Origin of the sequence: Paenibacillus sp. BGI2013, assembly GCF_002843485.1 — a bacterium.
Lineage (GTDB): Bacteria > Bacillota > Bacilli > Paenibacillales > Paenibacillaceae > Paenibacillus > Paenibacillus amylolyticus.
In genome coordinates, this window is sequence record NZ_PJFA01000020.1 from 1 (window position 1) to 57,671 (window position 57,671).

A 57,671-nucleotide genomic window follows, 5' to 3' on the forward strand; every position below is an offset into this window, starting at 1 on the left:
TCAAGATGAGATTTCCCAGTATGTAAGACCCCTTGAAGACGACGAGGTAGATAGGCTGGGGGTGGAAGTGCAGCAATGCATGGAGCTGACCAGTACTAATCGGTCGAGGGCTTATCCAATAGCAAGTTGTAATTCGCATGTTTCGTTTCGAATCTAGTTTTCAGAGAACAACAACTCTGAAATGTAAGCTACGCGTTTGGTGGCGATGGCGGAGGGGTTCCACACGTACCCATCCCGAACACGACCGTTAAGCCCTCTAGCGCCGATGGTACTTGGACCGCAGGGTCCTGGGAGAGTAGGACGCCGCCAAGCAAAGAACCACTGCCGATGATATTCGGTGGTGGTTTTTATTTGTTTATAAGGATTAAATATGATAAGTGGAAGCTCTGACATGATCGATACTGGAAGGTAACATTTTTGTTACGGATAACAGCGGCAAAACCAGTATAATAGGACTATGTTAAATATGCTAAAAGTACCTGACCACAGAGCTGGAATGTGCAGCTGTGAAAAGGAGGGTGTGTGTGTTAAGTTGGCGGAGACTTGGACTACAATCATTTCTGTTGCTTTGTTTGACCGTTGTTCTAGCAGGATGCGGTGAAGCTTCAGGATCTGTATGGACTTCATATGAAGGTGCGGTGAACGAGAAGAGTTTTCCAGTACCGAAAGTAGCGAATAAATCTGACCAGTCTGAAAATAATTCGGATATGGATTATGTTCGATATACGCTGTCTGGTATTAGTGAGAGTACTAGCTTGCCTGAGGTATATCTAGACGAGATTAAAAGCTGGGGTTGGACAGAGAGGCAAGCCAAGGGTACATCCAATGAATCCAGTACCTTGCGTGTATTTGCAAAGGAAGGACATACTGTGCATTTAGCAGTACATGATGGTTCCTTTACACTAATGGTTCCTAGAAATGATGCTACTCAAACGACAGTTAAATCATTGGCTGAAGATGATTGAGCTGGTTCAGGTATGGTTCGGTATGATTAATTAACGTTGTGATGTTCCTTATAATATAGTAAAGCTCCCATGTATCTGATCGGGGGCTTTTTGTTATTTAGGGAAGTAGGTTTTAGTAATGATGGGAGAATCTATCACGTATGGTGGATCAGAGGTCATAAAGGTACAGAAGGAAGGAATGAGTATTTTCTTCCGTACATGTATAGGTGGTATGTGTGCTTGAAGCATAGGGGAGTGTAGAGCGTTAAAAGTAGAGGGGGAGAGATATAAGTTGTATAAAGGTATGAGGTAATGAGTGGCTGATGGAAAGCAGCTTGAGGGCATATAGAGCTGAGACTGAGTGAGAGATCGCTCAAGGCGTAAGTTCTACGAAACAAATGGGGTTATGAGATATGTAACAAGAGGCGAAAAAGAGGAGAAGAACGGAGCCACGAGTGGGGATAACTCATTTAACTATGCCCATGCTGTGGATAATGGATGATAAGGGAACAATAAATAAAGGTTATCCACAGTGGATAACCTTTATTTGAGCATATGAGGATGAGTCAACTGAACGATACACGATTATGTTTTTGCATCCGATTATTCGAAGGGCTCAGCGGTTATGTATTACAAGTAAGTAAGGTACATTGAGTATTGCATAAATGAGGGAGTGTTATTGCAGATAATATGAGACATCTTGTTCATTCAATTTGATGAGTCCATCTTTGCGCTCACGGGAGAGAACCATTACAACATACAAGCGAGGACCCAGCAACCACAAATGCCAGAAGATCAGCGAGAGGGTGAAGGACAATGGCGACCATATCAAACATACTGTAATGATACATAATCCAATCCAGCTCATGTTAAGGTGTACCCGGACAAACATACGGAAGCTAAAATGCTGATCAGGGATATAACCTAACCAGGGCATACGCATATTCCAGCGCCAGCGTTTGGCGTAAGAGGTACGGACCAGAAGTAATATCGTTCTGGCGATGACATAATGAATCCAGATGGTGATTGGACCTGCCAGTACAAAAAAGAAGAGGCCAGTCCAGGAGAATGCGAGTAGATTGAATAAGAGCATGATGACCGGCAGACACAGATAGCTGTAAATGACACTGCGGGCAATAGCCTTTTTTTTCAGAAGCCGGTATTGATAAAATGTTGCTTTATTCTCCGGTTCGGCGATCATACAATTATATATCCTCCTTCGGATTCACGTTTGTGTGGTTAGGTATTCGTTTTTCTTACACGAGTAAAAGGGAATGAATCATACATGTATGTATATATGAACCTTGTATCTCACGCCATGACGATTGTACAAGATATTGAGATTCGACGGAGCTTATCTTAGTATACTCCCGAATACATGGACTGTCAGGCTTTGATATCGTTATCATGTATTATATATCGGCTGGGATTCCAAGTTTTTTTAAGGAAATTGAATATAAGTTTGAGTCAGGCCAAGGGATACGTGATGTAGAGGTAAATGCAATGGCTTGTAGGATTACTGTATATACATAAGCAGGTGATGTTCTTGTAGGGAGAATGAATGTATTTTTCGGTACAGACACCCAAAAGGGGGTGGGCGAATATATATATTTTATAGAAAGAAAGCACTATGAAAATGTTTAAAATAATAGAAACTGTGCAATACTGATAGTAAACGTAAAACAAGGTGGGATGGTTCATGGAAGAACATGCCGAACACACATGTATTATCTGCGAGCAAAGAAAAAGAGAAGGCATTTTTATTGTATCTGAATTCATATGTGACACTTGTGAAGCAGAAATGGTTCATACCGACGCGCAGGATGCCAAGTACAATTATTTTATTCATCAAATGAAGCAAATTTGGGTACAAAAAAACGCATAATAAATTTTGCTAATAGAAGTAGAAGCGAAACATCACATTGTAACGATGCTGATGTGTATAGAGGCCCAATGGGCCTTTTTCTGTTTTTAAGAGGAGAGATTGTCTTGTTTGCCATCTTGGGAAGGCGTATGCTGATATAATGATATAGGAAATTTGCAGTAACGCGTGTGAAGATGGGGAAGAAGGGCGTTGCTTAGATTAGGATGCATTTTGGAACGCATCGGGCGCACATAATATATGTACAGGATGGTTATTTCATGGAATATAAAAATAAATCAAGTAGTGCCCCTTTATATGAAGCGTTGCTTGCGTATCGTGATTCGAAGCAGCGTTCTTTTCATGTGCCTGGGCATAAGAATGGACAAGCTTACCGACATTTGCTGGAACAAGCAGAAGCAGGGCAATCTCCAGCTAAGGATATCGTTAATGAGGAAAACCCGCATAACAGAGAGATCCAGAATGATGGAGAAAAGAATGTTAACCAGAAGGTAGAGCGTTTCAGTTCGGTGGGTGAACATGGGGCTGATCTGGAGAGCGTGGAACGACTCAGCGTTGAAGGGGCTCACTCGGAATTAGAACTGGTACCGATGCGTTCATTTCTGGAGATGATGGAGATGGATGTTACGGAGATTACGGGCACCGATGATTTGCACCATCCGGAAGGTGTAATCCAGGAAGCACAGGAGCTTGCGGCAGATTGTTTTGGAGCGGAGGAGAGTTTCTTCCTTGTGGGAGGAAGTACAGCAGGTAATTTGTCTCTATTGCTAACTGTGTGTGATGAGCCAAACAGTATTGTGCTGGTGCAACGGAATGTGCACAAATCCGTTATTCACGGGTTAATGCTGGCAGGCGCAAGAGCTGTATTTCTGGAGCCGTGGGTCGATCCTGCGTCTGGACTTGCGGTCATGCCGTCGGTGGAGACGGTTCAGGCTGCTGTCCAGTCCTATCCTGAGGCAAAGGGCGTATTGGTCACTTTGCCCAATTATTACGGCATGGGCGCTGATCTGACGCCCATAGCCGAGGTATGCCACGCCGCTGGCATGCCATTGCTCGTGGATGAAGCGCATGGCGCGCATTATGGGCAGCATCCGGAGCTGCCTGTCTCTGCACTGTCGTGCGGAGCAGACGGTGTAGTGCAGTCGACACATAAGATGCTGACGGCCTTCACCATGGGTGCCATACTGCACATTCAGGGACCGCGGTTAAACCGGTCCCTGTTAAGGCAGCGTCTGGCCATGGTGCAAAGCTCAAGCCCATCATACCCGGTGATGGCTTCGCTTGATCTGGCGCGCCGGCTGCTGCACGTGCAGGGCGCGAACACCTTCACGGCGGGGCTCGCCGCCGTGGACGCCTTTAAGCGCGGCCTCGCAGAGCTGCCGCGCTTTCAGTTGCTGCAGCCTGCACAGCCGCTGCAGCCAGAACCGCCAGCCGGAACAGCGAAGCCGGCTGGCATGTCCGTGTCCGCTGCGCAGCAGACACGGGAGGGTCTGACCGCGGCGGCGATGCCATCTGCCGCGGGGTATACCGCTCAGGACCCATTCAAGGCCGTCATCTATGACGGCGCAGGGGTGCTGAGCGGTTATGGGCTACAGCAGCAGCTGGAAGCGTGCGGCTGTGTGCCTGAGATGAGCGACGAACGGTACGTCGTCTTGCTCTTCAGCCTGGGCTCAACGGTGCAAGATGCTCAGCACCTGTTGCAGGCTTTACACCATATCAGCTCTGCCAATGGGCATGAGCAGGTCCAATCTAATGCAGAGTCATCTCATCAGCTTGCGAAAGGTTCGGCGCATTATATTTCCACGTGGAACAATTTACAAGAAAAAACTCGCTACTCGGAACCGATCCCCTTTACACTGCAACCGATTGTGGAGACGGATACGATCAATGTCCCGATAGAAGAAAGCGCGGGTTGTCGATCAGCCGAGATGGTTATTCCATACCCTCCAGGGATTCCGCTTGTATATCCGGGTGAACGTATTAGTACATTAATGGTGGAACGTATACAACTTCTGCGGGATGAAGGAGCAAAGTTTCATGGGGTATCCGATGCATCTCTACAGTCATTGAGGGTCATGAAGGATTGAAGAACAAATGAAAAGCTGAGTTTCATTCACCAATAGGTAGTCTATATGACCAATACGGATAGCGATACCGGACCCTACACATGTGAGGGTCTCTTGGTCATTAATCTAGTTGCTAGGTCGTGTCTTCAAACTCAGGCATGCAATAACGTTGAAGGATGTCAGGGTCCAACATTTTGAAGTCAAGGATTGCTGACCCTGGCGAATTGTCCAGACGATTTTCTAAGAAACCGAGGACGTCTTATTTAGCCTTCGAGTACTCCTTTTATTTTGTAAGGAACCTGAGACACGTTATTAACCAAATTGACCTACCAAACACGCTGTAAACGGCTAGTTATTCCAATATAACGTGTTTCAGATTCCTTAGATTGCTGCGGGCGCTTCAAATCACTGAATAAGACGTCACAGGATCGTTAGCGCTCCCGCTCCGTGCCCTGCTCCAGACACATTCAGTTTGAAGACACGCTTTAGTTCAACTTATAGAGATAGACATAAGAAAGAAGGGAACACTTTGGGTATTCCGCTAAAAAAATATACAGGAATAGTCCTGCAAGTTTTGTTGATGTACGGTTTTTATTGGATTGGCAACTTGATTCAAGCTCTATTACATCTGCCGTTAACAGGCAGTATTGTGGGCATGCTGGTATTGTTTGTCACCATTCAACTGGGATGGATCAAAATGAGCTGGGGAGAAGAAGGGTCGACGTGGCTTCAATCTCATCTGCAATTGTTGTTCATCCCGCCAACTGTGGGCATTATTAATCATTTTGATTTTTTTAGAGCCAACACATTGTTATTGGTACTTGGTTTGATCGTTAGCACATTAATCACATGTCTGATATCTGCCAAATTAAGTGAGTGGCTCATGACATGGAGATCGTCTCATTCAGGCAAAAAGGAGGCGATTACTTGTCAGCATTCATCCTCGGAATTGGAATGATCGCGCTAACCATCGCTGTATATATTCCAGCTACTCGTCTATACAAAAGGCTGAAATGGCCGATCCTTATGCCTGTACTCACAACGACTGCCATACTGATCCTGATCTTGGTAATCTCCGGTATAAAGCTGGATACGTACATGCTGGGTGGCAAATGGATACAGGAGCTCTTGGGTCCAGCAGTTGTATCGCTCGCTTTTCCCTTGTCCAGACATCTGCATGTGCTGAAGCAAAATATCATTCCAATTGTGGGTGGAACAATCGGAGGCAGTATTACAGGTGTCTCCACGGGGGCGTTGATCGCCATTCTGCTTGGCTATCCTCAAGAGATGGTCATCGCTTTATTGCCAAAATCAGTGACAACTCCTGTGGCTATTCAACTCGCTAATCAGGTTGGGGGGAATGCCTCATTCACATCGCTGTTTGTGATGATTGCAGGATTCTCAGGGATATTATTAGGGCCGATGCTCTTGAAATGGGCCAAGGTCCGCAGTAAACATGCCTATGGAATTGGACTGGGTTCAGCATCTCATGCCCTCGGCATGGCAAGGTCTTTTGAATATGGAGAGAATGCGGTAGCCCTCAGTTCAGTTTCCATGATTGTCAGTGCTATTGCCGGATCAATTATGCTTCCATTATGGGTATGGATTATCTACGGTTGAACGCTTTACTTTGTTGTTCATGTTGGAGTAACTGCTGACCTATAGTATGATAGAAAGAAACAAGCTTGTATGATCTTGGTGTTATTAATACGTACCGATATAGCTGTAGCTATACACCTCTGGGCAGGGGATATCATATCTTGTAGCAAGAGGGTCTAAGCATATTCAATTACAGCAGCAATACATGCAATTATCGACATAGAAAGCAGGGAAGCATATGCAGGGCAGAGGTAAATTCATTACGCTGGAAGGGGGAGAGGGTTCCGGTAAAACAACGATGATCGGTAGAATAGGTTCTTATTTTGAAGAACGGGGTATACCTTACGTAGTTACGCGAGAGCCTGGTGGAATTGAGATTGCGGAGAAAATACGTTCAATTATTCTGGACCCTCTTCATACGGCAATGGATGCTCGAACCGAAGCGCTATTGTATGCAGCTGCACGCAGCCAGCATCTGGCGGAGAAAGTAGAGCCTGCGCTGAGAGCTGGAAAAGCAGTCATCTGTGACCGATTTGTCGATAGCAGTCTGGTCTATCAAGGCTACGCCCGTGAACTCGGGATAGAGAATGTATGGGCCATTAACCGTTTTGCAATTGGTGATCTCATGCCGGATGTGACCTTATATCTGGACATTGAGCCTGAAGTGGGGCTTGCCCGGATCGATGCTCATGATGGCCGCGAAGTGAACCGTCTGGATCTGGAAAATCTGGAGTTTCACCGTAAAGTGCGAGAGGGTTACTTCCTATTAAAAGAGCAGTTCCCGGAACGAATCAGAGTTATCGATGCTTCCATGAAGCAGGAGGATGTCTTGGCAGCAATGATTTTGTCGCTGGAGACAGGGATTTTGAAGGATTTTGACGAGTAATTGTCTAATATATAGACAGGGCATTTGATAAAGGTGCTTATTCTAAAGGAGGTTATGCAGGATGAAACTGATTGTTGCGATTATACAGGATAAAGACAGCAACCGATTATCCAGCGCATTGGTCAAAGCAAACTTTCGGGCGACGAAGCTTGCCAGTACGGGCGGATTTTTGAAGGCAGGCAACACGACGTTTATGATCGGTGTCGATGATGGTCAAGTCGAATCCGTAATGAACGTCATTCGCAGCAGCTGTAAGGTTCGTGAACAGCTCGTGACTCCGGTCACACCGATGAGTGGAACAACCGACTCTTACCTGCCGCTACCTGTTGAAGTTCAAGTAGGCGGAGCTACTGTATTTGTTCTCCCGGTAGATCGCTTCGAACATTTCTAATTAAACCTATTGCATGGATCCCATGAGGGTCCTTCATGATCGATAGCATGTTGGAAACGATGGATGCAAGAAGAGTTAACAGAGTTCGTGCGTGCCACTTACGGAACGCCTTTCTTGACGAGAAGAATCAGCATACTCTTTCCGGATGAGCATTTCCCAGCTGGGAATGGTTCCTTTCGGAAAGAGGTTGACTACAAAGAACAAGTCCTTGATGGTGATGTGTATCTACCATTATATATAGAGTGTGATCAGCATATATAAAAGCCTCATTCTCACGCACAGGCGCAACGCGCACTGTGCTGATGGGCGATTGGCTAACTATGATAGAAAGCGGGCGTATCCATGAAAATCAATCCTGGATTCAGACCGATTCAGAGCGGGATCAGTTCTACTGATTCAGGTTCCAAACCGGTTCAATCCAAAAATTTCTCTGATATGATGAATCACCAGGGGGAACGGGCCTCACAAGCTGAACTGAATCGCCGGTTTAGTGAAATCCAGCTTCAGGGAGATCGCTTGGCACGTTCCATGACGATTCGTGAACTGAAGGCGTATAAGCAACTTGTTAAAAGGTTCCTGGAAGAGACCGTTCGTCGCGGTGTATCCATGAAAGAGACAAGGGGTTGGGATCGTCGTGGCAGAGGTAAGCGGTATAAGCTGATTGATGAAATTGACTCCGCTCTGTTATCCATGGCTGATGAATTGCTGGATACAGAAGAAGGAAAAATCTCTCTATTACAACAAGTAGGCGAAATTCGGGGGATGCTTATTAATTTAAGCTTCTGAGGAGGAAGTATGTCCTTTCAACAAATTATGGGTCAACAAGCGGCCAAGCAAATGTTACAAAGCAGTTTGAGACGTAAGGCAATAAGCCATGCGTATTTGTTTAGCGGTCCAGCTGGTAGCGGGCAACGAAAGACGGCAATCACCTTTGCCAAGGCAATATTCTGTACAGAGCTTGAAGATGACGCTTGTGGACAGTGTCTTGAATGTCGTAAGGTGGATCATGGTAACCATCCGGATCTAACCATGCTTGCGCCAGATGGAAACAACATTAAAATAGATCAAATCCGGGATCTTCAGCGTATTTTTTCATACCGATCCGAGGCAGGACATCCCAAAGTATATATTATAGAACAAGCCGAGAAAATGACGGTGCAGGCAGCAAACAGTTTGCTCAAATTTCTGGAGGAACCTCAGGTACCAGCAGTCGGCATCCTGATTACAGATAATGGACAGGCCATGTTGCCAACGATCCGCTCACGCTCCCAATTGGTACCGTTCAGCGCACTGAATCCGGAAGAGATGCTGCAATCACTAATTGAGGAAGGGCACCCTGCCAATCTGGCTCGCTCTGCCGTCCATTTAGCGTCAGGATTGGAAGCATGTAGAGAAATTCTCCAGCAGAATTGGTTTGCAGAAATTAGAAACGTAATGTTACAATTAGGGAAGGAGTCCCTGGGTAGAGGAAGTACATCATTGATCTCTGCACAGCAGAAGCTTTTTAAAACCGGACTCTCTGAACACCTGGACATGCTGCTTAGTTTGTTCCATCTATGGTTTAGGGACATGCTGTATGTTCAGTACGATAGGCATGAACATATCGTTTTTATAGATCAGTTAGACATGTTATCTCAGTTGGCACATACCCGCAGCACAGAGCAGTGGGTCTCCTATATGGATATGGCCGCAGCATGCAGAAAAAAATTGCGTTTCAACGTCAATGGCCAGCTTTGTCTGGAGCAATTTTTGATCGGTTTGGCATAAGACTGGGAGAGGGCAAAGTTAGCTCCAATCATATGCAAACGGTTATAACTTCGGCCGGTTCCCTAAGAAGACGGGGCTTCAGACGAAGTGGGGTTGGCTTACAAGGGGGTTAATTTTTTGTACAGTGTAGTGGGTGTCCGTTTCAAAAAAGCGGGCAAAATTTATTACTTCGATCCCCTGGACCTTCCCATTGAGAAAGAAAACTGCGTTATCGTGGAGACAGCGCGGGGGGTAGAGTACGGTAAGGTTGTCGTAGGTAAGAAGGAAGTGGGCGAGTCCGATGTGGTGTTGCCGCTGAAGAAAGTCATCCGCGTTGCGGGCGATACAGATGCCCGTGTGGTTGATGAGAACAAGCGTGCAGCGAAGGAAGCATTCGGTACTTGTTTAAATAAAATCAAAGACCATGGCCTCAAAATGAAGCTGGTCGATGTGGAATTTACGTTTGATCGCAATAAAATTATATTTTATTTTACAGCTGAAGGAAGAGTTGATTTCCGGGAGCTGGTCAAGGATCTGGCAAGCATATTCCGGACACGAATCGAGCTGAGACAGATTGGTGTACGTGATGAAGCGAAGATGCTTGGCGGAATCGGACCTTGCGGCCGTGTGTTGTGTTGTTCTTCCTGGCTGGGAGACTTTGAGCCGGTATCAATCAAGATGGCTAAAGATCAGAGCCTGTCACTGAATCCGACGAAAATTTCAGGGTTGTGCGGAAGACTCATGTGCTGTCTGAAATTTGAGCATGATAACTATGAAAGTGTGAGAGAAGAACTGCCAGCTGTAGGCAAATTGGTCGTCACCTCATTGGGTGAAGGAAAAGTTGTCGGAATTAATGCCGGTAGCCGCACAGTCCATGTTCAACTGTTCGACATCAGTAAAGTCAAAGAACTTCCGCTGGATGACGTCGTTATCAAGTAAACCATAAAGGTTGCTTCGGGGTGGAAACTTGGAAAAGAAAAATCTGTTTACGCACATTCATGAAATGGAAACCCAACTGGGTCAGTTGCACGGTGATTTAGGAGAGTTAAAAATGATTGTGAAGGAGCTGCTTGAGGATAATCAGCGGCTTACCATCGAGAATGAGCAGTTACGCAAACTGCTCAAACGTGAGGCTCCGGCAGATCTGCCGATCTCCTCAGCACTCGCTCCTGTAGCAAGACCAGCAGGTCCGGCTACAGGCGAGGATGTTGTGGGTGAAGGGTATGATAATCTGGCTCGGTTGTATCACGAAGGCTTCCATATCTGCAACGTCTATTATGGACATTTGCGTACGGAAGGCGATTGTCTGTTCTGCCTGTCTTTTTTGAATAAATGAAGTGACCGTAGGGATTCCCTACGGTTTTTTTTCAAGGTTATAAACCTAAACTAAACGAACATGAGATATAGAGTACCGGAGGATGAGCGTAACATATGAAAGCAAATGAAGTTGTGTTACATGAGTCAGAGCGGATTGATGATCTGCTCTCTCATGATCTGAGAATCATTCAAAGTGATGAAGTGTTTAGTTTTTCGATGGATGCCGTATTATTAGCCCGGTTTGCTTCCGTACCTAAACGGGGTCGTATACTTGATCTGTGTACGGGTAACGGGGTGGTTCCCATTTTGCTTACAACGCGTACACAGGCTAGTCTGGAAGGGATCGAGATTCAGCCACGTTTGGCTGATATGGCGCGTCGCAGTGTGCAATTAAATGCATTGGATGAGTCGATTATGATTCGTGAAGGTGATTTGCGAGAACTCGTGAAAGAAACAGGACATGCTGTATACGATGCAATAACGGTTAATCCTCCATACATGCCTCTGAATGGCAGTGATCTCAAGATGAACACACATCAGGCAATGGCACGTCATGAGATCGGTTGTACCCTGGAAGAAGTGATACAAGCTTGCAGTCGACTTGTACGTAATGGCGGCAAAGTATCGATGGTTCATCGTCCACAGCGCCTTGCAGAGATTATCTCACTCATGCGCGAATATAAGCTGGAACCAAAACGGATTCGGATGGTACATCCCCGTGCTCATTTGGAAGCCAACATGGTGTTAATTGAAGGAATGAAAGATGGTAAACCGGAAGTTAGGATGCTTCCTCCACTCATTGTCTACAATGAAGAGGGGAAATACTGCGAAGAGATTATGGATATTTACTATGGTCAGCAACATGCTGAGCGTACTACGAAAGGAGGGCTTTAGATGACTTTGCATATTCAAAAAAGCTATGCGGAGCAGCTTGAAGGATCAGGCAAGCTCTATCTGGTTGGAACACCCATTGGTAATCTGGAGGATATGACCTTCCGTGCCATCAAGACATTGCAGAGTTGTGACATCATTGCAGCAGAAGATACACGCCAGACCCGAAAGCTGCTTACCCATTTTGAAATTACACCTTCGATGCTGTTTAGTTATCATGAGCATAATAAGGGGGCGAGTGGACCTGAACTGATACGCTATATAATAGAAGGAAAAAATTTGGCACTCGTCAGCGATGCCGGTTTGCCAGCCATTTCGGACCCTGGTTCTGACCTTGTACAGCTTGCATTGGAAGCCGGAGTAACGGTCATTCCCATCCCGGGGCCCAATGCTGCGTTGTCTGCTCTGATCGTGTCCGGATTACCGACGGAGCGTTTTACATTCGGCGGTTTTTTGCCGCGGGAGAAAAAGGACATGCGAAAAGTGCTGGAGGCTTTTGACGAATCCAACGGGACTTTGTTATTTTATGAATCGCCTCACCGTATTCGGAAAACATTAGTCCACCTCGAAGAAATTCTGGGTGATCGCTCGATTGTCCTGGCTCGTGAACTAACCAAGCGTCATGAGGAATTCGCAAGGGGCACTGTGAGGGAATGCATAGACTGGCTTGAAGAACATCCGCCTCTTGGCGAGTACTGCTTGCTGGTAGAAGGCATTAAGGAAGAGGAGCGTAAGGCTGAGCGCGAAGCATGGTGGCAGCTCATGTCACTCGCGGATCATGTCAGCCATTATGAGGGTGAAGGACATAACCGCAAAGATGCAATGAAAAAAACGGCTACCGATCGTGGTCTGGCGAAGCGGGATGTATATAATGCATTAATCGAGTAATAATCTAACCAAATATCTTCTGTTGTGGGGAACATAACCTGAAAAGAAGCTTATATCCAACCTTAGTGGAATATTAAAAAGAGCAGAGTGGCTGAAAAAAAATTCCGAACATATTTCATCGTTCTCTCCCAGTTCGCGTGTGACCGAATCATTTTGGGTAATGGAACCCATAACATGGCAAAAAAATACCTTCCGCGGTGGGGTTCACACCGGGAAGGTCATTAAGGAATATTAAAAAGGTTATAAATAACAATTTAGATAAGTCCAGTATACCTGGTTTTTCTTATTTTGTCACAGGTGCAGGGATTTCGGAAATACATTCGTTACAAACAATTTTACCTTTGAAGTAAGTAACATTCTCTGCATTACCACAGAAGATACAAGCAGGCTCGTATTTTTTCAACATGATGCGCTCGCCGTCAACGTAGATTTCCAGAGCATCTTTTTCACCAATACCGAGCGTACGGCGCAATTCAATTGGAATAACTACCCGTCCCAGTTCGTCCACTTTTCTTACAATACCTGTTGATTTCATCATTATAATCAGTGCTCCTCTCAGCTAACTATCTTTGTCATTATTCGACATTATTTTATGTTTTATGATACTCATCATACCAACGATTCCCAAATCAGTCAACCTTAAAATTAGCTTAAAATTAAGGCTGTTTTTCACAAGGTTAATGGTGGTAAGGGATTGGAAGCCATTTTTCGCATTTAAACCTCAATGTCAGCTTTGTCGATTTGGAAAACGACAAAACTACTTCATTCGACAAAGTTCGTCATATGGTGTCGAATCTTAGATGAATCTCCGAGCTCAAAGCGTTAATATAAAAGAAATTAAAGGAGTGAGTCGACATGGAACAACGTTTAACGGAAGAGAAAGTATTCAAAGATCCGGTACATAATTATATCCACGTGCAAGATCCGGTTATATGGCAGTTAATTAACACCCCGGAATTTCAGCGTTTACGCCGGATTCGTCAACTGGGTACTTCTTACCTTACCTTTCACGGAGCAGAGCATAGTCGGTTCTCACATTCACTAGGTGTTTATGAGATCACACGCAAGATCATCTCTCAATTTGAAAGAAGTCATTATTCGGATTGGCCGAAGGAAGAAAAGATTGTAGCTCTGTGTGCAGCTCTGCTTCATGATCTCGGGCATGGGCCATTCTCTCACTCCATCGAGGAAGCTTTTGACATGAATCACGAAGATTGGACTTGTCGCATTATTACAGGTGATACCGAAGTAGGGGCGATCTTAAGACGGTATGCTCCTGATTTTCCTGAGAAAGTAGCGTCTGTCATTCAAAAAACGTATGAAAAGCCGATTGTGGTGAACTTGGTGACCAGTCCGCTTGATGCAGACCGAATGGATTATTTGCTTAGGGATGCCTATTTTACAGGTGTAAATTACGGCACGATTGACCTTGATCGTATCCTTCGGATGCTGCGTCCTTATCATGGGCGGATTGTAGTCAAGGAGTCAGGCATGCATGCTGTGGAGGATTACCTAATGTCTCGGTATCAGATGTATTGGCAGATTTACTTCCATCCGGTAACTCGTAGTTCTGAAATTATATTGCGGCAAATATTCAAGCGAGCGAAAACACTCCTACAACATGGTTTTCAATTCCGCTTCATGATTGATCCACTCCCTCAATTATTTGAAGGAGAATTATCCGTGGATGAATATTTGCAGTTGGATGAAGCATTAATTCAGACGGCATTTACGCAGTGGCGCAAGGAGGACGATACTGTTCTGAGTGAGTTATGCGAACGTTTTATGGATCGCAAGTTATATAAGTATGTAGAGCTTGAACAGGTCGACTTGACAATGATGGAAGAGATTCGGGAAGCTTTTGTACAGGCTGGCCTCGATCCCGAATATGATCTTGAAATTGATTTTCCTTCGGATAATCCGTATGATGTGTTTCGTCCGGATGAATCCACAGATAAGCAGATCCTTCTTCTGGATCGACAGGACAATTTACGTGAGTTGTCAGAAGTATCTGACATTGTCCGTTCCATCAGTGGGCTTCACCGAGGGAAACATCATTTGTATTACCCGCAAAACAAGGTGGATGCGATTATTCACGAATTACCGTCACATATACGCCCCTATTTCTTGTAATCGTGTGGGTATAATCCGATGAAGAATTTCGATATCAAAACACTTTCTAAAAGAGCTATTTTCCATGATACAGTAATCTGCTTTAATGGGGAGTATATGTAGATCGACATAATTTTGTAAATGCAAGCAGGCAGAATGAGCACAATTAGCAATATATAGATCAGAATATCCGTATATCTTCTATATATTGTAGTTGTGAAGAAACAAACGTAATGATGTAATACACAGATACCCAAAATGTTTTATGTATGAGTCATTGAATTATTGAATTTTACAAATTGGATTTTGAAAAAGAAGATAGTCGTTATTTCGACATGAAGGGAGATACAGACATGATGCTGTTCGACACACATACACATCTGGATGCACCACAATTCGACGAGGACCGCGAGGACATGATTCAGCGTGCTGTGGATGCAGGAGTTGGTCGCATGATCAACATTGGCTTTAACCGGGAGACGATTCCAACCACAATGAAACTCGCCGAAACGTATGACTTTATATATGCAGCTGTTGGGTGGCATCCCGTAGATGCGATCACAATGCAGGAGGGCGATTTGGAGTGGATTGCATCTTTATGCAAGCATGAAAAAGTGGTTGCGATCGGTGAGATTGGATTGGATTATCACTGGGATACTTCACCAAAAGAGATACAGCATCGCGTATTACGACAACAAATTGCTTTGGCGCGTGAAGTGAACATGCCAATTGTCATCCATAATCGGGATGCACATGAGGATATCATAAGAATTTTGCGTGAAGAGAAGGCGGGCGAAGTTGGTGGTGTGATGCACTCGTTCTCGGGCAGTTGGGAAACAGCAAAAAGTTGTCTCGATATGGGCTTCCATCTCTCCTTCGGAGGACCGATCACATTCAAAAATGCAAAGCAGCCCAAAGAGGTGCTGGAGAAGGTTCCTATGGACCGGTTTTTCATTGAAACAGATGCTCCATATTTGACACCTCACCCTTATCGTGGGAAGCGAAATGAGACAGCGCATGTACGTCTGGTTGCAGAGGCAGCTGCGGAAATTAAAGGCATTTCGGTGGAGGAAATTGCTGCAATAACAACCAAAAATGCCATGGAACGATTTGGGATTCGGTAAAAAAACGAGCAAATGAGGTGAAAAAGGCAGGTAAGCGGAGGTAATTTGCCCTTTGATCCAAATAAATCAAGAATATTACAATATTTTAACCAAATATTCAGAAAAACGTACTTGATCAACGCTTTACAACATGCATCAAAACAGGATATCATCTTTTCAGTGAATTGTTGTGCGGAAAATTGGACAGATGTTCGGGGGATGAACAAAGGGACACTTTCCGATGAAACAACATTACTTTCATGAATCAGTCTCGCTGAGTCTCCGTTATCGGAGAGCGGGGGAACCAATAGGGCTTAAACATCGGTGTATTTGGCCGATGCGCAACGTTCGCTGACCCAAAAGCAGCGAAGGGAACTGCGAAGCCGTATTTGATTTCTTCTTTGGGTCTCGGGGTGAATTCAAGGGCGTCCGCCATGAGCGGGTGACCCAAGATAGGGCGGCTCTCTTTCGCCCGAACCCGACAGCTAACCTCGCAAGCGGAAAAAGAGAGGCAACCTCGTGCATGAATTTCCGATATTCAGAATCATTCGGAAGCCACGAAAGAGTTCCTCTTACACTCTTTCTTTGGCTTTTTTGTTTTTGAATAAAAGAAATATTGTCATCATACGGTAGGTATTCAGGAGGATGACATCATGTTGCGAAGATTGATTCATGGTGCAGAACCGGATTATGTTGGTCCAATCTGTGTTCTGTAGAAAATTTGGTATAGTCACGTCAAAGACATCATGCATTACTTTAGACGGCGAGGCTATGAAGGAGGACGGAGAAGTGGGCACATTCCAACCAGAAGAGACCCATGAGTCACGATCATCCAGTAAGTCTTTCGCGTTGCGGTGGAAGCATGAGAACATGCGTCAAATGGCATTGATCGCGATTTTCTCAATTGCGCTTACAATCATGATCTTGTTAGTCGTTTACGGTCAGGCCGGGAAACAAATTTCACTGGTTATTGATGGCAAAGCTCAGGTGGTAGAGACTCGTACAGGAATGCTTCAGGAAATGCTGGAGGAGCAGTCGATCACAGTCAGCCCTCACGATAAGGTATCCATGTCCATGAATGGGGCGATTACAGATGGAGACCGAATCGTTATTGAGCGGGCCGTTCCAGTTAACATTACGGCAGACGGAGACACCAAGACTCTGTATACAACCGATTCATCGGTAGAAGATGCAATTCAAAAATCAGGTATTCAAGTTGAAAGTAATGATAAAGTGTATCCGGCGCTTGGAACTGCGATCAAAGCGGAGATGAAGATCCGTGTAGTGCGCGTAACAAAGCGTACAGTGGAAGTAGAGCAACCGATCGCTTACAAAGTCATTAAAACGGCTGACCCTAGCTTGTACAAAGGGGATAACCGAGTCGTTGTGAACGGCAAAGAAGGCACAATTGTACAGCATATCGAAAAGGTATTTCAGGATGGAGAATTGGTCTCCAAAAAAATGGTCGGCAAATCTGTCGCGAATAATCGTGTAGATAAAGTGATCGCTGTCGGCACCAAAGCAAAACCGGTCGTGAAAGAACCTGAGATTCAGACCGTATCGGCTCAAACGTCAACAACCAAAAAGGCTACAACAACGAACTCGAAGAAAACATCTGCCTCGGGCAGCAAAGTGATTACCGTATCCGGGACTTCTTTTAAATACTCCAAAGTACTTAAAAATGTATCCATGACTGCCTACTCTTCCGAAGAGCCTGGCATTGGAACTAAAACAGCTTCCGGTACTCGTGTAACGGAAGGGCGCACCATTGCGGTTGATCCCAAAGTCATTCCAATTGGCTGGTGGGTATATATCGAAGGTCTGGGATTCCGTCGTGCGGAAGATACAGGCGGTGCCATTAAAGGCAACAAAATTGATGTGTATTATGACAGTGTGAAGCATGCCCTGAATTTTGGACGTAAGAAAGGCAAGACGGTCTACGTGATCGGTCCGGTGAAGCCGGAAGCGAACTAAAATCGTTTTACTTTGAAATGGGAATGCTATAAAATAGTTGCATGAATGATTCATGCGGAATATGCGGCGGAGGAGTCTGAATTCAGTCTCCCCCGCCGTTTGGCAGAGAAGAGGATATTCCTCTTCTTTTTGCGTTAGAAAGGAAGAAATGGAACATGATAAAAGAAGTCATTGTGGTGGAAGGCCGTGACGATACGGTAGCTATCCGTCGGGCCGTGGAAGCCGATACCATAGAAACAGGTGGATCAGCCATCAACCAACGCATTCTGAAGCGGATTGCGCTTGCTCAGGAGAGACGGGGAGTCATTGTACTGACAGATCCGGATCATGCTGGCGAACGCATTCGTAAAATCATTGCGAACAAGGTGCCTGGCTGCAAACATGCCTTCATTCCGGAAGCCGATGCAACGCGCAAAGGGGACATTGGGGTGGAGAATGCCTCACCAGAGGCGATCCGTCATGCTCTGGCGCGCGTACATACTTCATACGAAGGTGCTCCGAGCCTGATCGATTGGGAGGACCTGATCGCGGCAGGACTTATTGTGCATCCGCAGGCTGCTGCACGTCGTATGGAGATGGGCAATCTGCTGGGCATCGGTTATTGTAACGGTAAGCAGTTCCACAAACGTCTCAGTGTATTTCAGATTACACGGGAAGAATTCTCTACAGCATTAGCGCAAATTGAACGTGAAGGATTGTGAGCATATGAAGAACATGGAAGAGACGATTGAAATTGCAACGCCCAAGCGTACGAAAGAGATTATTCAAAGACACGGATTCTCATTTAAGAAAAGTCTGGGTCAGAACTTTCTGATCGATCAAAATATACTGAACAAAATCGTTAATGCAGCCGATCTGGACGAGTCTAAGGGCGCACTGGAGATCGGGCCGGGTATTGGAGCCCTCACGGAGCGACTGGCTCGGGTAGCCGGTCCCGTCACAGCCGTAGAGATTGACCAGCGCTTGATCCCAATCCTGGGAGAAGTGATGCAGCCTTATTCGAATGTACGTGTTCATCATGGGGATGTGTTGAAGCTTGATCTGGCTGAGTTGTTTAATACGGATTTTGCATCCGTGGACAAAGTCAGTGTCGTAGCTAACCTGCCTTATTATGTAACGACTCCAATCATGATGAAACTGCTGGAAGAGAAGCTGCCGGTAGACAGCATTGTTGTCATGATCCAAAAAGAAGTGGCTGAACGCATGGCTGCTGCACCAGGATCAAAAGACTACGGTAGTCTAAGCATCGCAGTTCAGTACTACAGTATGCCGGAACTTGTGTGTATTGTGCCTCCTACGGTCTTCATTCCGCAACCTAATGTGGAATCAGCTGTCATTAAGCTGAAGGTGCGTGAGCAGCCACCAGTGGAGATTCCGGATGAAGCACACTACTTCGAAGTGGTACAGGCTTCTTTTGCTCAGCGGAGAAAAACAATCTCAAACAACTTGAAGGCACGTTTCTTCACAAAGGAGAACCGGGAACAGGCAGACATTCTGCTGGAGCAGGCAGGTATTCAACCGTCCCGGCGTGGAGAGACATTGAGTCTGCAAGAGTATGCCACACTCAGCACCGTAATGTGGGAAGCTGGGGTACGTGCAGCGCTGTAAAATTTGAATGAACCAAACCGGGTCTTTGCCCATACGATGGGGTAGAGGTGATTACGTTGATGAATATCGGAGACTTGGTCGTTCGGAAGTCATACGGCGGCGATGTGACTTTTCGGGTGGAAGGCCTCCAGTTGGATGCTGCGGTCATTAAAGGGACTGAGTTCCGGCTGATTGCCGATTCCCCGGTGGACGATTTGATACAGGTTCCCTACGAACCACAAAGCGCCAAGACCAGACAGGCGCATATTAAAGCACATCAGACCCTGTCCCGTCTGCAGCAGAATCGTATGGAACAGGCTGAGCGGAATCGTGAAGGTCTGGTACAGGATTGGTCTGCCCAGCAGGAACCGGCTTATTTTGAAATGCCTGGAAAGGTGCTTCATCTGGATGGAGACCCGAACTATTTGAAAAAAAGTATGGATCTCTATGAGCAACTTCGTGTGCCCGCAGAGGGACAGTATGTCCATGAATCGGCAATGGCAGATACCTTATACCGCTTATTACCCAAAGTACGTCCGGATATCGTAGTTATTACGGGTCATGATGGGGTGTTAAAGACACGTCAGCCCTATGACTTATATAGTCTTGGTAGCTACAAGAACTCGCAAAATTTTGTGTCGGCTATTCAGGTGGCCAGACAATATGAACGCCATCTGGACGCCCTCACTATTGTTGCAGGGGCCTGTCAGTCCCATTTTGAGGCACTGCTGCGCGCTGGAGCGAACTTTGCCAGTTCCCCAGGCAGAATTCTCATTCATGCACTTGATCCGGTCTATGTGGCAGCCAAGGCCTCCTTTACCTCTGTGCGCGATACGGTCAACATGAGTGATGTTCTGCACAATACCATCAGTGGTAGCCAGGGTGTGGGTGGTGTCGAGACACGGGGGAGTTACCGGGTAGGTCTGCCTGGGCTGAATGATTTATCTACGCTAAAAGTGAACCCGTCGGCAGTCTGATGTAGGCCATTTAAAGTCCCAATTTGGGGCTTTTTTTGTTTGAAAAAAAATTCATTGACAACAACTTTTTGATGCTGATATAATAATTAGTTTTGATTTGACAATGACTGTAAAATCCGGTATAATGGACAAGAAAAGAGGTGGTCGTCGACAATGGCTAAAAACACGCTGTTGGATATCAAACGCAATCTCGATGCACATATTGGTCAGAAAATTATGTTGCGGGCTAATGGTGGCCGCCGTAAGACCATTGAGCGTACGGGTGTATTGGAAGAAACGTACCCTTCTGTTTTTATTGTTAAGCTTGATGAGGAGCAAGAAACCTTCAAGCGAGTATCTTATAGTTATGCGGATATACTTACGGAATCGGTGGAAGTCATGGTTTATGACCCGGGCAGCCAGACGCATAGCTCCTATATGGAGACGTAAGTATCGATTTACAGGCGATTCGCCCCACAAGGCGGATCGCTTTTTTGTTTTCTTTAAACACCAATTCTCCCTCTAACGTAACCCATACATACTCAGGAATGAGCGAGGAACGGTCGCGGCATACTATATGGACAGGTGAAGGGACAGTTTCTTAAGCAATGCAGGAAACTGAATATGGCCTGGTGACAAAATGTCCAAAACGTGAACGAACAACGAACTCATCACATTATGAAGGATACTTTGGAGGAGGATGGTTCATGAGTCGCAGAAGAAGAAGTGTCATGTCAGAGGATCTGAAGAATGAGCTCGCGAAAGATCTGGGCTTCTATGATACGGTGCAACAGGAAGGTTGGGGCGGAATTAAAGCCAAGGATGCAGGAAACATGGTAAAACGTGCAATTCAACTTGCTGAACAGGCTGCGCGCAAATCTTAATCCGTTTCAAGCAGACTGAAAAGCGGGGAAATCCGTCAGGAATAACCCCGCTTTTTCCCCTTAGATGCGGAATACAAATGACTTGACAGCCCCATTTTGATATAATATGTTAAGTTGTCTTAGGGAAAAGGTGAGGACGGGTGAACGCCTTGAAAATTTACGAAAAAGCGCCTGCTAAAATTAATTTGATGCTGGACGTTTTACATAAAAGAAGCGATGGATTCCATGAAGTTGAAATGATCATGACCATGGTCGATCTGGCTGATCGGCTGGAAATGTCGGAGCTGCCGCGAGATACTATTTTCATCTCCAGTCAGGCGGGTTATATCCCGCTCGACGAGAAGAATCTGGCTTTCCAGGCAGCCAGACTCATTAAGGAACGATATAACGTGCGTACGGGTGTCCATATTCATCTGGATAAAAAGATTCCAGTTGCAGCCGGACTTGCCGGCGGCAGCAGTGATGCGGCAGCAGCGCTGCGTGGATTGAACCGTCTGTGGCGGTTGAATATACCGGATCACGAACTTCAGGAGCTTGGGGCTGAACTTGGGTCGGATGTTCCATTCTGTATCACAGGAGGGACTGCACTCGCTACAGGCCGTGGTGAGAAGTTAACTCCCATTCCTAATCCGCCGCAGTGCTGGGTAATTCTGGCCAAGCCTCCGATTAATGTGTCTACAGCCGATGTGTACGGAAGGTTCCGCAGTGACAAGATTGTTCGTCATCCGAGTGCAGCTAAAATGGAGCAGGCTATACGCAATCAATCATTTACGGAAGTCTGTGACCAGATGGGCAATGTGCTTGAAGATGTGACGTTGAAGCTGTATCCGGAAGTTCAGCATCTGAAGGATGCCATGATTCGATTGGGTGCAGACGGCGTGTTAATGTCTGGTAGCGGTCCAACGGTATTTGGTCTGGTTTCCAAAGAATCCAAGGTTGCCCGGATATACAATGGTCTGCGTGGGTTCTGTAAAGAAGTGTATGCTGTACGTATGTTAACGTAAAATTCGCTTTTATAATGTACAAACACGTATAAAGGTGTTATATTCTTAAATAATTATTCGGATTTGGATGTTTCCGTGATCGTGAGGATGGATCTCTGTGAAGAAGTTAAAACGAAGCGCAAGGCTGGTTGAAATGACGCAATACTTATTGTCCAGACCGCATACGGTTATTCCGTTGACCACATTTGCCGAACGTTATGGTGCCGCAAAGTCTTCAATTAGTGAAGATTTGGCGATTATCAAAGAAGTGTTCGAAGAAGGTGGGTCAGGAGAACTGCATACACTGGCTGGAGCAGCCGGGGGAGTAAGATGGATTCCGAAGGTATCCCGAGAACTGGCACTGGCATTTGCGGAGCGGCTCTCGACCCAGCTCGCGCAACCTGATCGGATCTTGCCTGGAGAATACCTGTATATGTCCGACTTGCTTGGTCAGCCCGCATTGATGAATGAAGCCGGCAAGATTTTTGCAACGGCCTTTGGCAATATGAATATTGATGTGGTTATGACGGTAGAAACCAAAGGAATTCCATTGGCTTATGCGACCGGAGCCCAGCTCAACCTGCCTGTCGTGCTCGTACGCAGGGACCATCAGGCTACAGAAGGATCGGCCGTAAGTATCAATTATGTATCCGGGTCCCACAAAAGTCTGCATACCATGTCCCTCTCTCGTAGGGCGATGCGTGAGCATTCCAGAGTACTTATTGTGGATGACTTCATGAAGGCCGGGGGTACGGTGCAAGGAATGATCGATCTTTTGGCCGAGTTTAATGCTACAGTAGCCGGGGTAGGGGTACTGGTGGAATCTGGTTCTGTGGATTCAGAAGAACGCCTGTTAACAGATTACGTATCTCTGGCGAAACTGACAGCGGTTGATGCCAAGAGCAGACAGATTTCCGTCAAGCCTGGCAACTATTTTGACCTGTAGAAAGATGACGAATGTTATGTCGTTAAAAGGTCTTTTCCATCGACCTGGCACTAACGTTGTCGAATTGTGTATTAAATAAAAAAATTCCTGAAATTAGGAAATTTTTGTGGTTATAAAAAGAAGGAGTTCGTATATGCTGTGTGGAATTATACACCAAGTTCTGATGGAAAAAGGTGGTGAACACACACATGCAAATTACGGATGTCAGACTCCGCCGTGTTAACTCGGAGGGGAGAATGAAGGCTATCGCATCCATTACCATCGATAACGAATTCGTCGTTCATGACATTCGTGTCATTGATGGTAACAACGGAATGTTTGTTGCTATGCCGAGCAAACGTACTCCTGATGGAGAGTTCCGTGATATCGCCCACCCGATCTCTTCCGGTACGCGTGAGAAGATTCAGGCAGCAGTTTTGACTGAATACGATCGTGCGGCAACTGAGGAAGAAGTCATTGAAGAAGGTGCCTGAGAACATTATTGGGGTTCGAAGGAAAAGAGAGCCATGTCTTATGGCTCTCTTTTCTTTTTGACCGGAATAAGATATATTCAGTATTGAGTTTATTAGCAGAGAACAAAAAGCGCATCGTGCGCTTGGTGGCAGGGCGGCATCTTAGGAATCATTGGGATTCGGTTAAGCTCGCAGGTACACGGCGTATACATATAGGTCACGATTCGTTGGTGTCCGCGTTGTTACGTGTGATTACAGAGACAGCAGGCGATGAACAGGACCGGCTTGAAGCCGGCTGAACGATACTCATTGGATATAGATCAGCAATGCATTTCAATGGGATTTTCAGAACAGGAGGTCGTTAATTTTGAAACGAATGGCAATCGTTCTTGCCGCAGGGCAAGGAAAACGAATGAAATCAAAATTGTACAAAGTACTGCATCCCGTATGCGGTAAACCTATGGTTGGACATGTGCTGGATGCAGCACTCAGCGCAGGCGTTGAACGCAGTGTAGTTGTAGTCGGTCATGGTGCCGAAGCGGTGCAGTCATTTTTGGGTTCCAGAGCGGAGTATGCACTTCAGGCGGAACAACTGGGTACAGGTCATGCAGTGAAGCAGGTTAAATCCTTGCTTGGCGGTGAAACTGGCTCTACGATTGTGGTCTGCGGAGATACACCACTTGTGACCAGTGAGACGTTGGAAGGTCTGATGAAGCTGCATGAGAGCAGCGGAGCAGCAGCCACAGTTCTTACGGCTCAGTTGGACAATCCCAAAGGTTATGGCCGCGTCATTCGCGGAGAAGATGGATCTGTACAACGGATTGTGGAACAAAAGGATTGCACAGAGCAGGAAGATGCTGTGAATGAGATTAACACAGGCACATACTGTTTCGATAATGCAAAATTGTTCGCTGCCTTGGAAAAAGTGACGAACCAGAACGCTCAGGGAGAGTATTATCTCACAGACGTAGTTGGCATTTTCCGCAATGATGGAGAAGTGGTTGAAGCTTACATGTCGGATGACATCGCAGAATCCATCGGGGTTAACGACCGACTTGCACTTTCGCAAGCCGAAGCCTTCATGCGTGAACGTCTTGCCGTACGCCATATGTTGAACGGTGTGACAATCATTGATCCGTCATCGACATATATCGGAGCGGATGTTACGATTGGATCAGATACAGTTTTGTATCCGGGGACGATCCTCAAAGGCACAACTTCCATCGGTGAAGCATGTCATATTGGTCCTCAGGCAGATGTGGAAGACAGCGTTATTCAGGACGGAGTTACAATTAAACATTCGGTAGTATCCAATGCCGAGGTTGGTTCTGATGCAACGGTAGGTCCATTTGCTAATTTGCGTCCAGGGACTAAGCTGGGTCGCAACGTAAAAATTGGTGACTTTGTTGAAGTGAAAAATGCTACAATTGATGAAGGTTCCAAAGTATCTCATCTCAGCTATATTGGGGATGCCAAAGTAGGGAAAAACGTAAATGTTGGATGCGGGGCAATAACTGTCAATTATGATGGTTATAATAAAGCTGTGACAACGATTGAAGATGATGCTTTTGTAGGCAGCAACGTCAATCTGATTGCACCGATTACGGTAGGAAAAGGCGCTTATGTGGTTGCTGGCTCCACCGTTACCCATTCCGTTCCCGAGAATGATCTGGCCATTGCTCGTCCACGTCAGGAGAATAAACCTGGTTATGCGGAGAAGATTCGCGGACGTGCCAAAGCCAAGAAACAAAATGCCAAACCCCAATAAGGGGTTTTGATAACAAGATTGCCTCCCGAAGATCGGGGAGGTGCCGACATGTCGCAGACGCTTATTGATTCCAATGAACCAGCACGGAGGGTTTTTATTTTATGACTTATTTTGATTCGAAATTAAAAATATTTACTTGCAATTCTAACCCCAAGCTTGCCCATCAAATTGCTGATTATATCGGGATCCCCATGGGTGAATCTCACACAACCAGCTTTAGTGATGGCGAGATTCAAGTGAAACTCTCCGAGAGTGTTCGGGGTTGTCACGTTTATATCGTGCAGTCCACTTGCTTGCCGGTTAATGATAACCTGATGGAAATGCTCGTTATGATTGATGCACTCAAACGGGCATCTGCCAAGACGATTAACGTCGTTATTCCTTACTATGGCTATGCAAGACAGGATCGCAAGGCACGTTCACGTGACCCAATTACTGCGAAACTGGTTGCCAACCTGATCGAAAAAGCGGGTGCAACCCGTGTCATCGCGATGGACTTGCATGCAATGCAGATTCAGGGATTCTTCGACATTCCGGTTGACCATTTGCTTGGCGTGCCAATTCTGGCTCAATATTTCCGGTCGAAACAGATCGAAAATCCGGTTGTTGTGTCGCCTGACCACGGTGGCGTAGTGCGCGCACGTAAACTGGCTGATTTCCTGAATGCACCCCTGGCGATTATCGATAAACGTCGTCCTGAGCCAAATGTGAGCGAAGTGATGAACATTATCGGTAACATCGAGGGTAAAACAGCTATCCTGATCGATGACATTATTGACACGGCGGGAACGATTGTACTGGGAGCGAATGCTCTGATGGAAGGCGGCGTAAAAGAAGTATACGCGTGCTGTACTCACCCGGTATTGTCCGGACCTGCGATGGAACGTTTGGAGAATGCACCATTGAAGGAAGTCATCGTAACGGATACTATTCCAATTACGCATGCTAATCCGACAAGCAAACTCAAAGTGTTGTCTGTAGCGCCTTTGCTCGGAGAAGCGATTATCCGGGTTCATGAGGAATTGTCAATCAGCAAGCTGTTTGAAATTGAATAAGGATGTCTGCATAAAGTAGTAGAGGGGTTACGTTTTCCGGTTCAATGGAAAATGTAACCCCTGTCGGCGTGCCGTTTTATTAAGAGTGAAACAGACACTGGTCAGCTAATACCCGGGGCGGGAGATAAATCGGAAACGACGCCGATGAAAAAGCGTGTCGGCAATTTCGACGAATTGATTATCGAAACGTGTGATTAGACCAATCTCAATATGGGTGTCGCGGTCGTATACCTGTACAGGTACGTGATATTCGAGATGATAGATAAAATCGCTATGTTGAGTCAGTTGTCCATTGTCTTCGCGCAAAACCCGCTCACCTTCCTGGGTCGATAAAATATTAACTGTGAACACTACAGTAAATCGATCTTTACTTTCTTGATATTATATGAAATATAAGATTCGAAGTCTATGCCTCACCTCAGGCTAATCCGAAGGAGGGAACAAGATGAAGTGGATTGTCGGACTTGGAAATCCAGGCTCAAACTATGCCAAAACCCGTCATAATATCGGTTTTATGGCACTGGATCGGTTGGCTGATCGTCATAATATCTCCATTACACAGAATAAATGTAAAGCGCTGATTGGAGAAGGCAATATTGGCGGTGTGAAAACCGTACTGATCAAACCAATGACCTATATGAACTTGTCTGGTGAATCGGTTCGAGCATATATGGATTTTTATAAAGTTAGTCTTGAAGATCTGATTGTTGTGTACGACGACATGGATACAGAGATTGGCAAAGTCAGATTGCGTTACCAAGGTAGTGCAGGCGGACATAATGGAATCAAGTCCATTATTCAGCATACCGGTACACAGCAGTTTAACCGGGTGCGCATGGGAATATCCCGGCCTGAACCAGGACATGCCATTGTTGATTATGTACTGTCGACATTCATGAAGAAAGAAAAGGAAGCCCTTGATCAGACCATTGAGCAAACATGTGATGCCCTGGAGCATAGCTTGACTCATACGTTTGAACAAACAATGGCGAAGTTTAACGGTTAATTTTGTAAGACATACTGGTAAAATGATCATAAAGACGGGTTCGATTCAGCCATACTGGACATACTGGATGTATAAACCATGTTCAGGAGGCATAAACATGTCAGTGAATTACGTATGTAGGCATTGCCGTACCTTTATTGGACGAATCGATTCTGCCCGGATAACGGAAGTAGAGCTCGGTTTTCATTTCTTGACCCCCGACGAGCGGAGGGATATAATAGCGTATAATTCCGGTGGTGACATTACCGTTCGGATTACATGTGATTACTGTAAGGAAGCCCTGGAGCACAATCCGGAGCTTAGCCTGCTCGCGAGTCCGCTTCAGTAGACATCGCCTGTACAGGATCGAATGACAGTTGAGGGCGGTTGCGTAATAACGCTCCACCTTTTATAGCCTTGGCAGCCTGCTGAGGCTTCTTTTCAGTTGGCATGAAAGTCATGGCTATCTCGAAATCAGGCTCAGCCGCATCAACAGATGTGGCAATGTTGCGAGTAATCCGATATGATGAAACAGGACAAAAAGGAATTTGTATCCATTTTAATAGTGATGCTACGCGTATGCGTGAGATAATCAAGTAAGTTATAAGAGAGGTGCCCCTTTTGTTACAAGCACTTATACAGGCTTTTTCCAAAGATCCGGACTTCGGATCCATTACAGCCGGAATCAAATCCGGCATGAAGGAACAATTGGTTTCGGGTCTATCCGGCTCGGCGCGTCAGATTATGCTGGCTGCTCTGCATCAGGAAATGAACCGACCATTGCTCGTAGTAACACATAATATGTTTTCAGCACAAAAAATTGCAGAAGATTTACAGGAAGCGCTTTCACCTGATCAGGTGTTAATCTATCCTGCCAACGAACTTGTCGCTGCGGAAGCTGCTGTTTCCAGCCCGGAAACATTGGGTCAGCGTATTGATGTGTTGGTCCGCTGCGCCCAGGGATTCAGGGGCGTTGTTGTTATTCCTTTTTCCGGGGTAAGACGTTATGTTCCGCTTCCAGAAGTGATGGCCAATGCTCGAATTTTGATTAAACAGGGTAACACACTTCAACTGGACTCCTTCCTGCTGGAGATGGTAAAGCTCGGGTACGAGCGTGTGGAACGCGTGGAATCTCGTGGTGAGATGAGTGTACGCGGAGGTATCATCGACTTCTATCCGGTTACTTCATCGATCGCATATCGGGTGGAGTTATTTGATGATGAGATCGACTCCATTCGGACATTTGATCCAGCCGATCAGCGTTCGATTGAACGGATTGAAGAAATTACGGTTTTACCATGCAAGGAGTTAATTGCAGATCGTGAACGTATGGAAAAGGCTGCCGATGCGGCTGCTCTTTTGCTGGAGCAACAGCTGGAGAAAATGACGGACCGGCAGGCGAAGTTGCGTCTTCGTGAGGAAATTCACCGGGAGATTGAGCTTTTGCGGGAACACGTGTATTTCTCCGAAATGTATAAATATATTTCTCCGCTCTATCCGGAGAACAAAACGATCTACGACTATATGCCAGAAGATACCCTGCTGGTTCTTGATGAGCCTGCCAGACTATCGGAGACATCGAAACAGCTGGACCGTGATGAATCAGAGTGGAACCTACATTTGATGCAAAACGGAAAAACACTTCCGGATCTTCCATTATCCGCAGACGGTGATGAACTCTTGTATGAGCGTCCATTCCAGACGCTGTTTATGTCGATCTTTTTGCGCCAAGTTCCACACACTCAACCACAAAACATTCTGAACTTCATCAGTCGTGGCATGCAGGATTTCCATGGACAGATGAACGTACTGAAGGCAGAGATGGAGCGTTGGCAGAAGGCCGGAGTCAAAGTGCTCATGCTGGCGAACGGTGAGGAGCGACTCGAGCGGATGCGCCGGGTACTGATGGACTATGATATTCCAGAGCCAGAGATGATGATTGGTAATTTGCAAACGGGATTTGAAATGCCGTCCATTCATTTGGCTGTTGTGACCGAGGGCGAGATGTTCTCGCAAAAACAGCGTAAAGTACGCAAACCGATTCGGAATGTGGATAATGCTGAACGGATCAAATCATATAGCGAGCTAAAAGTGGGCGATTATGTCGTTCATCAGAACCACGGGATTGGTAAGTACCTGGGGATCGGCACCCTCGAGGTTGGCGGTATTCATAAGGACTACATGCATATTCTCTATGCGGGTGGAGACAAACTGTCTGTACCTATTGAGCAGATCGATCTGATTCAGAAATATGTTGGTTCCGAAGAGAAAGAACCGAAAATATACAAGCTGGGCGGCAATGAGTGGACACGGGTTAAAAATAAAGTTCGCACATCCGTACAGGATATTGCTGATGATCTGATTAAGCTGTATGCAGAGCGTCAGACCTCCAAAGGGTTTGGATTCGACAAGGATTCTGCGGAGCAGCAGGAGTTTGAGGACATGTTCCCTTACGATGAGACACGTGATCAGGTGCGTGCGATCGAAGAAATCAAAAAAGACATGGAACAAAACCGTCCAATGGATCGTTTATTGTGTGGGGATGTTGGTTACGGCAAAACCGAGGTGGCTATTCGGGCTGCATTTAAAGCAGCTATTGAAGGCAAACAGGTGGCTGTACTCGTGCCAACAACCATTTTGGCACAGCAGCATTTTGAGACGTTCCGTGAGCGCTTCTCCGGTTATCCGTTCAACATTCATGTGCTTAGCCGGTTCCGTTCCCGTAAAGAGCAGAATGAAACAGCGAAAGGCATCAAGGCAGGTACAGTGGATATTGTCATCGGGACACATCGATTGCTGTCGCAGGATCTAGTGTTCAAAGACCTGGGACTGCTCATTGTTGATGAAGAACAGCGCTTCGGTGTAACCCATAAGGAAAAACTGAAGAAGCTGAAAACCAATGTAGACGTGCTGACACTGACGGCAACGCCGATTCCGCGTACGCTTCATATGTCCATGCTGGGTGTGCGTGATCTGTCCGTTATTGAGACTCCACCAGAGAATCGTTTCCCGGTGCAGACCTATGTGGTTGAACACAGCCAGGCGCTTGTTCGTGAAGCCATTGAGCGTGAGCTTGCCCGTGGTGGGCAAGTGTATTACCTCTACAACCGTGTTCAGGGAATCCAGGAGATGGCAGCCGAAATTTCTGAACTTGTGCCTGAAGCCAAAGTTGGTGTAGGACATGGTCAGATGTCGGAAACAGAGCTGGAGAAAACGATTCTGGACTTCCTGGATGGTGAATATGACGTGCTTGTGAGCACAAGTATCATCGAGACCGGGGTAGATATTCCGAACGTAAATACACTGATCGTACATGATGCGGATAAAATGGGACTCTCCCAGCTGTATCAACTGCGCGGACGTGTGGGTCGTTCCAACCGTATTGCGTATGCCTATTTTACGTACCAACGGGATAAAGTGCTTACTGAAGTTGCTGAGAAACGTCTGCAATCAATCAAAGAATTTACCGAACTGGGTTCAGGATTCAAAATTGCCATGCGTGACTTGTCGATTCGTGGTGCGGGAAATCTGCTAGGAGCGGAGCAGCATGGTTTCATCGCTTCCGTCGGGTTTGATCTGTATTCCCAGATGCTTGCAGAGGAGATCAACAAACGCAAAGTTACGATGCTTGGCGAAGAGCCGGTACCTTCAGACCAGTGGAACACAACCCTGGATCTCAGTATCGATGCCTACTTGCCGTCCGATTATATCTATGACAGTATTCAGAAGATTGAGATCTACAAAAAAGTGGCGGTCATTGCATCCTTCGACGATGCGATGGAGTTGGAAGACGAATTGGTTGACCGATTCGGTGATCTTCCGGAAGCCGTCATTAACTTGCTGGCTGTTGCGCGGATGAAAGTATACGGCAAAATCTACGGTATTGAGTCCATTTCCCAACGTGGTGAGGACATTACCGTGAAGTTCTATGAAGGGCGTGAACATGCCTTTGAACTCTCGAAAATCGCGCACATTGGAAATCAGTTCGAAAGACGTGTACAATTTGAACAAGGACCCCATATGCTGATTCACGCTAAAGGCAAGGGGCTTGGGGATAAGCAACTGATGGAGCTGGTAGAGAAAATTCTGGAGTCCATGAAAACTGCTTTTAAATCAAAGGGGGAACTAAAGGATGTTACCAAAGTATAAAAAAGTAGGAAAAGTACTGTCTGTGAGCATGGTCGCAGTACTATCCTTATCACTGCTTGCTGCATGTGGCAAGAAAGAAGAAGCAAAAACACCGGAATCGACGGATACAAGTGCTGTAGTCGCTACGTATGATGGTGGTACTATTACAGCCAATGAATTCGATATGGAGCAACGTGTCATGAAATTCCTCTATCCGGAGTATGCACAAATGATGGATATGGACGATTTCAAAGAGTATCTGGTGAAACAGGAAGTTGCTTATGAATATCTGAGTGGCAAAGCAAGTGAAGAAGCCAAAACAGCAGGTACAAAAGCGGCAACTGAGCAATTCGATAAAATGAAAGCTTCTGTTCAGGCAGATCAATGGACAGAAATGCTCAAAGCTCAGAAACTGACTGACGACAACATTAAAGACTACATGACTCGGATCATGACAGTAATCAAAGATAAAGAAACAGGCGTTACGGACGATGCAATCAAGGCTGAGTTTGAGAAAAACAAAGATCAGTTCACAACGGCTTCCGTTCGTCACGTGCTGATTAACTTCACAGATCCAAAAACGCAAAAAGAGCGTAAAAAAGAAGATGCACTTAAAATTGCAAAAGAAGTAAAAACCAAGCTGGATGGCGGAGCTGATTTTGCTGAAATTGCAAAAAAATATTCCGAAGATCCAGGTTCTGCTGAAAAGGGTGGACTGTATGAAAATACACCTGTAGGTAGCTGGGTGGAAGCATTTAAGGAAGCTGCAAAAACATTGCCACTGAATAAGATCAGTGATCCAGTAGAGACAGAGTACGGTTACCACGTCATGAAAGTGGAAGCTCGTACTGAAGCTGACTTTGCCAAATTGACGGCTGAACAAAAAGAAAGTCTGAAGAGCCAATTGGCTGCAGCCGAAATCGATACGTTCATGCAAAATGAATTGGACAAAATCGTAAAAGAAGTTAAACTGCCAAAAACAGAAAAAGCTGAAGAAGGTAAGACTGAAGGCACAACTGAAGGCACTACGGGTACAGGAACTGAAGGAGAAAAAACAACCGAACCAAAAACGGATGACTCCACAGGTACGGATACCAAGACTGACCAAGGTACGACTGGAACAGACAAAGATGCAACTACAGATGAAGGTACAAGCAGCAAGTAAGCTGGTAAAATTGCTGTGTTAGCATACGTTCAGGGTTGAATTCGCCCGAATGAATGCCTTGTACTACGTAAATATGGACAACCATACAGAGAAGCAAGGGGAGGACTTAGGACCTCCTTCTTGCTTCTTCTTTTATATATTCAAGTCGTATGGGTACATGGTCGCCTTCTTCGAAAGTTACACAACTATATTCTCCGAAGCATGTATAAGGAAATGGGAACAGATGAATACTATGGTCAAGATATCACACTAAACGTTCTGGGACTTTCCTCTACCCATTAAGGAACAGTAGTTGAAAAATCTTCTCGAGAAAGTGGGGCAACATGTGAAATGAAAGCTACTGGTATTGTCCGCCGTATAGATGACCTTGGTCGTGTGGTCATTCCAAAAGAAATCCGCCGTACGTTACGTATTCGTGAAGGTGATCCACTGGAAATTTTCGTGGATCGTGATGGAGAAGTTATCCTTAAAAAATATTCGCCAATTGGCGAACTTGGTGATTTTGCCAAAGAATATGCAGAATCCCTGTATGAGAGTACAGGACATGTAACGATGATTTCTGACCGGGATACCATTATCACGGTGGCAGGCGGCTCCAAGAAAGAATATTTGGACAAGCAGGTAGGTCAGCTGTTAGAGGGATGTATGGAAAACAGGAAGACCATTCTGGAAACAAACAATGGTTCTTATGAACTTAGCAAAGATCATGACGAGACGTTATCCTCTTTTGTTATTGCGCCGATTATTTCAGGTGGTGACCCCATCGGAACGGTTATCCTGTTTAATAAGGATGAATCGGTGAAGATGTCTCAGATGGAAGTGAAGATGTCTGAGACGGCTGCTGGTTTCCTTGGCAAGCAAATGGAACAATAGACCGCAGATCAACTCCTGGTGCCCTGTCTTGGGCATACGGGAGTTTTTGCATTTTAAGGGACAACGAAGTTAATCCGGATGATTGTGATGGGGGAGGGTTAGTCTGTGTGCCTCCAGGCAGTTATAATAGCAGGGTATGCTTAAAAGGATTACGCGGGAGGGACTTATGAAACAGCCGTCTACAGGCTCAAGGCTGCTACAGGGTGCATTTATACTTGGGCTTGCTGCCATTATCTCTAAAATCATTGGTGCTTTTCAGAAGATTCCGCTGCAGAATCTGGGGGGAGACGGTGTATTTGGCATCTACAATACGGTATATCCGTTATATATGCTCATTATCACGCTTGCTGCTGCAGGGCTGCCGCTGGCCGTATCCAAATTCGTAGCAGAACAGAACGCACTTGGAAGACCAGACGAGAGCAGAAGAATTATTCGACTATCTTCCCTACTGCTCGGGGGAATTGGAATTATAATGGCGCTCTTGATGTATGCAGGTGCGCCACTGATCGCTGACATGATTGGCAACCGCCATGTGGTTCCATCGATTCGTGCAGCTTCATGGGCGTTATTGTTCGTACCGGTGATGACAGGGCTGCGGGGATATTTTCAGGGATTACAACAGATGGTTCCAACAGCGGTATCACAAGTGGTGGAGCAGACGATACGTGTCACCGTCATGATTGTTTTGCTTCTGTGGTTGATGAGACGGGATGCTTCGCTTGAGACTATTGCTGCTGGTGCCATGATGGGCTCCGTTGCTGGTGGGATGGTTGGGCTGTTAACCATGTTAGGGTACATGGTCCGTCACCGGCGAAAAGGCAGGGAAGCAGTCACCGAACAGTTGAATTCGGAATGGAGCAGTAACAGCGGAGAGGTTGGATCAGATCGTCATGAGCGTCAGGAGAATACACCGGTTACGCCGCTGAAAAAAACGGTGAGTGCTATTAACCCGGCTCTGGCAGAAAGATCACGATCCAATGGTGAGTGGATCAAGACGCTGCTCATGTACGCCATTCCCGTCTGTCTCGGGTCGCTGGCTGTACCGCTGATGAATCTGGTGGATACCTTCACCGTGCCCCGATTGCTACGGGGAGAAGGACTGGATGAGCTTCAGTCGATGGTTTCCTTTGGCATCTACAACCGTGGATTGCCGCTGGTTCAATTGGTGACGATGCTGGCTACGTCACTATCTGTGCTCTTTATTCCGGCGATGGCGGAAGTCCGGTTAAAGGGCGGGCCAGAAGCCGTCCGGCAGCAAGCAGGCCTCGCGCTGCGCTGGTTCTGGTTGATCGGCCTGGCGGCATCCGCGGGTCTCGCGGTGCTGGCGGAGCCGATTAACCGCATGCTGTACGGAGATGCCGCAGGCACCGAAGCACTGCGGTACATGGCGCTGACGGCTGCGGGCAGCACCGTCAGCATTATTGCGGCGGCGCTGCTGCAAGGCCTCGGCGCCGTGCGCGCACCCGCGTTCAGCATGCTGGCCGCCGCAGGCGTCAAGGCGCTGCTGAACGTTATGCTTGTGCCGGCGCTGGGCATCAGCGGCGCGGCCCTGGCAGGCGCAGTCGCCTACATGCTGGCGGCTGGCCTGAATGTGGCGCTGCTGGCGCGGCTTATCGCCCTGCGCCCTGCCCCTGACGCCGCCCTAGCGAAGCCGGCGCTGGTAATCGCCGCCATGAGTCTGGCGGCGGTAGGCACGGCCTGGGCCGCCGAAGCGATGCTCGGCGGCATGGGTGTCGCGGCCGACCGCAGGCTGGCCGCGATGGGCGTGAGCCTGCTGGGCATTGCCGCAGGCTCGGCCGTGTTCTTGCTGGCGGCGGCCCGGACAGGGCTACTGACCGCCGCGGAGCTGGCGGCTGTGCCCAAGTTGGGGCCTCGCCTTGCCAAGCTACTGCGCAGACTGCGTGTGCTGCGCTAGCTCCATGCTCACGGTGCTTCTACACCCAGCACAGCGAATATGCAATTATAGGATATCGAATGATTCTGGTATAATACGTGTAATTAGTCCTGTTCAGGCATGATGAATCAGTTAGCCTGGACAGGATAGTCCGGATGGAGGTTTACGTAATGAGTGCAGCTTTAACCGTAGTGGGTCTTGGATCTGGAGATGCAGACCAACTGACCGTAGGTATTATCAAAAAAATGAAACATGCAGCTACGCTGTATGTACGTACCCTGGATCATCCCGTTTTGAATGATCTGAAGCAAGAGGGACTGGTAATGACCTCATTTGATGCCATCTATGAGGCGAAGTCCTCCTTCCCCGAGGTGTATGATGAGATCGCGAACCAACTGATAGAGGCTGCTCGTAAGGGTGAGGCCGGAACCGAAGTTGTGTATGCCGTTCCGGGTCATCCCATGGTGGCAGAAGCAAGTGTGCGCCTACTCAAAGAGCGTTGTCCGCAGATGGGTATTTCACTGCGTGTGATGGGCGGGGAGAGCTTCCTAGATGAAGCTTTTATACGACTTGGATTCGATCCAATCGAAGGTTTTCAACTTCTGGATGCCAGCAGCCTGAACACGGAACTGGTACAACCACAGCTACATACGTTGATCGGACAAGTCTACGATGTGTTCACTGCTTCCGATGTGAAGCTATGCCTGATGGAGGTTTACCCGGATGATTATCCGGTATTTGTGGGTCATGCGTTGGGTGTGGAGGGTCAGGAGGTCATTCACAAGATTCCATTGCACGAACTGGACCGGATCGAAGGGTACGGCAATCTGTCACTGATCTATGTACCGAAGAACACCGATGATGCCTTGCGTCGCAGATCCTTTGCGCGTTTGCATGAGATCGTCAATATTCTTCGCAGTCCGGGTGGCTGTCCATGGGATCAGGAGCAGACGCATCAATCCATTCGCAAAAACCTGATTGAAGAGACCTATGAGGTCATTGAGACGATCGATGAGGATGACCCCGACCATATGAAAGAAGAGCTGGGTGATCTGCTGCTGCAGATTTTATTGCACTCCCAGATGGAAGAAGAAGTGGGTACATTTAATGTGTATGATGTCATCGAAGGTTTGAATGATAAGCTGATCTTCCGCCATCCACATGTGTTTGGCGATAATCAGGCAGAAGATGCGAATGAAGCTCTTCAGAACTGGGAACAGATGAAGGCAGAGGAGAAGAAGCGCAAAGGCCAGGATCAGCAGAAGGTTTCCGTGCTGGATGGTATACCGCGTGACTTGCCTGCATTGATGAAGGGATACAAGTTACAGAAGAAAGCAGCCAAAGTAGGCTTTGACTGGGATGATGTTGAAGGTGTGTTTGCCAAGATCGAGGAAGAACTGGCGGAGTTGAAAGAAGCGGTGCAACAAGGCCAGTCTGCGGAAGAACGGAAGCTCGAACTGGGTGATTTATTATTCGCAGCCGCAAACGTTGCAAGATTCATCGATACGGACCCGGAAGAGGCGCTTGCTGCGACCAACCGCAAGTTTGTCGGGCGGTTCCAGTACATCGAAGAGCGTCTTCGCGAACAGGGAAGAACACCAGCAGATAGCAATGTAGAAGAGATGGAGCAATTCTGGCAGGATGCGAAGAAGGCAGGATTATAACAGGTTCAATTTTCTGGGAAAAGCCAGATAACCTTATTCCATCATGTTATGCAGTGTGTTATGATATACGAACATGTGTTCATCTGTGTTGACTGGGATAGGTGTTTAGCGACGGATGGTTTCGGGTACTGGTCTTAGACTGTTGCCTGCGTACCATCGACAAAAAGCTAAAAAAAGTCGCGGACTAAGGCAGGATTTCAGATGCCAAGCCAGAATACATGTGTAGTGACCTAACGCGAATCAGCGGCAATCGATGTATTGTCAGGAATCGCAGATACTTTTTTTTCAATTTGGGAGGCTTTTAAAAATGAACAAAACAGATCTGATTAACAACATTTCAACCAAAAGTGGTTTGACTAAAAAAGACGTTGAGTCCGTATTGAACGGCTTTTTGGGAGAAATTACAGATGCACTTGCCAGCGGAGACAAAGTACAATTGATCGGCTTTGGCACTTTTGAGACCCGCAAACGTTCCGGTCGTACCGGACGTAACCCACAAACAGGGAATGAAATCGTGATTCCTGAGTCCACTGTTCCTGCATTCAAAGCAGGCAACAAACTTAAAGAAGCCGTAAAATAATGCGTCTTGATAAATTCCTGAAGGTCTCCCGGCTAATCAAACGCCGCACTGTGGCCAAGGACGTCTCTGAACAGGGACGTGTTCTGGTGAACGGACGTGAAGCTAAGCCCAGCGCCGCTGTCAAAGTGGGCGATGAGCTGACGGTTCAGTTCGGTCAGAAACTGGTCACTGTGAAGGTGGAACGAATTGCCGAGAGTACCAAGAAGGATGAGGCGAGCAGCCTCTACACCTTGGTGAAGGAAGAGCCGATCGCCAAGGATAACGGAATGAACTGGTAACAGTACATCTGGTATAAATATTCATTCAATGCAAGTTGAATCGAAACGTCCTCCTGTAACAGGGAAGGGCGTTTTTGTTTTTTACTGAATGCCGGGTTATTTGTTCAACAACGCTGGTTCTATTCCAACCTCCACACCCATAAGCTAGGTGTAAGAAGGAGGGGTACATGCCATGGTTGAGCACGGTAAGGCCAAACAGCATCATCTGAGCATGCAGAATCGGAAACTGCTGGATCTGACGGGTGTCTCCAACGTGGAGAGCTTCGACAGTGAGGAATTTTTGCTGCAGACTGAACTTGGGCATCTGACCATCCGGGGGCACAATTTACATATCAAAAACCTGAGCCTGGAGGAAGGTCTGTTATCCATTGAAGGCACAGTCAGTTCGCTCCAATATCTGGACCCCGGTTCCCAGTCCAAAAATGGTAAAGGCCTGTTTGGCAAGATGTTCCGATGAGTCCGGATACTCAATGGATCACATTGATGTGGATGCTTACCTCGGGGGTCGTGATGGGAATGGCCTACGACAGTTACCGGGTACTGTCCGGACAGCTGCGGTTTCCGAGATGGAGTATTCACACGCTCGATCTGTTGTACTGGGTTGCTTCCGCGCTGTTCGTTTTTCGGATGCTATACGCCGGAAACCACGGACAGTTGCGGTTTTATGTCTTTTTGGGGCTGATTATAGGGGTTTGCTTCTATTTTTGGCTTTTAAGTGTTACAACCCAGCGTTTTGTGGTAATGTTAATTAAACTCGCAAGAACGCTGATTCATTGGTGTGGACATATCCTTAACATCCTGATCGTTATGCCGGCTAAAGGAATTTATAAGTTAATTCGCGTATTATTCGGTTTTGTAATTGCGATACTATTATTCCTGGGCAGGCTGGTGCTACAGTGTTTGGTACCTTTCGGCAAGTTGTTCCGCTGGATGTTTAGGCCGCTCCTGAAACATTGGGTAACGCCACGCTTCATGATCCGTGTGGGTACAAGAATTGCAGCGATGTGGAAACGCTGGTTTTAAGGAGGTCCGTAATGGGTAAAACACCTGTGGGCAGATCAAAGGCTCCAACTAACCAAGGAAAATCTGCCGGTGCAAAAAGGCGCCTCATGCTTTGGATGACGTTTATGATTGTATTTGTAATATGGGCAGGATATACATTCCTTGTGCAGACTGCACAAATTTCGGACAAGAGTTCTCATCTGGCCACTCAGCAAGCTTCAAAGGAAGATACGTTGAAGAAGCTGGAACAGTTGAAGTACGAAGTCAGCCGGTTGAATGACCCTGAATACATAGGACAGCTGGCACGGAAAAAAGGATATTATCTTCCTGAGGAAACGCCGATCCAGGTTGAAGAGTCAGGGAACTGATGGAATTCGGTCTATTACCGAGCTAGGTTTGTTATCCGTGTGTCTGAAGCCGTTAAACCGGAAAAAATAGGCTCTCTGATGGGGTAGTGTTCAGTTGACCTTGGTTTATGGCATAAGGTATAATTACATTAGCGCAGCATTGATTTTGGCATTCAAAAAATCGGGTTGTATATTTTTAAGGGAGGATCATTTTATTCTATGGCAATTGAAGTGGGCACCAAGTTAGAGGGCAAGGTGACAGGAATCACGCATTTTGGAGCATTTGTGGATCTGTCAGGAGGTGTCACGGGTCTCGTTCACATCTCGGAAATCGCCGACAATTACGTCAAAGATGTCAACGACCACCTGAAGCTGAATGACCTCGTTACAGTGAAGGTTATCAACGTTGACAAGGATGGCAAGATCGGACTTTCCATTAAGCAAGCTGTTGACAAACCGGTTGAGCAACAAACCCAATCTAGACCCCCGAGAGCTCCTAGACCGGAACGCAGTGGAGGAGATCGCGAACGATTCAGCGGCGGAGGCCCAAGTGGTGGCCAAGGTCGTGGTGGTGGCGGCGGTGGATTTAACCGTGGTGACCGCGGAGGCCGTTCTTTCAAGCCCGCAGCAGGCAAACCTTCATTTGAGGATAAAATGTCACGCTTCCTGAAAGATAGTGAAGAGCGGATCTCTTCGCTTAAGAAGAACACAGAAGGCAAACGCGGAGGCCGTGGAGCCAAGCGTGTGTAATCTGTCACAACCTGATCTAAACATATAAGTAAAACCGTTAGCCCATGGGCTAACGGTTTTTTTGCGTTTCTTTCACAGATAAGTAGTTGAATAGCTTTTTTTGTAAGGTGAAGCTCCATATCCCCAGTTTTTCTGCACGGAAAAATGAAACCATAAGAACATTTGTCGTCTACCATTTTTTACCGACAGGTTTCCGTGGCATTCCACAGTTATCCTGCTCAAATGGTGGCGAGACCAAACCATCTCCGGTTCAAAATCAGACATTCCGATTGTCGGAATCAAGTAGGAGAATGAATGAAACCACAATAAGGCCGGGGTTTCGCTCCACCGCGCCAGGCTTGTTTCTTTTGTCGTAAACTTTTTGGACCCTGCCCACCTATTCTGACAAACTACGTCTTCTAATCTATCTATAATCAGAACCATCGAGAACGAAACACGAAAATTCAAATTAATCGAATGGGGTGCCTTGAGGATGATGGAAAAGTGGAATGTCATTCAATTTCCGGGAATGAAAGCAGGTAAAGGAGGTACGGAAGCTCGGGAGGAGCTGTCGGTACGTCTGAAACAATGGCTTGGCTCCCGCAAGGCTGTCCAGATGGTTGCTTCCCGCAAATGGGTACTGCTGCTTACGTTTATGGGGTTCCTGCTCGGAAAGGCAATGATCCTGAATGAGTTATCTCCCTTTGCCATTGCTTACTTCGCTGTAATTGCTTTCATGCGCAGGGATTACATCATTCCGGTAGGCGCCGCTCTACTCGCAGGTAGTCTCTTTGCACCGTTTCCAGTACCACTCATTGTTGCATCGGAGATCGCCATCTTTTATCTGCTCTTCCGCGGTCTGGAGTCATATGAACGTGCTGAGTTATCTTATGCACCAACGATGGTGTTTACGACTACATTTATGGTCAAGTTATTCGCGGTTGTGATTGGACCATCCTTCAGCTGGTACGCGATGCTGATGCTCACGATGGATTCGGTATTAAGTTTCGTGCTCACCCTAGTTTTTATACAAGCCATACCGATCTTCACCTACCGCAAAAAAAAATTCAGCCTAAAGAACGAGGAGATCCTCTGCCTGATCATATTGCTCGCTTCCGTTATGACGGGAGCCGTAGGGTGGACCATTCAGTCTTTATCCGTCGAGCATATGCTCTCCCGTTATCTCATATTAATCTTTGCGCTGGTGGGCGGAGCCCCCCTTGGAGCCTCAGTTGGGGTCATTACCGGCTTGATTCTTAGTCTGGCTGACATGTCAGCGGTGTATCAGATGAGCCTGCTTGCTTTTGCCGGGATGCTGGCGGGTATGCTTCGAGAAGGCAAACGTGCGGCGGTTGCACTGGGCATGCTGCTGGGTTCGTCCATTCTATCCATATATCTGGGCGGACCGGGCGATGTGATGAACTCATTATGGGAGACGTGTGCAGCTATCGTACTATTCATGTTAACACCTAAAAGCCTGATGACGGCGATATCCAAATATGTACCGGGTACGCAGGATCATACCAAATCGCAGCATGAGTATGCCAAACGAATACGGGATATCACGGCAGAACGGGTAACCCGGTTCTCACAGGTATTCCGTCAATTGTCACGTAGCTTTGATCAGATGTCCGGTGCAGGGGAGCAGGTACAGAAAGAAGGTGGAATGGACCATTTCATGAATGCGGTTGCCGAGGGCACATGTGCAAGCTGTTTCAAGCGTACACAATGCTGGGATGCGAAGTTTATTCAAACCTACAAATATATGACGGACGTGATGAGTACGATTGAAGGAAACCCTGAGATCTCAGGCAAGCAGATTCCAGTCGACTGGAACAGGGTGTGTGCGAAACCGGAAGAGGTCCTTGAAGTCATGCGTGCCCAGTATGGACTGCATCAACATAACATGCAATGGAAGCGTCAAATTATCGATAGCCGGCAGTTGGTTGCAGAGCAATTGTCCGGTGTATCTCAAGTCATGGAGGACCTGGCCAAAGAAATTCAGCGGGAAAGTGATGAGATGGTACAGCAGGAGGAGCAGATTCGGGACGCACTGGAGTCACTGGGCTTGTCCATTCACTCCATTGAGATCATCAATCTGGAAGCGGGCAATGTAGAGATTGAGATTGTACATGCATATACACGTGGATTTGATGAGTGCCGGAAAATGATTGCTCCGCTGATCTCGGATGTACTGGACGAGCATATTGCCGTCTTGCACGAGACCATGACCGATCCTCGTCAGGGACTGGCAACCGTCACGTTTGGTTCGGCCAAAACCTTCGAGGTTACCACGGGTGTTGCTGCCGCCGCAAAAGGGGGAGATGTGATGTCAGGCGACAGCTTCAGTACGGTTGAGTTAGGCAACGGTACATTCGCGGTGGCGCTCAGTGATGGAATGGGCAATGGAGAACGGGCACGCATGGAGAGCAGCGCGGCGCTGAACATACTGGAACAGTTGCTACAGTCCGGCATGGACGAGAAACTGGCGATCAAATCCGTGAACTCCGTTCTGATGTTGCGCTCCCCTGAAGAGATGTATGCAACAGTGGATATGGCGCTGATCGATGAATATACGGCAGAGACCACGTTTATGAAAATCGGATCGACGCCAAGTTTTATCAAACGAGGACAGGAGGTTATTCAGGTTTCGGCCAGCAATTTGCCAATCGGTATTATTAAAGATATTGAAGTGGATCTGGTGACGGTACAGCTTCAGCCGGGGGATATCCTCATTATGATGACGGATGGCATCTATGATGCACCGGGGTATGCGGTGAACAAAGAGTTATGGATGAAACGGCTCATTCAAGAGATTGATACAGATGATCCACAAGATTTGGCCGATTGCCTGCTTGAAAGTGTCATAAGATATCAGCAGCATGAGATTTTGGATGACATGACCGTCGTTGTTGGAAAAGTAGAGCATTTCCGCCCTGAATGGGCCACACTGCGTGTGCCTGGCATCAACCGGATGGAGCGTCCACGGACCGTCAGTTAATTGCATATTTTTCTGTTTGAAGTCTCTTCATTCTGGCAATGCTAGTCATAGAGTTGGAGAGTAACGAATAACGGAGGGATATCGGATGAAGCAAATCTTATTGATCACCGACGGTTGTTCCAATGTAGGACCAAGTCCAGTGCTGGCAGCGGCCGAAGCACAGGAAGAGGGGATTACGGTTAATGTGGTTGGCGTAATTGATTATGGAACCATTGGTGAGTTGGGTAGCCGGGAGATTGAGGATATTGCCAGAGCCGGAGGTGGAATCAGCCAAATTGTAGGTACACGTCAGCTTGCCCATACGATGCAGATGATGACAAGGAAAACGGTGGTTCAGACCATTCAGCAGGCGGTTAATAGAGAGTTAACACAAATTTTGGGAGAGAAGGAGCCCAAAACGGTAACCGATCTGGAGCCTGCACAACGCGCCCGGGTCGTTGAAGTGATGGATGATATGGCTGAAACTACAGCGTTACAGGTTATATTGCTAATAGACGTCAGTGCCAGCATGAAGCCCAAACTGGCTGCGGTAGAAGAAGGCATTCGTGATTTAATGTTAAGTTTGCAGGCGCGTATAGGTCAGAGCAAGCTTTCCGTATTTCATTTTCCCGGACGACACAGCGGAGAAGATGCGGTAATGGATATTGACTGGACAACGGATCCAGGCCGTGTTCGGTCCTTGTTTGGAAGGTTGCAGATGAAGGGTGCAACGCCGACAGGTCCTGCAATTCAGAAGGTGATTGATTTTTACCGTTATGGTACACTGGAGAAACAGCAGGAAATAGAAGGGAACTATCGCATTGAAAGAGAAGGGATGCTCGGTGACAACGTTGTCTGACGCCTCTTTCCCGCCAGGAACAGTGGTTACAGGGAAATGGAATCGCAGTCGTTACACGATTCGGAAGCTACTGGGCAAAGGAGCTAATGGCATCGTTTTTCTTGTCCAACGGGGTGAAAATGGCAAACACTACGCGCTAAAAATGGGATTTGATCCGGTTGATCTGCAATCGGAAGTCAATGTGCTCAAATCTTTTCAACTACAGCGTAATCATGAGGCCCTTCGGCAGAGCGGCATTCCTTCCTATCTTAAAGATGTGGATGATTATGCCGTTCGTGGCCGGGATATTCCCTTTTATGTGATGCGTTACGTTAGAGGTGAGGCACTTCATCACTTCATTCGGCGTCAGGGGACAGACTGGACACTTCTGGTGGGACTTAGACTCTTGCAGAAGCTGGCACAATTGCATCAGGCGGGATGGGTGTTTGGTGATCTCAAACCTCAGAATGTGTTGGTATCCGACTATGGGCAGGTGGAATTGATCGACTACGGCGGAGTTACGTCGATTGGTCGAAGCGTTAAACAGTTCACCGAATGGTATGATCGGGGCTTCTGGAATGCAGGTAGCCGTACGGCAGATGGTACCTATGATGTATTTGCATTTGCATTATTATTGATTCATGTACTTGAAGCAGACGCGCTCAAGGCACTGGCGGCCGAAGGATTACCGCAACTGCGAAGTGTGAATCAGCTCGTAGCGCTGGTGGAGCGCAGTGAACGACTGGGTCCTTTTCGCAATTGGACGACTCAGGCATTACGAGGTCAGTTTCGTGATGCAGGTCATGCGGCACAAGGGTGGAAGGAAATGATGGCACGCCCCACGCCTCTCCGCCGTCGTTCCAAAAGTACAACACCGCGCTGGCTTATGAACGCATTCGCTGTATCTGTGATATTACTTATTGGAGTGCTCATCTATGCACTACTTTTCTGATCTGTGAGAGTGCATATACATAACGCAAGGAATGAGGAACAGGTATGGAGGCTTTACGCTGGAACATGCTGGTGAAGAACGTGCTGGATGCAGCGGAAGAGCATCAGTTATGGGTTCCCGGGGATCGGATTGTCGTCGCAGTATCGGGCGGGCCGGACTCGGTAGCTTTTTTGCATATCATGCACGAGATCAGCAAGCGGCATGTGCCACTTGAATTGATCTGTGCCCACGTGCATCATGGTTTCCGGAGTGAATCTGATGATGAAGCGGAGAAAATGATGGAACTGGCACAACAGCTTGGTATTACATTTGAATGGACCAAGGCCGATGTACCTTCATATATGGAGCTGACGGGTCAAGGACCACAGGAAGCAGCCCGCAACAAGCGATATGCCTTTTTGCACGAAGTGGCTTCCAAATATAATGCAGCAAGCATCGCTTTGGCACATCATGCGGATGATCAGGCAGAGACGGTCATGCTTCATTTGCTTCGTGGAACCGGCTTGTCGGGGCTCTCAGGAATGAAGTTTAAAAGACGAGAAAAAAATGTGGAACTTATTCGTCCATGCCTTCGTATAAACAAGACAGACCTTGTAGAAGCTTGTAATACCCAGGGTTTTATGTATTTCAATGATGAGAGCAACACCCTGCGTAAATATCGGCGTAATGCCATTCGCTTGGATGTGCTTCCTTTTTTGGGGCAGTATAATGGACAACTCACGCCGTCATTGAATCGGCTTGCCGAAATTGTGGGTGATGAAGACGATTTCATGGAGCAGAGTGCATATGACACATACAGGTGTCTAGTGCAGGTGAACGGCGGAAGGCAAACCTTTGAGGTGCCTTCCTTCTTGAAGTTACATGTCGCTTTACAACGAAGGTTGATTAAACTAATATTGAATTATCTGCCTTTGGACAGTGATTTTGTCGACTTTACCCGTATAGAAACCATTCGGCACAAGGTCATGGAGACCCATGTGACGACCTGGAGCCTGGATATAGGACAGACACTCGCCTGCACTCGGGAGTATAATCTGATTTCTTTTGGCATACGGACGGACGTACAGGATCAATCTTACGAGTATCGTCTTGCGCAATGGAGTGGAACTTATGAGCTTTCACTCACCCCAATTAACCGGTATATTCGGTTGATGACGGTGAGTCCCGAGGACTATCATGTACCGGAATCGGCGGATCAAGCCGCGTTTGATGCGGATCAACTGCTTATGCCGCTGGTTGTGCGTTCACGGTTACCTGGAGATACCATGAAAGTGATGGGATTAAACGGAAGCAAAAAGGTGAAAAATATTTTCATCGATGAGAAAATCCCCCCATCTGTCCGTCCACGTATTCCTGTGGTATGTGATGGAGCAGGTCATATCATCTGGATACCGGGTGTTCGACGGTCCAATGTGGCTCCTGTCAGGGAGGGCACTTCCGCAATCCTGTACATGACTGTAGGCGATTCAGCGATTCAGGGGTAGTGGTTATGGTTCAGGTAAGGCTTTCATAGTATAACTTAGGAGGTTCGCACAGTTGCAGAACGACATTCAGGAAGTATTGATCAGTGAAGAAGAAATTCAGAGTAAAGTCAAGGAATTAGGCGCAACACTAAGTGCCGAATATGCAAATCGCAATCCTTTGGTCATTTGTGTGCTCAAGGGTGCGTTTATATTTATGGCTGATTTGGTTAAAAACATAACGGTACCTGTTGAAATGGATTTTATGGCGGTATCCAGTTACGGCGCTTCCACCAAGTCATCAGGTGTTGTCAAAATCATTAAGGATCTGGATGTATCCGTTGAAGGACGGGAAGTTCTGATTGTCGAAGATATTATCGACAGCGGACTTACACTCAGCTATCTGATTGAACTGCTAGAAAACCGCGGTGCCGAATCGGTGCGTGTGGTTACGCTGTTCGACAAGCCTTCAGGCCGTAAAGTTGAGTTGGAAGCTCATTACACAGGCTTTGACATTCCTGACGCGTTCATCGTTGGTTACGGTTTGGATTTTGCGGAGAAGTACCGGAACCTACCCTATATCGGGATTTTGAAGCCGGAAGTCTATAGTAGCTAATATCCTGCCCGACCCAAGCCTTGAGCTGTTCTTGGCTTCTGTTGAGAAGCCATGTCGGGCTATGTTAAAATAATTAAAGTGTCTCGAGAGGAGGTAGGGGATGAATCGGTTCATCCGGAATTCTGGTTTTTATTTGATTCTTTTTTTAGTTGTGGTGGGGATAGTCCAGTTCGTCAGCAATGGCGGCGAAGCCACCGATAATCCTAGATATGATCAGTTGCGTGCAGCGATCAAAGCCAACAATGTCTCTGAATTGACGGTTCAATTCAACGGTCAAACGTATCTCGTGACCGGTCAATACAAGAAGGCACCTGATGGCGCCAAATCAGAAAATTTCTCAACGTATATTCCTCCTACGGATGAGGCAATTAGTGAGCTTGTAGCTGCAAGTGAAACTAACAATTTCCAATATCATCAGGAGCCAATGAAAGGTGACAGCATCTGGTTGACGTTGCTGACTTCCTTTATTCCTTTGATCATTATGTTCCTGCTGTTCTTCTTCCTGTTTAATCAGGCTCAAGGCGGCGGCGGTAAAGTAATGAACTTTGGTAAAAGCCGTGCTCGTCTCTACAACGAAGAGAAGAAGCGGGTTACATTTGAAGATGTTGCGGGTGCTGACGAAGAGAAACAGGAACTTGTTGAGGTTGTAGACTTCCTCAAGGACCCTCGTAAATTCGCAGCAGTAGGTGCGCGGATTCCTAAGGGCGTATTGCTCGTAGGGCCTCCGGGTACCGGTAAAACATTGCTCGCTCGTGCCGTAGCCGGTGAAGCGGGTGTACCATTCTTCACTATTTCAGGTTCCGACTTCGTGGAAATGTTTGTCGGTGTCGGTGCATCACGTGTACGTGATTTGTTTGAAAATGCGAAGAAAAATGCCCCATGTATCATCTTTATCGATGAGATTGATGCTGTAGGACGTCAGCGTGGTGCTGGTCTCGGTGGTGGTCACGATGAACGTGAACAGACACTCAACCAGTTGCTCGTTGAGATGGACGGATTCGGAGTTAATGAAGGTATTATCATCATAGCTGCAACGAACCGTGCAGATATTTTGGACCCTGCCTTGCTGCGTCCTGGACGTTTTGACCGTCAAATTACGGTTGACCGCCCTGATGTAAGAGGTCGTGAAGCTGTCCTGAAAGTACATTCCCGTAATAAACCATTGACCAAAGATGTGAAGATGGATATTATCGCGAAGCGTACAACAGGTTTCTCTGGTGCAGATCTGGAAAATCTCTTGAACGAAGCGGCATTGCTTGCAGCGCGTCGTAACCGTAAAGATATTTCCATGAAGGAAGTTGACGAAGCGATTGACCGTGTCATCGTTGGTACGGAGAAGAAAAGCCGTGTCATCAGTGATCGCGAGAAACGAATCGTTGCTTATCACGAAGCAGGTCATACCATTGTTGGATACTTCCTCGAACATGCTGATATGGTACATAAAGTGACCATTATTCCGCGCGGACGTGCGGGTGGATATGTAATCATGTTGCCAAAAGAAGACCGTATGCTGGTTACCAAGCAGGAATTGCTGGATAAAGTAACCGGACTTCTCGGGGGTCGTGTAGCTGAAGAATTGTTCATCGGAGAAATTGGTACTGGTGCATACAGTGACTTCCAGCAAGCGACAGGTATTGTTCGCAGCATGGTTATGGAATACGGTATGAGTGAGAAATTGGGACCTATGCAATTCGGAAGTTCACAAGGACAGGTATTCCTTGGTCGGGATATCGGTCATGAACAGAATTACTCGGATTCCATTGCTTACGAGATTGATCAGGAAATGCAACGCTTTATCAATGACTGTTATGAGAAGTGTAAAGACTTGCTTGTTAAACATTCAAAAGAGATGCACCTGATCGCTCAAACTTTGCTTGAGGTTGAGACTTTGGAAATGGATCAGATCAAGCAATTGATCGAAACAGGTTCTTTGACTCCAAAAGCAGAGAATGACAATGATGGTGAAGGCACACCAACTGAAGGCGGAGAGCCAATCATCGACACCATCGGTGATGTGCGTGTTCGTATTCAAGGTAAAGATGAAACGCCTGAGCCACCAGCCGGAGATATTCCAAACGAAGCTCCGAATCTGGAAAAGGGTATTAACAATAACCCGGATGATGGCGGAACTAAGCCAACGTCTTAATACACAATACATCTGGCTATGATAGCAGGTGAAATCAAGAGAGCCCTCGAGGCTCTCTTTTTTTATCCATTATTTTAAAAGAGGGTAGATAAAGATAAACGGGAGTTAGATGGCGAACCAGTTAGCAAACAGGTGGTTACAGCGCTGTCCCGGGCCTTTTTCATTTATTGACAGAGTCGTGAACGTTGTGTAAATTAGTTGTTAAACCGCTTGTGATTCGTTTCTCAAGCGAAGATAACGACTTAGGTTAGCCCACGAAACAGCGCATGACGCTGTCCCGATAAAGGAGAGGATCACAGGTGGAAGCTCTGGCTTTAGAGCGCAAGGCTGAGATGAACCGCGAGCTGCGTGAGCGGCTTATGGTGTTGAAGAAGGAACGTAATGCCATTATTCTTGCCCATTATTATCAACGTGACGAAGTACAGGAGGTTGCCGACTTCCGTGGAGATTCGTTTCTGTTAGCCCAGAAGGCAGCACAGACAGATGCGGATGTGATCGTTTTCTGTGGTGTTCATTTTATGGGTGAAAGCGCTAAAATTCTTGCGCCAAATAAAACAGTTATTATCCCGGACGAACGTGCGGGCTGCCCAATGGCAGATATGGTGAATGTGGATGGACTACGCAAATTGAAAGCACAACATCCTAATGCCAAGGTGGTTACGTATATCAATTCCTCGGCTGAGATCAAAGCAGAAACTGACATCTGTTGTACATCGGCGAACGCAGTCCGGGTTATTCAATCGGTGGATTCCGACGAAATTATCTGGGTACCGGATAAAAACCTGGGACATTATGTGCAGCAGCATACAGACAAGAAAATGATTATCTGGGAAGGTTACTGCAACACTCACGATATGCTTACAGTCAAAGATGTGGTGGAGATGAGAGCCAAGCATCCAAATGCAGAGTTTGTTGTCCATCCAGAGTGTCGCCCTGAGGTTGTAGAAATGGGTGATTTTGTAGGCAGCACAACAGCTATTCTGGAGTATTGCAAAAATTCATCAGCGAAGGAATTTATCGTAGGTACCGAAGATGGTACAGGATATCAGCTTCGTCTGGATAGTCCGGATAAACAGTTCCACTTTGCTACCAAGTTCCTCGTATGTCCCAACATGAAGGTGAACAACTTGAAGAAACTGGTGAAATGCCTGGAAACGATGAAGCCGCAAATCTACGTGCCACCGGCCGTTGCCGACAAAGCCAGAGAATCGCTAGAGCGCATGTTGTTGGTAAAGTAGGATGCGCTACTCTTGCTCCAAGACAGGTGAATAACATGATACCGCAATATTTAGTTGATTTTGATCTGTCTGCGCTACCCATGGTAGAGACGGATGTACTGGTTATAGGCTCAGGGATTGCTGGTTTGTTTACTGCCATTAAGGCAAGTGAACAACAACGTGTATTAATGATCACGAAGAAGTCATTACTTGAAAGTAACACCAGATATGCGCAGGGAGGCATCGCTGCGGTTATTGCTGAGGATGATTCACCTGCTTACCACTTGCAGGACACACTTGTAGCAGGAGCGGGCTTATGCCGCTCCGAAGCGGTAGAGGTATTGGTGAATGAGGGGCCGGACGGAGTGAAGGAACTGATTCGTTTGGGTACTTTATTTGATCTGGAGAACGGCGAGTTGGCGTTGACGCAGGAAGGTGCGCATAGCCACCGCCGTATTTTGCATGCCAACGGAGATGCAACAGGATATGAGATTGTACGTGCGCTTGCTGTTGAAGTGAATGAGCATCCCGGGATTGAAGTTTGGGATGAGCATTTTGTTGTTGACCTGATTACAGATCGAGATCGAGGGGAATGCATTGGCGCTCTGGTTCAGAAGGATGACGGATCGCAAGTGTTTGTGAAGGCACAGGCAACCGTTCTTTGTTCTGGTGGGGCAGGACAACTGTACCGATACACGACGAATCCGGATGTAGCTACTGCCGATGGTGTAGCCATGGCTTATCGGGCTGGGGCTATTGTTCGTGACATGGAATTTATCCAATTCCACCCCACCTCTCTATGTTACCCTGGGGCCCCGCGTTTCCTAGTGTCAGAAGCCGTACGCGGCGAAGGAGCATATTTGCGCAATGTGAAGGGTGAGCGCTTCATGGATCGTTATCATGCCCAGCTTGAACTGGCCCCACGAGATATCGTGGCACGAGCGATTGTTAGTGAGATGGAGTCCACCAACAGTACCTTTGTGTACTTGGACATTACACATGAACAGCCAGAGATGATCAAGCATCGGTTCCCTACCATATATGAGACTTGTATGCGTTATGGATTAGACATGACAACGGACTGGATTCCCGTTGCACCTGCTGCCCATTACATGATGGGTGGAGTGAAAACGGATTTAAGTGGAGAGAGCAGCATCTCCCGATTATTTGCTTGTGGCGAGGTGTCTTCTACAGGAGTGCATGGAGCCAACCGTCTGGCAAGCAACTCCTTGTCAGAAGCGATTGTATTTGGCCGGAGAATTGTTGATCGTATTCAATCTCTCCCTCCGCTTGGTTTATTACAAGCAAGAGGGGCTACGCCTTCATCTGTGGACATGAATAACATGAATAGCAAGATCATGAAAGAGCAAAAACCTATATCTGAAAGACGTTTACGACTACAGAAAATGATGGTTCGTCAGGTAGGTTTACGCCGGAATGGTGAGGACCTGCAGAAGGCCATGGACAAGCTGCAACAGGAATTGCAATTTTTTGATCAGACACTCACGCACAAGGAAGAGCTGGAGTATGCCAACCTTCTGACCTGTGCCTGGTTAGTTACTAGCGGTGCATTACATCGCGAGGAGAGTCGGGGGGCTCACTATCGTGAGGATTTCCCGGCACGTGATGATATCGTGTGGCAGAAGCATAGTCTGCAGCAGCGAGAACAAGCGATTGTGGAGGAATTGATGTCATGATACTGAATGGATATAATGAAGGGCTTATCGAATCAATCAAAAACTGGCTTCGTGAAGATGTTGGTGCAGGTGACGTTACAACAAGTGTGACGATTCCAGCAGGCAACCAATCCAAGGCCATTATACACGCCAAAGACAATGGTGTTATTGCAGGCATGACCGTAGCTAAACTTGTATTTCAAGTCGTTGATCCTGATCTTGTATTTACACCGAAGGTAACAGACGGCGACAAGGTTACCCATGGCACGATTTTGGCAGAGGTAGAGGGAAGTACACATTCACTGCTTACGGGGGAACGACTGGCACTTAACTTGCTGCAACGTATGTCCGGAATAGCTACGCGTACGCGTGCCTACGTGGATGTGCTGGATGGTCTTGAGACCAGGCTTGTGGATACACGTAAGACAACGCCGGGCCACCGACTACTTGAGAAATACGCGGTGCGCGTGGGTGGCGGAGCGAATCATCGATTTGGACTGTACGATGCCGTTATGATTAAGGATAACCACATCAAGGGTGCAGGCGGAATCACCGAGGCGGTACAGCGTGCGCGAACCGTTATCCCACATACGATGACGATTGAAGTGGAGACTGAAAATCTGGAGCAGGTGAGAGAAGCCTTGCAAGCCGGGGCAGATATCATTATGCTGGATAACATGCATCCAGAGCGGATGCGTGAAGCGGTTGAACTTATTCGTGAACAGGCTCCTCATGTGAAGGTTGAAGCATCCGGTAACGTGTCTCTTCAGACCATTCGTGGTATTGCAGAGAGTGGTGTGGATGTAATTTCGGTTGGCAGGTTAACCTATTCTTTTGAGAGCCTGGATATTAGTCTGGATTTAAATGAAAAGAAAGAGGGGTGAACCTCTTTGATTCTAGTTGTAGACGTGGGGAACAGCAATATGGTGCTCGGCGTATATCAAGGCCGGGAATTGCTGCACCACTTTCGTCTGAGTACATCACGTCAGTCAACAGTGGATGAATACGGCGTATTGATTTATAATTTATTTCATATGTCCGGCATCAGGGCAAGTGACATCGAAGGTGTCATCATCTCATCTGTGGTTCCGCCACTGGTGAATGTAATTGAAGCGATGTGTGAGAAGTATGTAGGCAAAAAAGCTTTGCTCGTTGGGCCTGGTATCAAAACTGGCTTGAATCTGCGATACGAGAACCCTCGTGAAGTGGGTGCAGATCGTATTGTTAATGCAGTGGCAGCCGTTGAGAAGTATGGCGGCCCTCTCGTCGTGGTCGATTTCGGTACCGCAACGACCTTTGACTGTATTGACGAGAAAGGTCACTACTTGGGGGGAGCTATTGTACCTGGCATTCAGATCGCCACTGAAGCGCTCTATGAGCGGGCATCCAAGTTGCCTCGTATAGAGCTGGAGAAACCTAAAAAAGTTATTGGCCGTAATACTATTCATGCCATGCAAGCAGGTATTATATTTGGCTATGCAGGGCAGGTAGATGGTATTGTAGAACGTATTCGCGAGGAGATGGGAGCGAAGCCCCGAGTTATCGCGACGGGTGGTCTCGCTACACTTATCGCAGAAGAAACCCGTAGTATAGAGGAAGTTGATCCGCTGCTTACGCTTGAAGGGCTGCGTATTATATATGAGCGGAACCGGGAAAGGTGAGCATAGTGACGGCATACAGCGGGCTGAGATTACAGCTTAAGTGTTGTGCCGTTTTTTCTGTGTTACGACTATTATGGCGATACGCCAAAGGAGGCTGAATGACTTGGAAAACAACAACAAGCATGACCGGTTAATTCGTGGTACAGCAATGAATGGAAAGGTAAGAGCCTTTGCTATCCAGACTACGGAACTGGTTGAGGAACTACGCAGAAGACACGATACGTTTCCCACGGCTACAGCTGCCATGGGGCGTACGGTTACAACAGCAGCCATTATGGGTGCAATGCTCAAAGGTGAAGAGAAGTTAACGGTACAAGTCAACGGTGTTGGGCCCATTGGACAGATTGTAGCTGATGCCAATGCGAAAGGCGAAGTACGAGGATATGTTTCTAATCCGCATGTACATTTGCCAAGCAATAGTGTGGGAAAACTGGACGTTGCAGGCGCAGTTGGAACGGAAGGTTTCATCAACATAACGAAGGATTTGGGACTGAAAGAACCATATCGTGGCAGTGTGCCTATTATTTCAGGAGAACTGGGCGAAGACTTCACGTACTACTTTGCGCAATCGGAGCAAACCCCTTCTGCAGTAGGCGTTGGTGTGCTCGTTGATACGGATAATTCCGTTATTGTCTCAGGTGGATTCATTATGCAGCTGTTGCCGGGATTGACAGATCCAGAGATCACGGCGATCGAAAACGCCATTAGTACGTTGCCGCCAGTGACGACGTTGCTGGAACAGGGACTTGAATTGGAAGAGTTGCTTCGCCGATTGTTGCCAGATGTACAAGTGATGGAAGGATTGGATATTCATTTTAGCTGTGAGTGTTCACGTGAGCGGGTAGAGAAGACACTAATCAGCCTGGGCCAAACGGAGATGGAGCAATTAATTGAAGAAGAGGGCCAGGCTGAAGTGGTCTGCCAATTCTGTAATGAAGCCTATGACTTTAACAAAGAACAACTTGAGACCATCCTAGAGCAAGCCAAGAACTGATCTATGCGGGGACGGGATGCGGAATGACAAGACAGGAAAAAGGGTTGTGGACGGCTGTAATTGTCTTGACGCTAGGTATGCTGGTCATGGGTAGTGTGATGGCTATGCATGGTCTCAGACAGGGCAAAGACGAGGCAGATGCATCCCATGATGCTAATACGGAAGAAGGAAGCACCGTAGCGACGATCAACGGAGAAGTTATCACGGACAAAGAGTGGACCGATGCGCTGAAACGACGTTACGGCAGTGAGTTATTACTCCAGATGTTAAACCGTAAAGCAGTATATGCCGAAGCAATCGAACGCAAGCTGATCGTCACTCCCCAAGAGATTGCAAGAGAACTTGCCGCCGCGATGGATGGGTATGATTCAGAGAAATCATATTTTGACGAAATGAAGTCTCAATTGGGCCTGTCGAAACAGGAACTTGAGTTGGAAGCCGGCTACAGGCTGCTGCTTGAGAAAATCGCAACGATCGGCATACAGATCAAGGATGCAGATATTGAGCATTACTGGACTGAACACCGTGAGGATTACGTTTCCCCCGAGAAATATGACTTGTCCATCATCGTAGTGAAGGAAGAAGATGAAGCCGATTCCTTACTGGATGCGTTGGAGAAGGGGGAGGACTTTGAAGAAGCTGCTCGCAAGCAATCGACAGACAGCTTCTCTCGTGATGCTGGAGGGAGGCTGGGGTGGATTGAGCGGAATGATCCATTCCAGTCAGAAGAAATCCTTCAACTTGCTGCCGGGCTGGATGTAGGCGATATTGCCGGACCGGTTCGAGTGGAAGAAGGTTATGTTATTATCAGACTTAATGATAAAGAAGAACGCCAGGTGCAATCTGCCGAAGAAGTCCGTGAGGAGATTCGAATGGAACTGGCTCTGAGTCAGGCTGATCCGTTGCCGCAGGTAGAGCAAATGCTGCGTAACAAGTATGAAGCCGTAATCCTGTCCGAGATTCCTGCCTCCTGAATTCAATGGAGAAGATTGTATAGTACTGCTGCATCTTGATAAAAATACTCTGTCTGCGGTCTTAGGGCCAAAGGCAGAGTATTTTTTTTGAGTACTCATATTGACAATAAGGGTTAACGTTGATAAGATGAAAATAATAAATACCTACTCGTTTACTCGGATATAAAAGATTTATTTATGAACAAAGAAACTTTCGGAAACCTCCGCCCTGCTAGAAATCTTGGCAGTAAGGGATAGGATCAACAGGATTTCCGCAGTTCTTCTATAACAGCTAGAGGCTATCGGCCGCACAGTATAGGTTAACAGGACTCAAGTTTTATTCATCCACTAAGGAGGGCATTCATATGGCTAAAGTAGTTAATAACGTAACAGAACTCATCGGAGGTACTCCGCTTGTTCGTCTGAACCGTATCGTACCTGAAGGCAGTGCTGAAGTATTCGTGAAGCTGGAGTACCAGAATCCAGGTTCAAGCGTGAAAGACCGTATCGCAATTAGCATTGTGGAAGAAGCGGAAAAAGAAGGCAAGCTAAAACCAGGTGATACCATTATTGAAGCAACAAGTGGTAACACGGGAATTGGACTCGCGATGGTGGCTGCAGCCAAAGGCTACAAGTCCGTTATTGTAATGCCTGAGACGATGAGCTTGGAGCGTCGTAACTTGCTTCGTGCGTATGGTGCTGAGCTTGTGCTTACACCTGGAGCTGAAGGTATGAATGGTGCTGTTAAAAAAGCCGAAGAACTGCTGAAAGAAAACCCTTCCTATTTCATGGCTGAGCAATTTAAAAATAAAGCCAACGTGAAGATCCACCGTGAAACGACTGGCCCTGAGATTGTTGAAGCAATTCAATCTGTAGGCGGTACGTTGGATGCTTTCGTTGCAGGAATCGGTACAGGTGGAACAATTACAGGTACAGGCGAAGTGCTGAAAGAAGCTTTTGCTGGTATTAAAATTGTTGCGGTTGAGCCAGCAGCTTCGCCAATTCTGGCGGGCGGCAAACCAGGACCACATAAGATCCAGGGGATTGGTGCCAACTTTATCCCTGAGATTCTGGATCAGGAAATCTATGATGAGATCATTCACATTGAGAATGATGATGCATTCGAGACGGCTCGTCAGGTAGCGAAGGAAGAGGGCATTCTGTCTGGTATTTCTTCCGGTGCGGCGATCCGTGCAGGTCTTCAGGTTGCGAAACAGTTGGGTGAAGGCAAGCGCGTGGTCGTAATCGTGCCAAGTAACGGCGAACGTTACCTCAGCACACCTCTTTACAACTTCGAAGGCTAAGTCTACAAATGACAAAACCAATCCTCCTTGCCCGTATGACGGGTATGGAGGATTTTTGGCGTAATGCTTTTAAAAGGGGCGGCGCTTTAGTATACTATCAGACAATAGAACTAGCGACAGATGGAGGGCGGCACACCGCAATGACACACCTGATGACAACATACGCCGACTGGATGGAGTGGGCTGAACAAGGCTGGACCATGATGCCCTATATCACGAAGTCGGATGAGGGACCGTATCATGGCGGTTTACCGTTATCGTGGGAGGCAGCCTGGAAGCAGGCGTCACCATACGCAATTGTGCTGGAGAATGGCAAAGGCGGGAGATATACATTTCTGGGGTTAGACCCCGTATCCGTTATTTCCGGCAAGGGTCAAGAAGCGGTTATTCATGATGTGACGCAAGGTGCCACCTCGACGGACAGCGGCAAGCCGCTTGATGTATTAAAGAGATGGACTGCCCCGTATAGTGCACCCAAGGTTAATGGGGCTCCAGACTTTGGGGGTGGATACGCAGGTTATCTCAGCTACGATGTAGCAAGATCATTGGAGAAGCTTCCAGTCTTGGCTGAAGATAATCCGGCTCTACCGGATTATTGGTGGATGCGCTTTGAAGAAATATGGGCGTATGACCATGAGCAGCAGGCACTTTTCTGCATGGTTCATCTGGCTATAGAGCCTAACCGGAACGAAACGGATATCCGTAGTCTATATTCAGCGGCAGAAGCACGAGCGACAGCGATGCAGAAACGTTGGCTTCATATTATGGGGGCTGCACAGGCTGAGGAACAACAACAGGC

General features: G+C 47.0%; 57 protein-coding genes, 2 rRNA genes and 1 riboswitch (1 of these 60 running past the window's edge). Of the genes, 56 read left to right on the top strand and 3 right to left on the bottom strand.

The features are described 5' to 3' along the window. The 3 genes from CXK86_RS29270 to CXK86_RS29280 all read left to right on the top strand — a co-directional run. Positions 1–119, top strand: a 23S ribosomal RNA gene (locus CXK86_RS29270); the annotation flags it as partial. A 76-nt stretch (positions 120–195) separates the two neighbouring features. Beyond that, positions 196–312, top strand: a 5S ribosomal RNA gene (gene rrf / locus CXK86_RS29275). Positions 313–524: 212 nt separating this feature from the next. Continuing rightward, positions 525–965 carry a hypothetical protein gene (locus tag CXK86_RS29280; RefSeq protein ID WP_017691399.1) on the top strand — a complete coding sequence of 147 codons (441 nt, stop codon included), beginning with the start codon at positions 525–527 and terminating at the stop codon, positions 963–965. Between the two features lie 655 nt (positions 966–1,620). Here the strand turns inward: CXK86_RS29280 and CXK86_RS29285 are convergent. Further along, positions 1,621–2,145, bottom strand: coding sequence for a hypothetical protein (locus CXK86_RS29285; RefSeq protein ID WP_036606136.1), 525 nt, complete (start codon positions 2,143–2,145; stop codon positions 1,621–1,623). Positions 2,146–2,643: 498 nt separating this feature from the next. On the opposite strand from CXK86_RS29285, the gene CXK86_RS29290 reads away from it, so the two are divergent. The 12 genes from CXK86_RS29290 (at position 2,644) to rsmI (ending at position 12,610) form a co-directional block, all read left to right on the top strand. Then, positions 2,644–2,829: a sigma factor G inhibitor Gin gene (locus tag CXK86_RS29290; protein ID WP_017691396.1), complete on the top strand. Its 186-nt coding sequence runs from the start codon at positions 2,644–2,646 to the stop codon at positions 2,827–2,829. A 257-nt stretch (positions 2,830–3,086) separates the two neighbouring features. After that, positions 3,087–4,913: an aminotransferase class I/II-fold pyridoxal phosphate-dependent enzyme gene (locus CXK86_RS29295; RefSeq protein WP_101315022.1), complete on the top strand. Its 1,827-nt coding sequence runs from the start codon at positions 3,087–3,089 to the stop codon at positions 4,911–4,913. Between the two features lie 508 nt (positions 4,914–5,421). Next, positions 5,422–5,850, top strand: a complete 429-nt coding sequence (locus CXK86_RS29300; protein WP_101315023.1) for a CidA/LrgA family protein — start codon at positions 5,422–5,424, stop codon at positions 5,848–5,850. Continuing rightward, on the top strand, positions 5,820–6,512 hold the full coding sequence (locus CXK86_RS29305) for an LrgB family protein (protein WP_051449580.1): 693 nt from the start codon (positions 5,820–5,822) through the stop codon (positions 6,510–6,512). Before CXK86_RS29300 ends, CXK86_RS29305 begins: the two co-directional genes overlap by 31 nt. Positions 6,513–6,729: 217 nt before the next feature. After that, the gene (tmk, locus tag CXK86_RS29310) at positions 6,730–7,377 is read left to right on the top strand and encodes a dTMP kinase (protein ID WP_101315024.1); all 648 of its coding nucleotides are present in this window, start codon (positions 6,730–6,732) and stop codon (positions 7,375–7,377) included. Positions 7,378–7,438: 61 nt separating this feature from the next. Beyond that, positions 7,439–7,768, top strand: coding sequence for a cyclic-di-AMP receptor (locus CXK86_RS29315; RefSeq protein ID WP_017691391.1), 330 nt, complete (start codon positions 7,439–7,441; stop codon positions 7,766–7,768). 342 nt (positions 7,769–8,110) lie between these two features. Beyond that, positions 8,111–8,554, top strand: a complete 444-nt coding sequence (locus CXK86_RS29325) for a YaaR family protein (RefSeq protein ID WP_017691389.1) — start codon at positions 8,111–8,113, stop codon at positions 8,552–8,554. Positions 8,555–8,563: 9 nt separating this feature from the next. Continuing rightward, on the top strand, positions 8,564–9,535 hold the full coding sequence (gene holB, locus CXK86_RS29330) for a DNA polymerase III subunit delta' (protein ID WP_074092912.1): 972 nt from the start codon (positions 8,564–8,566) through the stop codon (positions 9,533–9,535). A gap of 117 nt (positions 9,536–9,652) precedes the next feature. Further along, positions 9,653–10,453, top strand: a complete 801-nt coding sequence (locus tag CXK86_RS29335; protein WP_017691387.1) for a PSP1 domain-containing protein — start codon at positions 9,653–9,655, stop codon at positions 10,451–10,453. A 28-nt stretch (positions 10,454–10,481) separates the two neighbouring features. Continuing rightward, positions 10,482–10,850: a DNA replication initiation control protein YabA gene (yabA, locus tag CXK86_RS29340; protein WP_017691386.1), complete on the top strand. Its 369-nt coding sequence runs from the start codon at positions 10,482–10,484 to the stop codon at positions 10,848–10,850. 95 nt (positions 10,851–10,945) lie between these two features. Further along, complete coding sequence (locus CXK86_RS29345; protein ID WP_100528120.1) at positions 10,946–11,725, top strand: tRNA1(Val) (adenine(37)-N6)-methyltransferase; 780 nt, start codon at positions 10,946–10,948, stop codon at positions 11,723–11,725. Beyond that, positions 11,726–12,610: a 16S rRNA (cytidine(1402)-2'-O)-methyltransferase gene (gene rsmI, locus CXK86_RS29350; RefSeq protein WP_101315025.1), complete on the top strand. Its 885-nt coding sequence runs from the start codon at positions 11,726–11,728 to the stop codon at positions 12,608–12,610. Between the two features lie 283 nt (positions 12,611–12,893). Here the strand turns inward: rsmI and CXK86_RS29355 are convergent, their stop codons facing one another. Next, a complete protein-coding gene (locus CXK86_RS29355; protein WP_024633700.1) occupies positions 12,894–13,148 on the bottom strand; it encodes an AbrB/MazE/SpoVT family DNA-binding domain-containing protein in 255 nt (84 codons plus the stop codon). A 317-nt stretch (positions 13,149–13,465) separates the two neighbouring features. On the opposite strand from CXK86_RS29355, the gene CXK86_RS29360 reads away from it, so the two are divergent. The 14 genes from CXK86_RS29360 to CXK86_RS29425 all read left to right on the top strand — a co-directional run bounded on the left by CXK86_RS29360 (position 13,466) and on the right by CXK86_RS29425 (position 26,430). Beyond that, positions 13,466–14,743 (top strand): HD domain-containing protein, encoded by a 1,278-nt coding sequence (locus tag CXK86_RS29360; protein WP_036606129.1) that lies wholly within the window; start codon positions 13,466–13,468, stop codon positions 14,741–14,743. A 332-nt stretch (positions 14,744–15,075) separates the two neighbouring features. Continuing rightward, the gene (locus CXK86_RS29365; RefSeq protein WP_179087975.1) at positions 15,076–15,846 is read left to right on the top strand and encodes a TatD family hydrolase; all 771 of its coding nucleotides are present in this window, start codon (positions 15,076–15,078) and stop codon (positions 15,844–15,846) included. Between the two features lie 241 nt (positions 15,847–16,087). After that, positions 16,088–16,341, top strand: a riboswitch (cyclic di-AMP (ydaO/yuaA leader). A gap of 273 nt (positions 16,342–16,614) precedes the next feature. Then, positions 16,615–17,799: a resuscitation-promoting factor gene (locus CXK86_RS29370; RefSeq protein ID WP_036606128.1), complete on the top strand. Its 1,185-nt coding sequence runs from the start codon at positions 16,615–16,617 to the stop codon at positions 17,797–17,799. A gap of 155 nt (positions 17,800–17,954) precedes the next feature. After that, entirely contained in the window at positions 17,955–18,500 is a 546-nt protein-coding gene (gene rnmV / locus CXK86_RS29375) for a ribonuclease M5 (protein ID WP_017691379.1), read from the top strand. A 4-nt stretch (positions 18,501–18,504) separates the two neighbouring features. Beyond that, a complete protein-coding gene (rsmA, locus tag CXK86_RS29380; RefSeq protein WP_100528122.1) occupies positions 18,505–19,407 on the top strand; it encodes a 16S rRNA (adenine(1518)-N(6)/adenine(1519)-N(6))-dimethyltransferase RsmA in 903 nt (300 codons plus the stop codon). Positions 19,408–19,466: 59 nt separating this feature from the next. Continuing rightward, positions 19,467–20,363, top strand: a complete 897-nt coding sequence (gene yabG / locus CXK86_RS29385; RefSeq protein ID WP_017691377.1) for a sporulation peptidase YabG — start codon at positions 19,467–19,469, stop codon at positions 20,361–20,363. A 153-nt stretch (positions 20,364–20,516) separates the two neighbouring features. Further along, positions 20,517–20,792 (top strand): biofilm formation stimulator Veg, encoded by a 276-nt coding sequence (gene veg / locus CXK86_RS29390; protein WP_017691376.1) that lies wholly within the window; start codon positions 20,517–20,519, stop codon positions 20,790–20,792. 257 nt (positions 20,793–21,049) lie between these two features. Then, complete coding sequence (locus CXK86_RS29395) at positions 21,050–21,226, top strand: small, acid-soluble spore protein, alpha/beta type (RefSeq protein WP_017691375.1); 177 nt, start codon at positions 21,050–21,052, stop codon at positions 21,224–21,226. Between the two features lie 149 nt (positions 21,227–21,375). Next, positions 21,376–22,230 (top strand): 4-(cytidine 5'-diphospho)-2-C-methyl-D-erythritol kinase, encoded by an 855-nt coding sequence (ispE, locus tag CXK86_RS29400; protein ID WP_026081373.1) that lies wholly within the window; start codon positions 21,376–21,378, stop codon positions 22,228–22,230. Positions 22,231–22,327: 97 nt separating this feature from the next. Beyond that, positions 22,328–23,155 (top strand): pur operon repressor, encoded by an 828-nt coding sequence (gene purR, locus CXK86_RS29405; RefSeq protein ID WP_017691373.1) that lies wholly within the window; start codon positions 22,328–22,330, stop codon positions 23,153–23,155. 188 nt (positions 23,156–23,343) lie between these two features. Next, a complete protein-coding gene (gene spoVG, locus CXK86_RS29410) occupies positions 23,344–23,628 on the top strand; it encodes a septation regulator SpoVG (RefSeq protein ID WP_017691372.1) in 285 nt (94 codons plus the stop codon). Between the two features lie 83 nt (positions 23,629–23,711). After that, a complete protein-coding gene (locus tag CXK86_RS29415) occupies positions 23,712–23,906 on the top strand; it encodes a hypothetical protein (protein WP_124118801.1) in 195 nt (64 codons plus the stop codon). 77 nt (positions 23,907–23,983) lie between these two features. Further along, positions 23,984–25,375: a bifunctional UDP-N-acetylglucosamine diphosphorylase/glucosamine-1-phosphate N-acetyltransferase GlmU gene (gene glmU, locus CXK86_RS29420; RefSeq protein ID WP_260633062.1), complete on the top strand. Its 1,392-nt coding sequence runs from the start codon at positions 23,984–23,986 to the stop codon at positions 25,373–25,375. A gap of 101 nt (positions 25,376–25,476) precedes the next feature. Continuing rightward, positions 25,477–26,430, top strand: a complete 954-nt coding sequence (locus CXK86_RS29425; RefSeq protein ID WP_017691370.1) for a ribose-phosphate diphosphokinase — start codon at positions 25,477–25,479, stop codon at positions 26,428–26,430. Positions 26,431–26,535: 105 nt separating this feature from the next. On the opposite strand, the gene CXK86_RS29430 is transcribed toward CXK86_RS29425, so the two are convergent. Further along, the gene (locus CXK86_RS29430; protein ID WP_024633712.1) at positions 26,536–26,736 is read right to left on the bottom strand and encodes a hypothetical protein; all 201 of its coding nucleotides are present in this window, start codon (positions 26,734–26,736) and stop codon (positions 26,536–26,538) included. Between the two features lie 139 nt (positions 26,737–26,875). Here CXK86_RS29430 and pth point away from each other — a divergent pair, with 139 nt between their 5' ends. The 27 genes from pth to CXK86_RS29565 form a co-directional block, all read left to right on the top strand. Continuing rightward, positions 26,876–27,436, top strand: coding sequence for an aminoacyl-tRNA hydrolase (pth, locus tag CXK86_RS29435; RefSeq protein ID WP_036606126.1), 561 nt, complete (start codon positions 26,876–26,878; stop codon positions 27,434–27,436). A 97-nt stretch (positions 27,437–27,533) separates the two neighbouring features. Next, on the top strand, positions 27,534–27,764 hold the full coding sequence (gene fin / locus CXK86_RS29440) for an anti-sigma-F factor Fin (protein WP_017691368.1): 231 nt from the start codon (positions 27,534–27,536) through the stop codon (positions 27,762–27,764). 272 nt (positions 27,765–28,036) lie between these two features. Then, positions 28,037–31,564: a transcription-repair coupling factor gene (gene mfd / locus CXK86_RS29445; RefSeq protein ID WP_036606125.1), complete on the top strand. Its 3,528-nt coding sequence runs from the start codon at positions 28,037–28,039 to the stop codon at positions 31,562–31,564. After that, the gene (locus tag CXK86_RS29450) at positions 31,548–32,708 is read left to right on the top strand and encodes a peptidylprolyl isomerase (RefSeq protein ID WP_036668467.1); all 1,161 of its coding nucleotides are present in this window, start codon (positions 31,548–31,550) and stop codon (positions 32,706–32,708) included. The genes mfd and CXK86_RS29450 overlap by 17 nt, the downstream gene beginning before the upstream one ends. Positions 32,709–33,038: 330 nt before the next feature. After that, positions 33,039–33,581 (top strand): stage V sporulation protein T, encoded by a 543-nt coding sequence (spoVT, locus tag CXK86_RS29455; RefSeq protein ID WP_036606123.1) that lies wholly within the window; start codon positions 33,039–33,041, stop codon positions 33,579–33,581. A 166-nt stretch (positions 33,582–33,747) separates the two neighbouring features. Further along, positions 33,748–35,496: a putative polysaccharide biosynthesis protein gene (locus CXK86_RS29460; protein WP_101315026.1), complete on the top strand. Its 1,749-nt coding sequence runs from the start codon at positions 33,748–33,750 to the stop codon at positions 35,494–35,496. Between the two features lie 149 nt (positions 35,497–35,645). Beyond that, positions 35,646–37,139 carry a bifunctional methyltransferase/pyrophosphohydrolase YabN gene (gene yabN / locus CXK86_RS29465; protein WP_036668465.1) on the top strand — a complete coding sequence of 498 codons (1,494 nt, stop codon included), beginning with the start codon at positions 35,646–35,648 and terminating at the stop codon, positions 37,137–37,139. Positions 37,140–37,446: 307 nt separating this feature from the next. Further along, positions 37,447–37,719, top strand: a complete 273-nt coding sequence (locus tag CXK86_RS29470; protein ID WP_017691362.1) for an HU family DNA-binding protein — start codon at positions 37,447–37,449, stop codon at positions 37,717–37,719. Continuing rightward, a complete protein-coding gene (locus CXK86_RS29475) occupies positions 37,719–37,997 on the top strand; it encodes an RNA-binding S4 domain-containing protein (protein WP_036606120.1) in 279 nt (92 codons plus the stop codon). Before CXK86_RS29470 ends, CXK86_RS29475 begins: the two co-directional genes overlap by 1 nt. Before the next feature lie 172 nt (positions 37,998–38,169). Continuing rightward, positions 38,170–38,454: a sporulation protein YabP gene (yabP, locus tag CXK86_RS29480; RefSeq protein WP_036606119.1), complete on the top strand. Its 285-nt coding sequence runs from the start codon at positions 38,170–38,172 to the stop codon at positions 38,452–38,454. Then, positions 38,451–39,020 carry a spore cortex biosynthesis protein YabQ gene (gene yabQ, locus CXK86_RS29485; protein ID WP_017691359.1) on the top strand — a complete coding sequence of 190 codons (570 nt, stop codon included), beginning with the start codon at positions 38,451–38,453 and terminating at the stop codon, positions 39,018–39,020. Before yabP ends, yabQ begins: the two co-directional genes overlap by 4 nt. A gap of 11 nt (positions 39,021–39,031) precedes the next feature. Further along, positions 39,032–39,367: an FtsB family cell division protein gene (locus tag CXK86_RS29490; protein ID WP_017691358.1), complete on the top strand. Its 336-nt coding sequence runs from the start codon at positions 39,032–39,034 to the stop codon at positions 39,365–39,367. A gap of 198 nt (positions 39,368–39,565) precedes the next feature. After that, positions 39,566–40,096, top strand: coding sequence for a S1 domain-containing RNA-binding protein (locus tag CXK86_RS29495; protein ID WP_017691357.1), 531 nt, complete (start codon positions 39,566–39,568; stop codon positions 40,094–40,096). A gap of 472 nt (positions 40,097–40,568) precedes the next feature. After that, entirely contained in the window at positions 40,569–43,076 is a 2,508-nt protein-coding gene (gene spoIIE, locus CXK86_RS29500; RefSeq protein WP_180361900.1) for a stage II sporulation protein E, read from the top strand. A gap of 85 nt (positions 43,077–43,161) precedes the next feature. Continuing rightward, entirely contained in the window at positions 43,162–43,914 is a 753-nt protein-coding gene (locus tag CXK86_RS29505; protein WP_091018321.1) for a VWA domain-containing protein, read from the top strand. After that, positions 43,898–44,845, top strand: coding sequence for a serine/threonine protein kinase (locus CXK86_RS29510; RefSeq protein ID WP_036606117.1), 948 nt, complete (start codon positions 43,898–43,900; stop codon positions 44,843–44,845). Before CXK86_RS29505 ends, CXK86_RS29510 begins: the two co-directional genes overlap by 17 nt. Positions 44,846–44,889: 44 nt before the next feature. Beyond that, a complete protein-coding gene (tilS, locus tag CXK86_RS29515; protein ID WP_101315027.1) occupies positions 44,890–46,329 on the top strand; it encodes a tRNA lysidine(34) synthetase TilS in 1,440 nt (479 codons plus the stop codon). Positions 46,330–46,381: 52 nt separating this feature from the next. After that, positions 46,382–46,921, top strand: a complete 540-nt coding sequence (gene hpt, locus CXK86_RS29520; protein ID WP_017691352.1) for a hypoxanthine phosphoribosyltransferase — start codon at positions 46,382–46,384, stop codon at positions 46,919–46,921. A gap of 100 nt (positions 46,922–47,021) precedes the next feature. Then, positions 47,022–49,067 (top strand): ATP-dependent zinc metalloprotease FtsH, encoded by a 2,046-nt coding sequence (gene ftsH / locus CXK86_RS29525; RefSeq protein WP_101315028.1) that lies wholly within the window; start codon positions 47,022–47,024, stop codon positions 49,065–49,067. Positions 49,068–49,366: 299 nt separating this feature from the next. After that, positions 49,367–50,305: a quinolinate synthase NadA gene (gene nadA, locus CXK86_RS29530; RefSeq protein ID WP_036606114.1), complete on the top strand. Its 939-nt coding sequence runs from the start codon at positions 49,367–49,369 to the stop codon at positions 50,303–50,305. A 35-nt stretch (positions 50,306–50,340) separates the two neighbouring features. Further along, positions 50,341–51,981 carry an L-aspartate oxidase gene (gene nadB, locus CXK86_RS29535; RefSeq protein ID WP_100528132.1) on the top strand — a complete coding sequence of 547 codons (1,641 nt, stop codon included), beginning with the start codon at positions 50,341–50,343 and terminating at the stop codon, positions 51,979–51,981. Further along, positions 51,978–52,844 (top strand): carboxylating nicotinate-nucleotide diphosphorylase, encoded by an 867-nt coding sequence (gene nadC / locus CXK86_RS29540; protein WP_076254636.1) that lies wholly within the window; start codon positions 51,978–51,980, stop codon positions 52,842–52,844. The genes nadB and nadC overlap by 4 nt, the downstream gene beginning before the upstream one ends. A gap of 6 nt (positions 52,845–52,850) precedes the next feature. Next, positions 52,851–53,621, top strand: coding sequence for a type III pantothenate kinase (locus CXK86_RS29545; protein WP_026081372.1), 771 nt, complete (start codon positions 52,851–52,853; stop codon positions 53,619–53,621). A 73-nt stretch (positions 53,622–53,694) separates the two neighbouring features. Further along, positions 53,695–54,615, top strand: coding sequence for an Hsp33 family molecular chaperone HslO (gene hslO, locus CXK86_RS29550; RefSeq protein ID WP_101315029.1), 921 nt, complete (start codon positions 53,695–53,697; stop codon positions 54,613–54,615). A gap of 23 nt (positions 54,616–54,638) precedes the next feature. After that, complete coding sequence (locus CXK86_RS29555; protein WP_101315030.1) at positions 54,639–55,589, top strand: peptidyl-prolyl cis-trans isomerase; 951 nt, start codon at positions 54,639–54,641, stop codon at positions 55,587–55,589. A 344-nt stretch (positions 55,590–55,933) separates the two neighbouring features. Further along, positions 55,934–56,872, top strand: a complete 939-nt coding sequence (cysK, locus tag CXK86_RS29560) for a cysteine synthase A (RefSeq protein ID WP_036668448.1) — start codon at positions 55,934–55,936, stop codon at positions 56,870–56,872. A gap of 140 nt (positions 56,873–57,012) precedes the next feature. Beyond that, a protein-coding gene (locus CXK86_RS29565; protein WP_101315031.1) for an anthranilate synthase component I family protein crosses the window boundary here: on the top strand, positions 57,013–57,671 show its 5' end (the start). It continues 949 nt past the right edge of the window; 659 of the gene's 1,608 nt are visible here — the first part of the coding sequence; the start codon lies at positions 57,013–57,015; the stop codon falls past the right edge of the window.

Bases quoted from the DNA above. Each gene is read 5' to 3' on its own strand.
- CXK86_RS29285 (WP_036606136.1), bottom strand. From the start codon at position 2,145: ATGATCGCCGAACCGGAGAATAAAGCAACATTTTATCAATACCGGCTT.
- CXK86_RS29290 (WP_017691396.1), top strand. From the start codon at position 2,644: ATGGAAGAACATGCCGAACACACATGTATTATCTGCGAGCAAAGAAAA.
- CXK86_RS29295 (WP_101315022.1), top strand. From the start codon at position 3,087: ATGGAATATAAAAATAAATCAAGTAGTGCCCCTTTATATGAAGCGTTG.
- tmk (WP_101315024.1), top strand. From the start codon at position 6,730: ATGCAGGGCAGAGGTAAATTCATTACGCTGGAAGGGGGAGAGGGTTCC.
- CXK86_RS29315 (WP_017691391.1), top strand. From the start codon at position 7,439: ATGAAACTGATTGTTGCGATTATACAGGATAAAGACAGCAACCGATTA.
- CXK86_RS29325 (WP_017691389.1), top strand. From the start codon at position 8,111: ATGAAAATCAATCCTGGATTCAGACCGATTCAGAGCGGGATCAGTTCT.
- holB (WP_074092912.1), top strand. From the start codon at position 8,564: ATGTCCTTTCAACAAATTATGGGTCAACAAGCGGCCAAGCAAATGTTA.
- CXK86_RS29345 (WP_100528120.1), top strand. From the start codon at position 10,946: ATGAAAGCAAATGAAGTTGTGTTACATGAGTCAGAGCGGATTGATGAT.
- rsmI (WP_101315025.1), top strand. From the start codon at position 11,726: ATGACTTTGCATATTCAAAAAAGCTATGCGGAGCAGCTTGAAGGATCA.
- CXK86_RS29355 (WP_024633700.1), bottom strand. From the start codon at position 13,148: ATGATGAAATCAACAGGTATTGTAAGAAAAGTGGACGAACTGGGACGG.
- CXK86_RS29360 (WP_036606129.1), top strand. From the start codon at position 13,466: ATGGAACAACGTTTAACGGAAGAGAAAGTATTCAAAGATCCGGTACAT.
- CXK86_RS29365 (WP_179087975.1), top strand. From the start codon at position 15,076: ATGATGCTGTTCGACACACATACACATCTGGATGCACCACAATTCGAC.
- rnmV (WP_017691379.1), top strand. From the start codon at position 17,955: ATGATAAAAGAAGTCATTGTGGTGGAAGGCCGTGACGATACGGTAGCT.
- rsmA (WP_100528122.1), top strand. From the start codon at position 18,505: ATGAAGAACATGGAAGAGACGATTGAAATTGCAACGCCCAAGCGTACG.
- yabG (WP_017691377.1), top strand. From the start codon at position 19,467: ATGAATATCGGAGACTTGGTCGTTCGGAAGTCATACGGCGGCGATGTG.
- veg (WP_017691376.1), top strand. From the start codon at position 20,517: ATGGCTAAAAACACGCTGTTGGATATCAAACGCAATCTCGATGCACAT.
- CXK86_RS29395 (WP_017691375.1), top strand. From the start codon at position 21,050: ATGAGTCGCAGAAGAAGAAGTGTCATGTCAGAGGATCTGAAGAATGAG.
- spoVG (WP_017691372.1), top strand. From the start codon at position 23,344: ATGCAAATTACGGATGTCAGACTCCGCCGTGTTAACTCGGAGGGGAGA.
- glmU (WP_260633062.1), top strand. From the start codon at position 23,984: ATGGCAATCGTTCTTGCCGCAGGGCAAGGAAAACGAATGAAATCAAAA.
- CXK86_RS29425 (WP_017691370.1), top strand. From the start codon at position 25,477: ATGACTTATTTTGATTCGAAATTAAAAATATTTACTTGCAATTCTAAC.
- pth (WP_036606126.1), top strand. From the start codon at position 26,876: ATGAAGTGGATTGTCGGACTTGGAAATCCAGGCTCAAACTATGCCAAA.
- fin (WP_017691368.1), top strand. From the start codon at position 27,534: ATGTCAGTGAATTACGTATGTAGGCATTGCCGTACCTTTATTGGACGA.
- CXK86_RS29450 (WP_036668467.1), top strand. From the start codon at position 31,548: ATGTTACCAAAGTATAAAAAAGTAGGAAAAGTACTGTCTGTGAGCATG.
- spoVT (WP_036606123.1), top strand. From the start codon at position 33,039: ATGAAAGCTACTGGTATTGTCCGCCGTATAGATGACCTTGGTCGTGTG.
- CXK86_RS29460 (WP_101315026.1), top strand. From the start codon at position 33,748: ATGAAACAGCCGTCTACAGGCTCAAGGCTGCTACAGGGTGCATTTATA.
- yabN (WP_036668465.1), top strand. From the start codon at position 35,646: ATGAGTGCAGCTTTAACCGTAGTGGGTCTTGGATCTGGAGATGCAGAC.
- CXK86_RS29470 (WP_017691362.1), top strand. From the start codon at position 37,447: ATGAACAAAACAGATCTGATTAACAACATTTCAACCAAAAGTGGTTTG.
- CXK86_RS29475 (WP_036606120.1), top strand. From the start codon at position 37,719: ATGCGTCTTGATAAATTCCTGAAGGTCTCCCGGCTAATCAAACGCCGC.
- yabP (WP_036606119.1), top strand. From the start codon at position 38,170: ATGGTTGAGCACGGTAAGGCCAAACAGCATCATCTGAGCATGCAGAAT.
- yabQ (WP_017691359.1), top strand. From the start codon at position 38,451: ATGAGTCCGGATACTCAATGGATCACATTGATGTGGATGCTTACCTCG.
- CXK86_RS29490 (WP_017691358.1), top strand. From the start codon at position 39,032: ATGGGTAAAACACCTGTGGGCAGATCAAAGGCTCCAACTAACCAAGGA.
- CXK86_RS29495 (WP_017691357.1), top strand. From the start codon at position 39,566: ATGGCAATTGAAGTGGGCACCAAGTTAGAGGGCAAGGTGACAGGAATC.
- spoIIE (WP_180361900.1), top strand. From the start codon at position 40,569: ATGATGGAAAAGTGGAATGTCATTCAATTTCCGGGAATGAAAGCAGGT.
- CXK86_RS29505 (WP_091018321.1), top strand. From the start codon at position 43,162: ATGAAGCAAATCTTATTGATCACCGACGGTTGTTCCAATGTAGGACCA.
- tilS (WP_101315027.1), top strand. From the start codon at position 44,890: ATGGAGGCTTTACGCTGGAACATGCTGGTGAAGAACGTGCTGGATGCA.
- ftsH (WP_101315028.1), top strand. From the start codon at position 47,022: ATGAATCGGTTCATCCGGAATTCTGGTTTTTATTTGATTCTTTTTTTA.
- nadB (WP_100528132.1), top strand. From the start codon at position 50,341: ATGATACCGCAATATTTAGTTGATTTTGATCTGTCTGCGCTACCCATG.
- nadC (WP_076254636.1), top strand. From the start codon at position 51,978: ATGATACTGAATGGATATAATGAAGGGCTTATCGAATCAATCAAAAAC.
- hslO (WP_101315029.1), top strand. From the start codon at position 53,695: ATGGCGATACGCCAAAGGAGGCTGAATGACTTGGAAAACAACAACAAG.
- CXK86_RS29555 (WP_101315030.1), top strand. From the start codon at position 54,639: ATGACAAGACAGGAAAAAGGGTTGTGGACGGCTGTAATTGTCTTGACG.
- cysK (WP_036668448.1), top strand. From the start codon at position 55,934: ATGGCTAAAGTAGTTAATAACGTAACAGAACTCATCGGAGGTACTCCG.